Here is a 57,671-nt window from a genome sequence, read left to right as displayed (position 1 = left end):
CGTGCCCCTCTGCCCGCATCCTTTTGATTAATTCTTTATTTTGATCTGCGTTCTCACCAACAACAAAGAATGTTGCTTTGACTCCGTGTTTTTTAAGTAAATCCAAAAGAGCAAGGGTATAGACGGGATGAGGGCCGTCGTCGAACGTCAATGCGATGGTATGGTCATGCGGGACCCTTCTGATGATCTTCACATTCATCCACCGAATGACGATTGTACTTAATATCGAATAAATAAAAAATACGCCTATGATTAAGATCAGTAAAGCGACCAATGTATAGTTACACTCCCAGCGATAAAAATTGCCAGTCAATTTCGATTATAGGGCAAGCCCATATAAAAATCTGATTTATTTGCCCTATGTCATCTTATAATGCTTTATTGATTTTATCAATGTTCATTACCCTTTTTCCTATGTCTGTAACCCTGGATACAATACGAAGCTTTTTTCAATTCCTCCCCGTTGCCTTCACTCTTCCTTACCTTTTCTAGCAATCACTTTACCCAATCTGGTAAGAAAGCGTATTTTTATTCTGAATGTTCTGCTATATTAATAGGTATATAGTACAAACTTATCAACCATGATGGAGGACTTTATGACCCGTCTTACTGAGCATCTGATCGTCATTTCATTTGACTGTTTATCAGCACAGGATCATTCCGTACTAAAAGATCTCCCCCACTTCAACGAACTGCTTTCAAAAGGCTCCCTTTGCAAAAATGTCGAAACGATTTATCCATCTGTCACCTACCCTTGTCACGCCACGATCATGACGGGAAATTTCCCCAAACGGCACGGCATCATTAACAATACCTTCATACAGCCTGGCAGGGTGTCCCCCGATTGGTACTGGCATCGCCGCCATATAAAAGGCACCACCCTGTATGATGAAGCAAAGAAAGCCGGCTTGAAGACAGCTGCTCTCTTGTGGCCGGTTACAGCAAAGGCGGATATCGATTACAACATGCCAGAAATCTTTGCCAATCGCTCCTGGCATAATCAAATACTAATCTCTCTTTTTAACGGATCACCTCTTTACCAATTAAGTATGAATCGCCGCTTCGGTCATATCAGAAAGGGGCTCAACCAGCCTGAACTTGATGATTTCGTTTTGGAATCGACGATTGCAACCATCAAAGAGAAAAAGCCCAATTTACTGCTTGTTCACTTTACCGATCTTGATACACAGAGGCATTATCATGGTTTTTCTTCGGAGGAAGCCCATGCCGCAATCAGCCGGCACGACAACAGGCTCGGTAAAATCATCGAGGCGCTTAAGGAAGCAGGAATATATGAGAATTCTGCTATCGTTGCACTGGGCGATCACAGCGCACTAGATGAATCCAAAGCCGTTCAATTAAATGTTTTATTCAAAGAAAAGGGCTTTATCTCCCTTGATCAAAAGGGCAGAGTAAAAGACTGGCAGGCTTACTGTAAAGGCTGTGATGGTTCTGCCTACATTTATGTAAAAGATTATTCTGTCAAAAATGAGGTTGAGAAACTTCTTTATGAACTCTATGAAACACCAACAAATGGGATTCAACAAATCTATACCGGAAAAGAAGCTGGAGAAATGGGAGCCGACCACACAAGTGCCTTTATGCTGGAAGCCAAGCTCGGCTATTACTTTAAAGATAAGCTTGACGGTGATTTCATCCATACGATCACCCCTGAAGATGTTAGAGAAAAACGGTATACATGGGGCTCGCACGGCTACTCTCCCAAGAAAGAAAACTATACGACGATTTTCATGGCATCCGGAAAAGGCATCGTCCCGAACAAAGAAATTGATGGCATGCACCTTGTAGACGAAGGCCCTACATTTGCCAGGTTGCTGGGACTCGACTTAGGAAGAACAGATGGGAAAGTACTTGCAGAGCTCATAGATGAATAGATTTTACTAATGCGATTATGTTCCTGGGGAGGAATAAAATGATGAAGCGATTTTCCAAGGAAGAAAACAGCTGGATCTTTTATGACTGGGCCAATTCTGCCTATTCAATCATTATTTCAACGGCGGTTTTTCCACTATTTTATAAAGCTGCAGCCACGAATGCCGGTGTCAGTGCAGCCAATTCCACTGCGTATTTAGGATATACCGTTGCAATCGCTACTTTCATTCTGGCGATGCTTAGTCCGATTTTAGGTACGATTGCCGATTATCAAGGCTATAAAAAGAAATTTTTCACCTTTTTCTTTGCTTTGGGAGTAATCTTTACTGCGATCCTCGCTTTTGTACCCAGTGACCAATGGCTTCTGCTTCTTATTTTCTATACGGTAGCAGCCATCGGTTCGGCAGGCTCCAACGTCTTCTACGATGCTTTCCTGACAGATGTCACAACTGAGGAACGAATGAACAAAGTATCTTCAAGAGGATTCGGTTTCGGTTATATCGGGAGTACCATCCCTTTTATCATCAGCATCGCAATCATCGTACTTTCACAAAATGGCGTCCTGCCGCTTACAACCACTATAGCAAGTAAAATAGCCTTTATCATTACTGCCATCTGGTGGGGAGTGTTCTCGATTCCCCTAATCAAAAATGTTCATCAGCGTTATTTTATCGAAAGGGAACCGAAACCCGTGGTGAACAGTTTCAGGCGGTTAGGTAAAACGATCAAAGAAATCAGGCAGTACCGTGCTCTCTTCTTATTTCTTCTTGCGTACTTCTTCTATATCGATGGAGTCGGAACGATCATTACGATGTCTACTGCTTATGGGACGGACCTCGGCATTACGGCGACCAACCTCTTGATCATCCTGTTCGTCACCCAGGTGGTTGCCGGCCCATTCGCGATTCTATACGGTCGCCTTGCAGAACGATTTACGGGTAAAAAGATGCTTTATGTCGGAATCTGCATTTATATTATCGTATGTATTTATGCTTACTTCCTTGAAACGACCTTGGATTTCTGGATCCTCGCGATGCTCGTTGCTTCTTCACAAGGCGGGATACAGGCACTCAGCAGGGCTTATTTTGCCAAATTGATCCCTAAGAAAAATTCCAATGAGTTCTTCGGATTCTATAATATTTTCGGGAAATTCGCCTCCATCCTCGGTCCCCTCCTTGTCGGTGTGACCGCACAAGTTACAGGGGATTCAAGCAGCGGGGTGTTCAGTCTTGTCATTCTGTTTATCATTGGTCTGATCATTCTTGCATTTGTACCTGAACCAAAGGCTGGCGGAGTGAGCAAGCCGACCATCGTATAAAAAAAGCGCCTGCTCCTTGATAATAAGGATCAGGCGTTTTACTTTAAAACGTATGTGCTGCATCTTTTGCCCGTGCAATTCCGTCTGCTTTTATTTCATCAGCTTTGTCAGGCATGGCTGCATGCCCTTCAATAAATAATCCCTCAAACGACGGCACTCCGAAGAACTGCATGATGATCTCCAGATATCGGTGCCCCATTTCCATCGAAGCAGCAGGTCCTTCAGAATAAACTCCTCCACGCGCCTGGATATGAAGAGCTTTTTTATCAGTTAAGAGCCCTACAGGACCCTCAGCCGTATATTTAAAACTTTTCCCGGCAACCGCAACTGAGTCAATGTATGCCTTCATAAGTGGAGGGAAAGAAAAGTTCCACAGTGGAGTGACGAACACATATTTATCCCCTGCTGTAAACTGGTCGGATAGCTCATTCAAACGCTGCACTTTCTCTTTTTCATCCGGGGACAATTCTTCAAATCCTTTTCCCGACTGCAGCTTTCCCCAGCCGCTGAATACATCGGCATCAATATGAGGGATGTGCTCCTTGTATAAGTCGATATGTACCACCTCATGGCCTGGATTTACTTCTTTATATGTGTCGATGAAAGCTTTCGCTGCCGCCATACTGTAGGACATGGTGTCATCATGTGGATGCGCGGTGATGTATAATACTTTTGTCATATTGAACCCTTCCTTGTCATCAATTTTTTCGTCTTATTCAGTTTGTGAAGAAATCGATATTCTATTCGAAGAAGAGGCGGCAAACGTCTTTCGTACTTCAACAAAAAAAGATGCTGCCATTTCTGGCAGCACCCCCTTTTTTCTACTTATCGTCTGCAACCGCTTCAAATGGGTTGCCCGCGACATTTTTTCTCATTTCTTCAGTCAATTCGAATGGCTCATTTTCAGTTGGTGCCCCGCTGGCCATGTGGCTGCTTCCATCGTAGTGAAATGGTTTATTTTCCATCACTCAACACCTCCGTAATGTTATGTATAATGTGTCCCCGTCGTTTGATTTTATTCTGCCGTGACTTAAGTGCCGTATGATAAAACAAAATCTGCTTAAGGCGAATGACTTTATCACTATACTATAAATACTCATATAATTCTTTATTACTACAAGAAAATCCTGTACATTTTATGTTTTCAAAAAAATTTATGCAAAAAAGCCTATCCACATTACAGCGTGGATAGACTCTGTATTACATATGATGCTTTTGTTGTTTACCGTAAAATCTTTGTCTTTTTCGTTTTATGATAAGTTCTTCGAGGGTGCCTGCCCCGCAAATGACTCCGAGAATGATGAATACAAGCCCCAGTAAATGCTGGGAAGTGATTTTTTCGCCTAAAAATATCGCTGCTCCCACTAATGAGAAAAAAGTGTTGAGATTAAGGAAGATAGAGGTTTCTGCTGCTCCGAGCTTACCGATCGAATGATTATACAACATATGTCCGAGTGCAGTCGCAAGCATGGCGGAAGCAAAAAACAGCACCCAGATTGCCACGGAAGCATCGCCAAGCTGTGTGAGTCCCGCAGGCTCCTTGATTAACCCGATAAAGAATAAAATCACAGAGCCGAATACAAGCATATACCCTGTCAATAATCGAGGGTCGAGAGTCTTGGCTGCCCGGCTGATGATGATGAAGCTTAGTGCCTGGGAGAAGATTGAAATGAATACCATCGCATCTCCGCTGTTCAGATTTCCAATCCCTTTCCCTCCCGATAGTACAATGATCGATACACCGATTCCGCCAAGAATGAAGCCGATCACCTTGATGACAGTAGGGCGGTTCCTAAGAATAATGGAGGCAAGCAGAGCCGTCAGCAAAGGACCTGTTCCCAGGATGAGCCCTCCATTGGTGGAAGTGGTCTGTGTCAGACCCACTGATAGAAAATAATGATGGCTCACTACATTCAGCAGCCCGCCGCCAATGATGAAAAGGCTCTCCCTCCTTGTGGGTTTTCGAACTTTTTTCATGATTCCCAAAATGATAAATACCGTCAGCCCGGCAGTAAAGATCCGCAGGGACGTGATTGTGACGGGGGTAAATTCTGTTACCAACGTTTTCAAAGCCGGGACATTGAATCCCCAAATCATCATGATGAACACCAATACTAAGTATGTCTGCCACTTTTTCACTGTTCTCAAGACCTTTTCTCTAGATTTTTGCAGTATGGTTCCTGCATTTGTTTCATTTCATCATATCACCCATTTTACTTCTTTACTACGGTGAATCACGAAATTTTTGTAAAGATTTACTAGATTAGTTCTTGGGACATGTAATATTTTACTCCATCTTGCAAGACTTCTAATCTCCCCCTCTATTTATGTGCTATAGTAAAGAACGAAAGGAGCGATTGACTATGAACAAACAAGAATTACCGCCTAAAACATGCAGCATCGAGCGTCTTGTAACGAAAGAAAGCGATGTGGAATTGGTGCTTCAAGGCAAGAAGACGGCAACACGACGAAACGGCCGTTATGCCGATGTAGGGGAACTCATGGAACTTAAAGGAAAAAAATACATAGTGAATAATGTTTATTCCCAATCCCTTGGAGAATTGACAGACGACCATGCCCGTCAGGAAGGCTTTCAAACTGTTGAAGAATATAAAGAAACCATCCTCTCTTATCATCCAGGAATGCCTTGGCACCCCAAAATGCGAGTATGGGTGCATGAATTCAGTGCCGTAATCGAATAGGACAGGAAAATGGATTTATTCTATCGGTTCATTATTTATTTGCACGTACTGAGTGTAGTGGCTTCCATCGGTCCGTTTTTTATTTTGCTTCCCATGATCAAGAAGCTTCGGATAGCTTCAGAAGAAGAACTGACTCCGTATTTGGATACATTTCGTTTTACTGTGCGATTATCCAAACATGCGGGTCATGTCCTGGTGGGAACGGGCGTCCTTTTGGTTTTATTGGGACCGTGGACATGGGGGACCCCATGGATCGTCATGACACTTTTCATCATGTTTTGCTCACTCTTTTTCCTTGCACGGGCTTTTTCGCCAACGCTCAGGAAGTTTGACGACAATCAAGAGAAACGTGAACCATTGATAGCAAAATTGAAGCGAACCATTTGGACTTACCTTATCCTGCTGCTTGCCATGCTTTGGTTTATGGTGGTTAAGCCGAATTTGTGGTGATTTGCTGAATTCCGTCAGTTTATAAAGTCAGTCCCAATAAAAAAACATACCGCATGGCTCTTTGTGCCATTTCGGTATGTTTTTTTAGAGAAATCATAAATAACCATTATGGTTATTTTCCGCTATTGAAATCCTCTTTTATAAAAACACAAAAGCGAGTTAATAGATTCATTCACCTATACCATTTCCTTTGTACTGAATATAGTAATTCTATAGGTGCAAAGGAGGTGGAAATATGACTGACTTCTCTAAGTGGCTTTATTGTTGTATTGGCGCGGCTATTGCCCTGTTAGGTTTTGTGGGAATTGGAATGGGGCTTGGAATGGCCGGTGCGTATGCACTAGAAGGAATCGCCAGACAGCCTACAGCTATAGGCATAATGTCCGAATTTATGCTGTGGTATGTGGTAATACCTGAGTTGATTCTAGCTTCTATAGTAGCATATATCTCTTTGAAGATTCTTTGTAAGGGGAAGCATGATGATGATTACTAGTTTTAGGGGCCGGACTCAGATAGCCAAGGGTAGATGATCTGTCATAGATTATCATGCATTCAACGAAACCAGCCTGCTCCATTCAGAGCAGGTTTTGTTATATATTGAAAAGAGAAAGAAGATCGTTTGCCGCTATCCATTCTATTAATCACACTTAATTAGGAACTCCGAACCCTCACCGTCTTAATCTTAACAATAAAGTAATAATACTTATACACAATGATCAGGCTCAGTATCACCTTGACGATGATTTTATCGGTCATGAATAGAGGAATAAGGATCATCATATCGGAAAACACCATAAGTGTGATTTTTTGGCGCATCGTCATGGAACGATTCTTTATAAACCCTTCTAAATGTTTTTTATATACACCTGTCCCCTTAAACCAGACTTCGAACCGTTTGGACCCTTTTACAAAGAAGTAGGAAGCCAGTAATAATAGCGGTGTAGTAGGGATGAGAGGCAGCACGATACCGATGATGCCGATTCCCATAAATAGAAATCCGAGGGCGATAAAAATCCCTTTCTTAATACTCTTCATAGTGCCTGCTTCCCTTCCCCGGTCAAGTTTTGTCTCCTTTCATTGTATGAATCTCCCCTTCACATCACAAGTGACAATTATTCAACATATTTGAAGGCCCGTCCCATTGCTTTAAAGCAACGAGGGACGGGCCTTCGGTTATTTTTCGCCCTTTGAATTCAACATTTTCATAAAGTATGCTGACGGTACAAGCAGGCCGATGGCTGCTTCTATAAGGGCGAAGAAGCGAAGATGGCCTACCGGAAGGAAGTCTCCATATCCGACGGATAGAATCGTTACCCCGCTGAAGTATAGATAGTTCGAGAAACTGTGGGGGACGGGCTTGCCCTCCGGTACGCTGTATCGTAATACGATCTCGCTCATTCCAAGACCGTAATAAAGTACGGCAAATGCAAACGTAACTCCCATCAGCACAAAGAATAATTTGTAGAACATTTTCGTACTGAAGTAACTGTATTTGAATTCTTTATTTTTAAAGAAATAAATTAAGTTAATGAAAATAAACAAGATGGCTCCCAATACTAGTAGATTACCCAAAACTGTAGTTTCCTCCTTGATAGATTTGTGTTTCTCTTAATTTATCCACTTGAAGACTATCTAAAACGCATGATTTACTTTTACGGCAATGTCAGGTACATCTTTGCTTTTCTTCTGAACTGCCCTTCTATCATTCTTCTTTTATGTTAGAATAATTAAGTTGTGTTAATTTTCATTGGATTAAAAGATACGAGGAGGAACCACGATGGATTTTCTATTTCCACTGGGACTGGCCATTTCTTCTGGGGCCATCATTGCTCTATTAAAAATTATTGCGATAGATATTATCCTGTCTGGTGATAATGCGATTGTCATAGCAATGGCCACAAGAGGGCTGCCGAAAGAGCTTCAAAATAAAGCAATCTTCTGGGGAACGGCAGGAGCAGTCATTTTACGTATTTTCTTCGCTGCAATCATCGTTTATTTGTTAAAGATCCCTTATGTGCACTTAATAGGTGGAGTTCTGCTTCTATGGATTGCATATAAGGTATTGGTAGAAGAAGAAGGAGAAGCCAATATAAAGTCACATACCGGTATCAGACAAGCTATTACGACCATCATCATAGCTGATGCTGTGATGAGCCTTGATAATGTGGTTGCCGTTGCCGGTGCAGCCCATGGTCATATCGGGATGATTGCACTCGGTGTATTCATTTCCATCCCAATCATGATCTTCGGTTCCAAAGCGATTGTAAAAATTCTCGAGAAATATCGCTGGATTGCGTACTTAGGTGCAGGTATCCTGGCTTTTACAGCTGGTGAAATGATTGTAAGAGATCATCAATTCCTAAAACTATTTGATATTCATCATGGACCGGTAACGTATGCCATTACGATCGGTCTTACTGTGGCTGTATTATTGATTGGCTACCTTGTAAATCGCAAGTCCGGAGTTCAAGAAGAAGACAGGCTGCGTCAAGCAAATTAATTACGTGAAAAGATGCCTTTTGGGCATCTTTTTTTATACACCTTACTAGAACTTATGAAATAAATTACTTGTGGAAAGACTATATTGTAGTTTATCAGCAATGAATTGCTAAGGGTGGGTTTGCTTTGGATTTTTTCGCCAGCCAGGAGTCATTAACAGCTGTCCAATGGATATTGAGAGCTGTAGTAGGGTTTTTCTTTTTAGTGATCATCGCAAAATTGATGGGACAGCGGTCCATCTCTCAATTAAGATTCCTTGATTTTGTTATGGCATTATTATTGGGAAATATCATGGCTCACCCATTGTCTGACGAAGGACTGGGATTAAAAGGGTCCATGATTACCATGGGTACATTAGTCTCATTATATCTCATCGGCGTTTTTATCAGTTTGAAGTTTACGTTTATTAAAAAAATGTTGGACCCATCTCCTATTCCACTTATTGAAAACGGAATAATCAATTATCATAACCTAAAGAAGGCTAGAATTCCGCTCGACAGCCTCCTATCAGAATTAAGAAAACAGCAGACCGAAGAGGTACATAAAGTAGCACTGGCTCTATGGGAACCTGGCGGAGAAATCTCTATTTTTCAAAAGAGCGAGCATCAGCCGGTCACACTCAAGGAATTCACTGCATCTTATAAACCGTTTGATCTGCCGATTCCGATTATTGAAGAAGGGAAGATCAATTATCGGGAATTACAGCATTTGAATAAAGATGAATCCTGGTTGAATAACCAGCTAAGAATTTCCTATAATGCTTCCGTTCATGACGTTTTGCTCGCCACCCTAGACAAGCAAGATCAGATTAGAATTTATTTATACAAATAAAGCCCTCTCCAACGTCCGAGAGGGCTTTATGATTATTTAATCATCTGCTTCACCAGTTCTTTATTCCGTTTCTTGAATACTTCATTATGAGAAGAAACCATCGCTCTTTCCTCCGCTTCAGGCTGGATGAATTTCTTGGCCTTATTGACCGCATTTGCTGCATCCTGGAAAGCCCCCGCGATTAAATTGACTTTCCCTTCATGCATCAGGATATCCCCAGCAGCATAAAGACCATCAATCGAAGACTCGCTGACTGAGTTGCCTTCAATATAAAAATCATTCACCATTTTGATGCCCAAGCTGCTGTTTTTCAACAACGAAGCATCGATTTCGTATCCATGATTGATGATCACTTCATCGATATCAAGATAAGAAAGTTCTCCTGTCTGGTGATTCGTCAACTGAACCCTTTCAATGCGTTCGTGGTCTTTCCCCGCCATCAGCTTGGTGATGGAAGTATGGAATATACAGGTGGCAGTGCTGTTCATGAGCTGGGCACATTGGGCTTCGTGGCCGTTCAGTGCTTCTTTTCGGTATGTAACGTACACCTTTTTCGCAATCGGCTCCAATTCATTTGCCCAGTCGACAGCAGAATTCCCGCCGCCGGAAATGACGACAGTCTTGTCTTTGAAACTCATCAATGATTTCACCGTATAATGGAGATTAGAAATTTCGAACCTGTCTGCCCCTTCAATATCAAGTTTCTGAGGGTTGATGATCCCGCTTCCAACTGCCACGATCACGGTTTTGGAGTAATGCTTTTGTCCCGAATACCCTTCTAAAATGAATAAGCCTTCCTCATTACGCGTAATGCTTTCGACTTTCTCATTCAGGACTACCTCAGGATCAAAGGTCAGTCCCTGCTGAACGAGCTGCTTGATCAGCTCAGCCCCTGGTGTAGGAGTGAGCCCCCCTACATCCCAGATCATTTTCTCGGGATATACATGTACTTTTCCGCCTAACATCGGCTGATACTCGATGATCTTTGTTTTCATTTCCCTCAGACCGCTGTAAAAAGCAGAGTAAAGCCCGGCCGGACCTCCTCCGATTACTGTAACGTCAAATAAATCTTGCTCTTCCATGTCCGTTCACTCCCTGAAATCAACCGTTATTGATTATCATTCTCAATTACATACTACCTCTTTTCAGTGGAAGTGGCAATAAAAAAATTGTGTTGACATTGGGAAAAAAGAATTATAGTATGATATTGTTCGAGAATGAGAATCGTTATCATTCAATCCACATATAAACGGAGGTCTTAAAATGGTTCGCCTATATACAAATGAATTAAACATTGGCTATGGTGACCACCTGATCGTGAAAGATCTTAGCGTTCAAATCCCTGATAAAAAAATCACCACCATCATAGGATCAAATGGATGCGGAAAGTCGACTTTGCTGAAAGCGATTACCCGGATCATCTCCCATCAATCCGGAAGTGTGCTTTTGGATGGTGAAAATATATCAAAAGGGAATACGAAGGAACTAGCCAAGAAAATGGCTATTCTGCCTCAGACTCCTGAAAGTGCCAGCGGATTGACGGTCGGTGAATTGGTTTCCTACGGGCGTTTCCCTCATCAAAAAGGCATGGGACGCATGTCAAAGAAAGATTATGAGGTCATCAACTGGGCCCTTGATGTGACAGGCACCGCTGACTTTAAGTACCGTCAGGTCGATGCTTTATCCGGAGGACAGAGACAGCGCGTCTGGATTGCCATGGCTCTTGCACAGGAAACAGATATCATCTTCCTTGATGAACCAACTACATATCTTGATATGGCCCACCAGCTCGAAGTACTGGAGCTCCTTCAGAAGCTGAATGTCGAACAGGAACGCACGATCGTCATGGTTCTTCATGACCTGAATCAGGCTGCACGCTTCGCCGACTACATCGTTGCCCTGAAAGAAGGGGAAATCGTCAAGGCTGGTGATTGCGAAGAAGTCATTACACATGAAGTCCTGAAGAAAGTATTCCAAATTGACGCGGCGATCGGAAGAGACCCTCGAACAAATAAGCCAATGTGTATCACCTACAATTTACTAAAAGGAGAAGATCAACATGAAGAAATGGATGCTTCCAATTACGCTGCTGTTGGTGCTATTGGTTAGTGCATGCGGCAATGGCTCTACATCTGAGAAAGAAGAAGGAAAAGAGCCAAAGGAAAATGACAATAAAACCGAAACTATCACATATGAATCAGAAAATGGACCTGTTGAAGTTCCAGCAGACCCGCAGCGTGTAATCGTCCTTTCCTCTTTTGCAGGAAATGTAATGGCACTTGACGTGAACCTTGTCGGAGTTGATTCATGGTCCAAGATGAACCCCCGCTGGGAAGATGATTTAAAGGACGCTGAAGAAGTAACGGATGAAAGCCTGGAAAAGATCATTGAGCTTGAGCCGGACCTGATCATCGGCTTATCCAATATCAAAAACGTCGATAAATTAAGTGAAATCGCCCCTACTGTTACCTTTACATATGGAAAAGTAGACTATCTCACTCAGCACATCGAAATCGGAAAATTATTAAACAAAGAAAAAGAAGCACAAACTTGGGTAGATGACTTCAAGAAGCGCGCTCAATCAGCTGGCGATGACATCAGAGCTAAAATCGGTGAAGATAAAACCGTTTCTGTCATTGAAAGCTTCAACAAGCAGCTTTACGTTTATGGAAACAACTGGGGCCGCGGTACTGAGATCCTTTATCAGGAAATGAACCTGAATATGCCTGAGAAAGTAAAAGAGGAAGCGCTGGAGCCGGGATACTTCGCCCTTTCAACAGAAGTTCTTCCTGAATTTGCAGGTGATTATGTCATTATTAGTAAAGACCCCAAAGCCGACAATTCATTCATGGAAACCGAAACATATAAAAACATTCCTGCCGTGAAGAACAACCAAGTATTCGAAGTGAATATGATGGAATTCTACTTCAACGATCCACTTACATTGGATTATCAGCTTGACTTCTTTAAAGAAAAATTTCTAGGGAACTAAGAAAAGCGGATGCGCCTTGGTCAGCCCCGACAAACGCTCTTGGTACGACCGATCAAGTCGTTCTTTGACTCATCCCGCCGGATGGAAGCGTCTCGTGGGGCTAGGCGATGGAGCTAGACAATTCTTAGATTAATATTCTCAAAGAGGAATTCTTAACATAAGAATTCCTCTTCCTTTATACTCCAAAAAAGAGATGATGATTGATATGACCACTTCTAATCAGCGATATATTCCGTTTATAACAAAATTAATAGTCTCAGTGGCAATCTTTGCTGTATGCTTCCTCATTTCAATGGTTTTCGGTGCAGCAAATACCACTGTAAAAGACGTTTGGTTTGCCATTTCGTCTTTCGATACAGGTGAAAAAGTGACCATCCTTCAGGAAATTCGTTTTCCGCGTGCCGTCGCTGCAATCTTTGTCGGCGCAGCCTTATCTGTTTCAGGGGCCATCATGCAGGGAATGACGCGGAACCCTCTTGCAGACCCTGGGCTGCTGGGATTGACTGCCGGAGCGAACGCCGCACTTGCCATCACCCTTGCCTTCATCCCTTCCGTGAATTCACTTGGAATAATGATTGCATGCTTTATCGGAGCGGGGACTGGAGCTCTAATGGTATTCGGAATCAGTTCCATAAAAAGGGGCGGATTCTCCCCGCTTCGGATTGTTCTAGCGGGCGCAGCCGTATCGGCTTTTTTATTTGCGATTGCCGAAGGTACCGGCCTTTTCTTCAAGATTTCAAAAGATGTATCCATGTGGACTGCAGGAGGTTTGATCGGTACTACATGGGGGCAGCTGCAAGTGATTGCCCCGTTCATTGCGGCTGGGATCATCGTTTCCCTCTTCCTGTCCAGACAGTTGACAATCCTCAGCCTAAATGAAGAAGTTGCCGTGGGATTGGGACAGCGAACGGCTTTTGTCAAAACGATTCTATTCATCGTCATTATTTTATTGGCAGGTGCTGCGGTTGCATTGGTAGGGAATATGGTCTTCATCGGACTGATGATCCCTCATATCGTACGTGTGATCACCGGTACAGACTACCGGTTCATCATACCTGTCTCCACCCTGCTTGGAGCATCATTCCTGCTGCTTGCAGATACTTTGGGGCGGACCATAAACGCACCTTACGAAACTCCTGTAGCAGCTATTGTAGCAATGATGGGATTGCCTTTCTTCCTGTTCATCGTTCATAAAGGAGGGAAAGGTTTCTAATGATACATCCTGATTTAGTAAAAAAACAAAGACTGCTAATTGCGGTGCTGTCGATTTTAATTATTGTAACTGCTTTTGTAAGTATTGGATTGGGGTATTCATCGGTATCTTATGACCGTTTAATCCCTACACTTCTCGGGAATGGAAGCTTCAAAGAAGAATTCATCCTATTTTCGATCAGGCTGCCGAGGATCATCATTACCGTTCTTGCCGGTATGGCCCTTGCCCTATCCGGCTCGATCCTGCAGGGAATCACCCGTAACGATTTAGCCGATCCTGGTATCATCGGGATCAATTCAGGAGCCGGGGTATCAATCGCGATTTTCTTTTTATTTGTCCCAATCGATGCCGCCTCCTTTGCATACATGCTCCCGATTGTTGCTTTCGTTGGGGCTATGATCACTGCCTGCTTCATCTATTTATTTTCATATAGCAAAAGAAATGGTATACAGCCTGTACGCCTGGTACTGGTCGGTGTAGGATTCTCGATGGCCTTCTCAGGACTCATGATCATACTGATCTCAGCCGCCGAACGTCAAAAAGTCGACTTCATTGCCAAATGGCTTGCGGGAAGCATCTGGGGAACTGACTGGCCGTTCATTTGGGCGATTGTCCCTTGGCTTGCAGTCCTTATACCGCTCACACTCTATAAATCTCAAATGTTGAATCTGCTTGGGTTAAGTGAGCCGGTCTCTGTAGGTGTCGGTATTTCCATCAATCGAGAACGTTTTCTTATGCTGATCGTTGCAGTGGCTTTGGCCGCTTCCGCTGTCTCCGTCACGGGCGGGATTGCCTTTATCGGGTTGATGGCGCCTCATATGGCCAAAGCATTAGTAGGGCCCCGTAACCAGATGTTCATACCGGTTGCCATTTTACTCGGAGGCTGGCTCTTGATGCTTGCCGATACAATCGGCAGAAATATATTGGAACCGGACGGGATTCCTGCCGGGATCATGATTGCATTGATAGGGGCACCTTACTTTATGTATTTGTTGTTGAAGAAATAGATATAAGACTTTGATTCTGGAACAAAACTTATTCGAACAACTTAAGTGTAGTCAATTCATGCCGCTATTGACTTCCGTGCAAGACTTCGCTTTCCGCAGGAGTCTTCGTCTTGCACTCCAATCAACCGCTAGAACAAGTTAAAAAAAATGCCTATTTTTATTAAAACCAATAAAAAATCCGAACTCATTCTCATCCTTCTTTAAAAGAATTTGAAATGATTATTCGGATTTTTTTTCGAATAAATCTCTAATTTCCCCACTTTCTTAATGCAAAATTATCTCCCACCCATCTTAATTAAATACCCCCTACAAATGTGGACATGAAACCATGTCTATACAAATATATTAGTAACAACTACTGAAAGGAGTTGTTATGATGTTATCCTCAATTGCAGATCGAGTCTCAAGAATTGTCCAGCGTTACTTGCCGGATGCCTTTGTCATTGCAGTTCTCCTTACATTATCCGTTTTCATAGTTGGGTTCGTGATGAATCCCCAAGAACCGATTACGCTTGTTAAATCATTCGGGGACGGATTTTGGGTATACCTAACATTCACCATGCAGATGGTCCTGCTGTTATTAACTGGAATGGTGTTAGCTGCTGTCCCTGTGATCAAAAGAGGGCTGGAATCAATCGCCGGCCTTGCCATTACTCCTTCTAAAGCTTATGTTCTTACATTTGTCGTCTCTGCTCTAGCTTATTATATTAACTGGGGACTCGCTGTTGTAGTGGGGGCTATTTTCGTCAGGGAAGTAGGAAAGCGTAATCAACAGGCACATTTTCCCCTTTTAGTTGCAGCTGCCTATTCACCAACAGTTCTTTACACGGCAGGATTGTCAAGCTCGATTGGATTGACCGTCGCAACCAAAGACCATTTCCTTGCTGATGTAATGGGTATCATCCCAACTTCCCAAACAATCTTTCATCCATCCACCATGATTATATTTACCGTTTTATTCATTACCATGCCGATCGTCATTTGCCTCATGGCCCCTAAAACCAATATAAAACCTTATCAAGTAAGAGAAGTCACAGTAAAAAAAGAAACGCTTCTACAAGAAGCCGATACACCTGCGTTAAAATTAGAACAAACACCAATTTTAGGGATCCTCAGTGGTGCTGTCGGATTGATTTACGTAATCAATGAATTTATCAATGGAAGAGATTTAGACTTAAATATTATTAATCTACTGTTTCTTTCTCTTGGTCTAATCTTGCATCGTTCTCTCGGTCAATACGGCAATGCATTTAAAGAGGCGGTTGGTTCCACTTCCCCAATTATCTTGCAATTCCCATTTTATGCAGGAATTATAGCTGTTCTTTCAAGTTCAGGATTAGGTCAATCGATCATTGACGGAATGGCTTCAATCGCTAACAAAGAAACATTTGATGTATTTACGTACTGGTCAGCAGGGCTTGTAAATATTTTAGCTCCATCCGGAGGCGGTCAATGGGCACTGCAAGGTCCCCTTCAAGTTCCGGCAGGCATGAAACTAGGAGTAGATCCAGCAGCGATCGCCATGTCTGTAGGGTGGGGAGATGCATGGACAAATCTGATTCAGCCTTTCTGGGCATTGCCTATCCTGAGTATCGTTGGTCTTCATATTAGACATATCATGGGTTATTGCTTCTTACTTGCCATATGGGTAGGTGCCGTTACAACCATCCTATTATTCTTCTTATATTAAAAAACAGGTGATACCAGGATATCCGGTATCACCCTTATTCTTTTATCTCACAGTCACATGAGGCTCTTGTCCTCTTTCCCTTACTTCCATTTCATCCTCTTTTACAGTCTTTTTACTCCAGAAGGTTGCAATGATCGGTCCTGAGATGTTATGCCAGACGGCTGCTATTACACTTGGTAGTGCTGCGAGCGGACCGAAATGGGCGGTTGCAAGGGCTACTCCAAGACCCGAGTTCTGCATACCAACTTCAATCGAAATGGCACGTCGTTTGCTTTCATCCAATTTCATCAGGACACCTGTGCCATAGCCCAGCGCCAAACCAAGAATGTTATGCAGCATCACGGCTGAAAAGACCATGAGCCCTGACGAGGCAATATTCTCGACGTTGGCAGAAACAACTGCTGATACAATAATGATGATCGCTGCCACTGAGATCAGTGGAATTACATTTAAACTTTTTTCAACAGTCCCTGGGAACAGATTTTTGATAAGCAATCCTAGCGTGATTGGTATGATGATCACCTGGACAATGGACAGGAACATGGCATAGGGATCAACCGGGAGCCACTGTCCGGCTAACGCCAATAAAATTAGAGGAGTGGCTAATGGCGCCAGCAGTGTTGAGAGCGACGTCATCGCAACCGATAATGCTAAATTCCCTTTTGCCAAATAGACCATAACATTCGACGCAGTCCCTCCTGGAACGGAGCCTAACAGCACCAAGCCTGCCGCAAGCTCATTCGGCAGATCAAGCAAGAACGCAATCCCGAATGCCCCGAGCGGCATGATGATGAATTGAGCAAGGACCCCCGTTATGACAGGGAGCGGTTTTTGAAGAACAAGCTTGAAATCAACCGGCTTTAAGGTCAGCCCCATTCCGAACATGACGACACCGAGAAGGATCGTGATATAGCTTCCTAACGGTAAAAATGGGGAAGGAATAAAATAGGAGACCGCTGCCACAAGAATGACCCAGATGGCAAAATACTTTCCTGCCAGATTACTGATGATTTCTAAAAGTCTCATCCTACTTCCTCCTTTGTCATATGGATCAATTTATTTGGATTCAAGAGTCCCGAGGGGTCAAGGGCATCCTTAATGTTTTTCATGACCTCGAGAGCTCCCCCATGCTCCCTTTGCTGGTATTTCATTTTTCCTACACCTACCCCGTGCTCTCCCGTACAGGTTCCGTTGCGCTCAAGGGCATACTCTACAATCTGTTCATTGAATGCCTCGGCTTTTTTAACTTCTTCCGGGTCGTTCAGGTCGATCATGACGAGAGCATGATAATTTCCATCGCCCACATGGCCGAGGATGCCTCCCGTAAGACTCAGCTCATCAAGCTTTTTGCGGGCAGATTTAATGGCGCCGGATAATTCAGATATAGGTAAGCACACATCGGTTACCATCATCTTTTTACCTGGATTACCGTGTACATAGGCATATGCGAGATTATGCCGCGCATCCCAAAGCTTATTCCGTGCTGCTTGGTCTTCCTCGAAATGAATCTCCTCACACCCATGATCTGAAACAATTTCTTTCATGAAATCCACATCCTGCTTCAGGCCGGCTTCATTACCATGAAACTCAAGAAACAAAGTCGGCTTTTCTATGTAATCGGTATCACTGAACAGGTTCACCTGACTCATCGAAGCCTCGTCGACCAGTTCGACCCTGGCAACCGGAATTCCAGCCTGAAGAATCGATACAACCGCTTCGACTGCATCATCGATATGGGGAAATGAAGCCCTCGCAGCCAGGATGTGTTCAGGTATTCCATATACTCTCAATGTCAACTCAGTAAAGCATCCAAGCGTCCCTTCAGATCCTACAAATAAGCTGTTCAAGTTATAGCCTGATGAGGATTTTCTGGCAAGATTTCCTGTATGGATAATGTCCCCTGATGCCAGAACCACCTCCAAATCCCTCACCTGATCTCTCATGACCCCATATTTTACAGAGGTTGTCCCGCTTGCATTCGTGGCAGCCATACCACCCAGGGTCGCATCTGCTCCGGGGTCCACTGAGAAAAATAATCCGTATTTCTTTAATTCTTTATTCAACTGTGAGCGAGTGACACCCGGCTGCACCTTTACTAAAAAATCCTTTTCCCTTACCTCCAGGATTTTATTCATTTGTGAAAAGTCAATGCTAATCCCCTTGTTATAAGGAATGACGTGACCTTCAAGGCTGGTACCTAAACCAAACGGGATGATCGGAGTGTCATAGGACCTTGCCAAGTTAACAACCTTGCTTACTTCCTCTGCACTCTCAGGGTACACAACAATATCAGGAGAGAAAGGGTGATGATATGATTCATCCTTCCCATGTTGTTCCAAAACCGTTTCATTTGTAGTTACTTGATGTCTTTTCAATACTTCTTTTATTTTTAAAAGAAGCCCGTTATCTTTTACTGCCATCCTTCTCTCCTCCTCAGGGAAAAATTGTATAATGTATGCAATTATACATAATAATCTGAATTTTTCAATAGCACTAAAGTTATTTTTATACACTCACTCAGCTTTACTATTTGTGAGTACTTCAATAAAAATAGAAGCCAACTATCAAACTTTTCATAATTATAGAGTTTGAAAAAATCACTTCAAGGGAAACAAATCATTAATTACTTAAAAATAAAGGGAGGAAAAGAACATGAAAACATTAACCCTTAAACTTGAGTATTCTCCGGACTCTTTAACTGCTGATGAAGTGAAGGAACAAGTCAAAACCAAGCTGGAAAGCACTGATTTAAAATTGGTTTCTTTAAGTGAAGACTCTCAATCCACAGATTCTTCTTACGATAAAATGCATTCTTCCATGCCCGATCAACCGAAAGAAGCTGATCCAGATGTTAATTCTACCGGTGCAGGGGGAATGGTTTCTCCAGACTCAAGCGGATATCCGAATAAAAAGTAACGTTAAAAGGACAAGGAAGATGTTATTCCTTGTCCTTTTCTTCATATTATTGCAGCATGGCTTCCTCAATAAATTCAGTCAGTCTCAACTGGTATTCTTTTTCCTCCTCTAAAAAGCCTTCCGTATGACCGACGTCTGGAATGATCCATAACTGTTTCATGCCGGACGTATTTTCATATAACCGAGAAGCCATTTCTGAAGGTACGAGTTCATCTTTGTCACCGTGGATGATAAAGAGCGGCAAATCATTTCTCTTTTTCTTGACTTGATTGAGTGCTGATGCTTCTTCAAATGAAAATCCAGCCCGTACTTTAGTGACCAGGCTCGTGATATCCATCAATGGAAAAGATGGCAGATCATATAGATATTTTAATTGATGGGCCACTTCCTCTTTCACAGAGGTATATCCGCTATCTGCAATAATTCCCCTTACTTCCCTTGGAAGCTCCTCGCCGCTTGCCATTAGGACGGTAGATGCTCCCATTGAAAAACCGTGTAAAAAGATAAATTTCTCTTTCTCATCCTCTACTAAATAATCAATCCACTTTTTTAAATCGTTACGATCGTGCCAGCCATAGCCTATATATTCACCTTCACTCTTACCGTGACCCCTGGCGTCAGGCTTTAATATGTTAAATCCCTTTTCATAATAGTATCTTGTTACTTCCGGCAATTGCTCGTTATTACCTTTATATCCATGAGCTAAAATGACCGTTTTCCCATTTGGTGCATCATTTTTTAAATATCGTGCACTCAGGGTCAATCCATCGTCACTCTGTATCTCAACTTCTTCGAAATCCTGTTTCTCCGTCCAGCTTCTCAGTTCCTGCAATCTTTTCTGTTCTTCTTCCAGTGCGCTCACCGCTTCAACCGCTTCATCTGACCCGTAAAGCGTAATTGCCTCATCATTGCGGTTGATGGCCACGTTGTATATATAATTTGCACCACCGACAAGGACGATAACCGATATTAAGAGAAGCCAGCCTAATGTTAAGCCGATTCGTTTTATCATATAGGTTTCTCCTTCACTACTATACTTATATTCTTTAAAATGATACCCCGTAGTATTTCACTAGAAACCTGTCAGTTTCAGGGAACTGCCTTATACAAAGAAAAGCACCCAGAAATTCTGAGCGCTTCTCGTAAACACATTATTTCTTCTCTAATTCTTTTACCCTTTTTTCAAGTTTGCCTGCAATCGATAAGGCACTGATCGCTACCCCAAGTGAACCAACGGCAATGGAAAAAGCAAATATCATACTAGTTTCCACGTTTACTCATCCTTTCTCTTGTAAATTCCATTCTCCTTTTTCGATTCAAATCTCATTTATACAGTCACATCAATCTTCTCTTTCCAACGATTAACAACAGCCATTTTAAGGAATTCGGTTTGACTTCCATAGATACGGATCACATCCTTGATTTCTTCTGCGAGATATTTTTGATTGCGATTGTTGGCCAGGGATGGATAACCGGATCCACGCTGCAGATAATCAGAAGAGGCGACTGAATACCACTTCTCTTCGTTCAAAGGCTCGCCTCCTATAAAAACCTCATGGACCTTTTTACCATCATGAATGATTTCTGCACCCGACACATGCAGGCGTCCGACGAATTTCCCCCTGAATCCCGGTCCCTTCCCATCATTCAGGCATACACCGGCATCCAGCGATTGCTCAAGCGCTTGCCGCAAATCCTTTCCTTGTATCTCGAATGAAGTAGGATTCAATGGCGAAGGACAAACCTCTATCAATTTCTTATTCGATATATGTCCGAAGATCCCGGCATTCGCAATCCCGCTGTTCATCAGTCCGATATCACATTTCAGCATATCCCTTACACCATCAGCGATTATGTTGGTTAGAGGATTCTCCTCAATCACATCATGCCAAAGTGGTTTTTCGATCGTGTAGAGCGGCTTGCTCAACACTTCTATCGCTTTTTCTTTATTTCTACTTAAAATGGAGAGGACTCCTTCATCCAGGGGAGCATCTTTCGTGGCTGTATTTTGGGAATTCAACATTTTCACACCAGTATCACTTACTTCTATTTCGATCATCCCTACATATTCTCCATAACAGCCTGCACTGTTTATAATCGTATTGTTCACCACTTTTGCATGTGGATAGACTTTATGGTCATGGGCAGATAGAATGATATCAAGACCTTCTAATTCATCCACGAGAACTTCATCCACAAACGTTCCAAGGTGATTGAGAAGAATACAAAGGTCATATTTCCCTTCATGTCTTACCATTTCTTCTTCAATTGCTTTTTTATAATCTGTCATATGTACACCCAGACCATCACTGAAATCCTGCATGTCAGGAGATGCACCAGTAATGAGGATGCGAAGACCCTTTTTCTCAAGGATGATACTTGAACATACTCCCTCGATCCTGGTCCTGTCTCTTTTAAGGAGATTATTACTGATGAATGGAACAGGGCTGTTCGATGCCATGTGCTCAAGCGTATCAACCCCATTGAACATTTCATTGTTACCGATAGTCAATGCATCATACCCGGCATACTCCAAAAGCTCAATGGCTGCCATGCCCCTTGTACCCTGCAGTTCAATGCTCTTAAAATCTGCAAAATCGCCTCCATCAAGGACCAAAGCATCCTCGTCTATATTTTCCTTGATGAGTGATACAGCTTGAGAGAATGCGTCAAAGTGACTGTGCAAGTCATTCGTATGGATTATTTTCAGTCTCATAAATACCCCCAACTTCTCTTCTTTTCAGAAAACTCTATACCTCAATAGTAAATGAATGACGGAAGCTGTTAAAGGATTTTTTTGGAAAATTGTATTAAAATATGAAAACTTGAGCTTTATGCGCACCTCCTCATCCCCGACTGCATACGCTTCTTCAATCAACAAATGAGTTACAAGCCGACTTGTATTAATCAGTGATTTTTTTGCTTGTTAAACCAGCATTGACACCTTTGGACATCAGCATATAGAATATTATCTAATATTTATAAACCATGCACATTGCTTCACTCGTATAATCTTGGAGATATGGTCCATAAGTTTCTACCAAACTGCCGTAAATGGTTTGACTACGAGAGGGAAAAGAGCTGCTTTATGCCCTTTTCATATTTATTATTCCTCTTCAATGTCAAACCCTTGGTATATCAAGGGTTTTTTATTTTGCTCTAGTTTCGGGAAAGCTGCACAAAGAATGCGTCCCTTCCCATTACACTCATACCAATAAAGGAGGAATAGTATGCAACTCGATAAAAATTCTTTAAAGAAACGAATAGCTGTTGCGAATCACGAAGTTCCAGCAGATATCGTGATAAAAAATGGAAAAATCATAGATGTTTTTAATCAAGAAATACTGGAAGAGGACATTGCCATATGCGACGGAGTCATTGTCGGGATTGGAGAATTTGAAGGGAAACAAATGATTGATGCGGTGAATCGCTATATTTGTCCTTCCTTCATTGACGGTCACGTGCATATCGAATCATCAATGGTGACCCCGGCCGAGTTCTGTAAAGTGGTTGTCCCCCACGGAGTGACGACAGTCATAACAGATCCGCATGAAATCGCAAATGTAGCCGGCAAAAAAGGGATTGAATTTATGTTGGAAAACTCAAAGGAAATCCCTCTGGATGTTTTTTTCATGCTTCCATCTTCTGTCCCTGCGACTCCCTTTGAAAATTCAGGAGCAGAGCTGACTGCTAATGACCTTGAATCATTTTATTCACATAAACGGGTATTGGGATTGGCAGAAGTGATGGACTTCCCCTCTCTCCAAAACGGGAATGATTCAATCATCGATAAGATTGCTGACGCTTCCCGGCATAAGGGGAGGATTGACGGACACCTGGCTGGATTGGGTCCGGATGCAGTCAACATGTATAAATCAGCCGGCGTGACGACCGATCATGAATGCCATACTCCTTCAGAAGCAAAAGAACGCCTGAAACGGGGAATGTATCTTTTGATCCGTGAAGGTTCGGTTGCCAAAGACTTAAAGTCACTCATATCGGTCGTGACAGAGAGAAATGCTCGGCGGTGTTTATTCTGTACTGATGATAAGCATATCGATGATTTAACCGGGGAAGGCAGCATCGACCACAATGTACGCCTGGCAATCAAGGAAGGTCTCGACCCACTGATTGCCATCGGGATGGCGACAATCAATGCTGCCGAATGCTATGGGTTATCAAATAAAGGGGCCATCGCTCCAGGATATGATGCTGACCTTCTGTTTTTGGATGATTTGGACTCTATAAAAATATCTGAAGTCTATAAAAAGGGGAAGCTGGTTGCAAAGTCCGGTAAATATGTCGGTGACACCATCCCACGACCTGCTCCGGACCCTTCATTGACTGATACAGTAAACATACCAGAAATGACAAAAAAAGAGATCGAAATCCCGATTAAACATGCTGGTAAAGCCCACATTATTGGAATCATACCGAATCAGCTCCGTACAACGAAATGTATTGAGACAGTCGATGTAGATGATGGATACTTTTCCCCTTCGGTTTCAAACGATCTATTAAAGATATGTGTGGTGGAAAGGCATAAGCAAACCGGCAATATCGGAAAAGGAATTGTGAAAGGATTTGGGATCAAGGACGGAGCCATCGCCACTACGGTAGCCCATGACTCTCATAATATTGTTGCTGTCGGGACCAATGATGGCGATATCCTAAAAGCTATCCATTCTTTAAACGTTATCAGCGGAGGGCTCGTGGTGATCAAAAGTGGGAAAGTGATCACTTCGCTTTCACTTCCAATCGCTGGGCTACTATCAAACGAAGACTCCAATGCCGTTTACAACGGGCTGGCGGAGATAAAATCCGCCTTATCGGAAATAGGATTTACAGGAAGTTTCAATCCTTTTCTCACGTTGTCATTTCTGACTTTACCTGTTATTCCTTCTTTAAAAATCACTGATTTGGGACTGTTTGATGTAGAGAACTTTCAGCATATTTCAGTGGAAGGTGAATAGTATCAAATTGATAAGACCCATTTATGATAAAAGGCCAGTACCTCACTTAACGAGGCACCGGCTTTTTATGATGGAGACTTTACTGTTCATGTTGTCATTCCTTCAGAAAACTTGTTCAGCAAAAAAGAGCTTTCATTCCATGGTGATCCCGGAACAAAAACTCATTTAGGTTTCATTTGTCTCTTCTATCAGTTCTGTGTATACGACAAGTCTTTCTACATAATTGTTTATGTCTCTATCAAAATATCCTGTGCATGTGATAAGATTCAACATCCGTTTATCGGTTGGGCCGAAGATTTTCCGAAGAGGTGCGTCATCTTTTTGATAGGCTGCTTTGTCCCTTACGACAAACGTAAGCCTTTCCCCGTTCTTACCAATAAGATAAATTTCATCGCCTATCTCCAATTCCTTCAACCTAAAAAAGACTGCCGGTGCTTTTTCATCATCCACATGTCCTGCAAAAACCGAATTTCCCGCTTCTCCGGGCTTGGATCCAGGTTCAAACCATGCAACATCGTCGCCGTTTTCCGGGAGCTCCATACTCCCTTCATCATCGAGGCCGAATTCTTTCACAGCGGCTTCAAGGTCAAGAGCAGGGATTGATAGGACAGATGGATTGATACCTGCCTCTTCTTCCCTTACTTCATCTGAACTTCCAACCGTTTTCGAAGGTTGAACTTTTTGGACAGGTTGTACAACGGACATTGATGATTTCTCCTTTTTTTGAACCAATTGAGGCTCTTCTGCAGAACATCCTGCAAGAAGAGCCGTCAAAAGAATCCCAGTTACACGAAGCTTCATTACTTCACAAGCTTCCTGCGAGCCACAAACAGGATAGCTGCTCCGCCGAATACAGCAGATGCCAGAATGATAGGAAGCGTAGATGCAGATTCTTCAGCAGTTCCTCCCATCCCTGTTTCAGGCATACTTCCCGGCATGAGCGTGTAGTCTTTCAGGACAAGCACTTCCAACTGATCAGCAGTGTTGATGGCAAATACGCTGTACACTGTATTTTCCTCTAACATGGTTCCTGAAAGATCTAATACTTGTTCACCTTGGGGAGTTCTGATTTCAAGGTCATACGTGCCCGGCTCCAGCTCTTTATAATCTGTAATTGCCTTAAACTCCGCTCCAGAGAATAATGCGTCCCCTCCGATTGGCCCTACATCAACAACCGGTGCATCAGGGGAAAGATGTCCTACACGGAGTTTCGTCATTCCTTCTGTGACTTCCATTGAATCCTGTGCCACCACAAGCTCTAAATTTTCCAATGTATTAGCTGCTGCAACTGTATAAGCCATCCCTGCTTCAACAGTAAGGGTTTGGGAGATGACCGGTTCTTCACTCCCCATTGTTCCGGCAGCATAAATTTCCACCTTATGTTCTCCGGCAGGCAGGTTCATGTAATCCGTTGCCGCTTTGAACTCAGCACCTTCTACAACCGCTTTATCATCTACAAAAACGTCTACAGCCGGTGCATCAGGTGAAGCATGGACGATGCGTACCATTGCATCATTGTCGGCAGCAAACGCACCGCCAGCAAGTGACATCATCAAAATTGCAGTAACAAAAATCGAGAAAATCTTTTTCATCTTTTCCACTCCTTTTTATTTTGTACAAGTTTTGTAATACCCTTGTAAACATACTGTACAATCATTAAACAGAATGTTCAACTATTAAACTGCCATTTCAGCACATTGGGAAAATACAGGCTGCACAACCCCTGGTATAACAGGAATTCGACAAATGAAATGCTTCTATTTGATAGGAAGCGTTGTTACATTGAATACCTTGTTTTGTAGTGATTCAAAAAAGGGCCACTCTTCAATTTGAAGAGTGACCCTAAGCTTAATTCAGATTTTGATTTTGATTTTCATTATCTTCATTTGTATCATCTTGCCTGTCAGGCTCAGATATGTTTTTTCCTGCTGCGCTTTCCCTTTCACCGGTTTGGGAAATGACAGGCTGATAGTGTCTTTCAGGTTTCCTGTCAGCGTATGACCGTAACAATTCACCCACATCGATCCCGGTCATTTCCTTCAATGGCTCCTGCATATCAAGCATTGTCCTTGTAATGCTCTTACCGAATGAAGGGACACCCTGCCCATTGCCTGAATCAATGATTTTCACAGAATCGATATTGTTTAACGGCTGTGCAATCTTTTCAGCAAATACAGGCAGCATTTCGATCAGTTTTTCAGTGATGATGACGTCCCCGTGCTTTTCCATTGCTTCAGCGAGCAGTTTACGTGCTTCCGCTTCTGCCTTACCACGCTCTCTGATGACATCCGCTTCAGCAGATCCTTCTTCCCTGCGGATCTTGGCTTTTGCTTCCCCATCGATTTCTGCTTTACGCGCTTCTGCTTCCGCTTTACGGGTCGTTTCATAATATTCTGCGTCTGCCTTCGTTTGACGCACTTTCGATTCTTCCGCTTCGAGTTTGACCGCTCGCTCGCGCTCAAGGAACTGGAGCGTCAATTCTTCTTCTTTTACTTCTTTTGCAAGCTTCGCTTTTTCAAGTTCATACGATTGCTCGGATTTCGCCCGGGCACGTTCTGTTTCTTCTTTAAATGCCGCATCCTTGATGTCCTTTTCCTTCTTGGATTCGGCAATGGAAATTTGACGCTTATACTCTTCTTCCTTCGCTTCCTGATCCGTCTGCGCGCGGTGAATCCGCGTTTCACGTTCAGTGTTTGCCTCGGCGATTTCTGCCTGCTTGCGTACTTCCGCGATACGCGGGCGTCCAAGGTTCTTTAAGTATCCATTTTCTTCATCGGCATCACGTATATCCGTCAAGCCGAGAGAAGTGATTTTGAAGCCCATCAGATCAAGCTGTTTCTGCGCAATCTCCGATACGTCGGCGTTGAACTTCTCCCGGTTGCTGTTGATGTCCTCGACGGTCATTTTTGATAAAATGGCCCGCAGATTACTTCCTAATACCTCAATAATTTCATCTTCAATTTCTTTTTGATCTTTACCAAGGAACTGCTCTGCATAATTGGCAATCCCGTTTAATGTATCAGCCACTTTGACCATCGCGACCGCATCAGCAACGATCGGGACCCCTCCGTTTGTGTAGACACGCGGAGTCGACAGCTTCAATTGGAAAGACGTAAGATTGACAGGTGTGCTGGTCTGGAATCGTCTCAGACGGTATCCTCCACCCCTGATGATCTTCATGGAACGTCCTTCCTGATCGGTAAAGATATTCGTTTCTTTCTCTGGATCCCCGAGTTTCGGACCCGTGATGATCAAGGCCTGATTGGACTTTGCCGTGCGGTAACGGAATCGCATCCAGAAATAATACCCGATTCCCGCAATTGCCGCTACAATCAATACAGGAATAAGGAACATAATGACACCAATGACAGTTAAAGAACCCATTCTTACATACCCCCTATTAATTTTTTGCAGTAATATTTTTTCTGCTATTAAACTGGTTATATGACTATCTACGGGAGAGGATCTGTAAAGGTTTCATAAAATTGGTAAAAAAGTCAGCAGGTTCTCTTTTTTCTGACAAAATGAATGTTAATGACGTCGAATATGGTAGAATAAAAGCGTTCACAATTTCATTATTGCTCATTGGTGAAGAGGATGTCAGTAGACCCTCTTCTTAAAAGGGAAGCTGGTGAGAATCCAGCGCGGTCCCGCCACTGTAAGGCTGAGATTTCTTATGAAGCCCACTGTTTCGTCTTCGGAACGGGAAGGGATAAGAAGTTGACGAAGCCGAGCCAGGAGACCTGCCAATCGGGAAGAACACAGAGTTCCTACGGGAGATAGGAGGGTGTTGCGCTTTATGGAACGACAAACGAGATTTCAATGGATCCCGATCGTTCGATTGGAATAGCTGCATCTTCTTTCAAAAAGGAGATGCATTTTTAATTTCAAGACTTATGGGGAGATGAAAAAAGATGGAGCAAGCTTATCCAGTTGAACGTTCACGCACGATCCAAACAAAATTGGTGCTGCCGCCGGACACGAACCACATGCAAACGATCTTTGGAGGAAAGGTATTGGCTTTCATTGATGAAATTGCGGCACTGTCAGCCATGAAGCATTCCAGTTCCGTGGTGGTCACGGCTTCGATCGATTCGGTTGATTTCCTTTCTTCTGCAACTGTCGGAGACGCGCTGAGCCTCGAAGCGATTGTGACTTCTACAGGAAGGACGTCAATGGAGGTTTATGTAAAAGTGTACTCTACCAATCTATTGACTGGTATCAAGACGTTGACGACAGAATCATTCCTTACCATGGTTGCAGTGGATGAAGACGGGAAGCCAAAGCCTGTACCGAAAGTGATTCCTGAAACGGAGGAGGAAAAAAGATTATTTAACACCGCGGTTCTGCGTAAGGAGCATAGGAAGAATCGGGCTTTGATTAAATAGGGATGGGGTATGAACAGACATCTGTTCATACCCTCTTTAACATCTTGATTGGTATCAGCCTTACCAATAAAGAAATACAGAGCATAAGATGACGGCTATCCATGCAATGGATGCAACCAGCCCTACTCGTAGCAGGTCCTTATCTGTAAAATAGCCATATGAGAAGCTAATCAAGTGTACAGGTGACTGGGTAACAAGGAAAAATCCAGGTACGCATGCAAGAAATACCGGCATTGCAATATGCATAGGTGATAAATCCGGAATCGTATGTCCAATCGTCACACTTAGGGGGAGCATGATTGTCAAAAAACCTAAGATATTCACGAATACGACTCGAATGACACTCGTGCATATAATTAAGACAAGTATGACAACCCAAGGTGGATGACCCGAAAGGATACCATTTAATCCAGCTGCCATCCAATCAATCGTATCTGTTCTAATTAACATCCCTGATACCATCAATGTAGAAGCGAAAAAGAGCATCAAATCCCAATCTATTGACTTTCTAGCTTCATCCCAATCCCATACCCCCACAAAAGGGAACACGGTAAAGCAAGCACCCATTAGGCCGACTTGAGGAATTGAGTACCCATGTACAGGCTGTGCAATCCATAAAATCAAGGTTCCCGCGATTATACACATAATTTTCTTTTCATTGATGCTCACTGGCCCCAACTCATCAATCTTCCCCTCAATTAACGTTAATAACAGCTTACGGTCTATTTTTTCTGGAGGAAAAACAATTAAAAATATTCCCCATAGGATCACAATAAACAGAAAAACAGGAATCCCAAATAGTTCAAACCACTTTAAGTAGTTCAGAGTGGGAGAAACTTCACTCATGATCCCGAAAGCATAAATAGTAGAACTGGCTCCAGTGGCAACAAAGGCACCTGAAATCGCAGCTAGATAGGCAACTCCTATGAACAGGGATTTGCCTAAATAACCGACATCCCCTATTTTTCTTAAACTTTTCATCAAACTATCCAGAACAGAGGACAATAAGCTCCCTTTCCCTACATTAGATGGGATAAGGACAGACAATACAACCATGAGTAAAAAAGAGATGAAAATCAATGCCTTCCCGGAACCCCTGGAGAGTTTTAACATATAGAGGGAAACCCTGCCCGCAAGACCTGTATTAATAAATGCCGTTGAGATAATAAACGTTGAAAACAAGAGCCAAACGATACCCGAACTAAAATAACTCAATGTTTGTTCGTAACTGAAAAAGTGAAATGAAAGAAGTAAAATCAGCAAAAGTGAGCTGAAGGCAAGCGGAAAGACTTTGCCAATCCATAATACCTGTATGATGATGAGGGCAGCGATTGCCTTCCATTTTTCATCCCAATCAAAAAGAGGTAAAAAAAACAAACCATATAAAAAGATTGAAATAACCAGTAAGAGTTGTTTTTTCATTTCCATTACTCCCATTCACCACTCAAAGGAAAAAGTCACCGAAAAACAGGTGACTTTCTTTCTTTTCAACCAATCAAGTTCGATTAATGATCTTTGAGTCCTGCTTATTGCTAAGTGCATAACGAGCAGCAGCGGAACCTGCCAATTTTCCATACACTGCACCTGACATCAATCCTGAGCCGCCAGGATAATTATGATAAAAGATTCCGCCAACCATTTCTCCTGCAGCGAAAAGCCCGGACAGTGGTTTATTATCTCTATTCAGTACTTCTCCGAATGAATTAACACGCAGCCCGCCAAATGAAAACGTAATACCGCAAGTTACCGGGAATGCATAGAAAGGTCCTTCTTCAATCTTTAATGCCCAGTTCGTCTTTTCTGGTGTTATACCAACGGTCTTCTTTCCATCTTTCTCAGTTGGATTGTATTCTCCATCTTGTACTGCCGCATTATAATCTTCGATTGTTTGAAGAAATTGCTTTTTATTTACTGACAACTGATTAACCAGTTCCTCCAAAGTCCCGCCTTTATAATAGGTCGCTTCTTCCAGATCATATTCCTTTCTTAGCAGCGGACGTACTTGGGAATCATAAATTTGATAAGCAACATGACCGGGCTGTTTCAGAATTTCCCGTCCGTACTTAGCGTACGTATAATTCCGGAAGTCTGCACCTTCATCTACAAACCGTTTTCCTTCATTATTCAACATGATACTAAGGGGATAGGAATGTTTCTTAAAGATATCTCCCGGCTTATTGAAGTCACCAACTTTTGGTGCATGATAATCCGTTCCGATTGAATGGCACCCGGAATATTCACCAAACTTCTCTGCTCCAACAGCTGCTGCCATTGAAATTCCATCACCTGTATTATATTCTGTGCCGCGAACGATTGCCGCTTCCCATTCTTTACCGATATATTCATTTCGAAGCTTTTTATTTGCTTCAAAACTCCCGCAAGCCAAAACAACCCCGGTTGATTCCACTGTCATCCTATTTTCACCCTGCTGGACGACGACACCGCTTATTTTTTCGCCTTTTTTTAATAGCTCAACTGCAGCGGTCTCATACCAGATATCGATCCCCAGCTCCTCTGCACGGGAAAAAAGCTGCTTCATTAAACCAATACCTTTATTTTCGGTCTTAATCGGCAGTCCTCCCCAGAATTGTCGTTTGCCATCCTTTTCATAGGACTGATTATCATAGTTAAGTTCAAATTTCACTCCATGCCCTTTCATCCAGAGCAGCGTCTCAAACGAACGATCAACCAGCTGTTTTGCCAGGTCAGGCTGACTTTCTCCTTTCGTAACGCGCATGATATCTTGATAATAATCATCTTCATTGTACTCCGGCATGACGATAGCTTCGGCTTCCTCATCCGAGAGATCGGTTACAACTTTACGGATATCATCTAAATGATGATAGGCCACCCTGATCGCCCCATCCGTAAAGAATGAATTTCCGCCTCTTTTATGCTTGGGACCTTTTTCAAGAACCAACACTTCCGCTCCTTCTTCACGGGCTGAAATGGCTGCACATAAAGCTGCGTTACCTGCCCCAACTACAACTAAATCAAATGATTTTTGGTTTGGCATCTATTTGTCCTCCTATTCATTACATATCTTTTGATATCGGGTTTACAGGATCTCTTCCCCTTTTTTTAAGGACCTTAATAAGCAATGGATAAAAGAGGGATAAAAGAGTTAATACAGTTAATCCAATTGCAATCGGTGTATCAAAGAAGATACCCAGACTTCCATTCGATGAGAGTACTGCCATCCTAAAGTTCTGCTCCATATCAGCTCCGACAATCAATGCCAGTACAAGCGGAGCGATAGGAAAGTCCATCACCTTCAGGAATAAACCGAATACTCCGAAAATTAATAACAGAAAGAAGTCCACTGCACTGTAACTGAGTGTGTAGGTTCCGATAAAAGCAAGAATCACAATAACCGGATATAAAACTTTCGCAGGAGTATCAAGAATCTTAACTAATAGACCAACTAGTAAGATATTAATTATAACTAACGCGATATTTCCAATGAACATACTGTTGATCAACGTCCACACAGTATTCGGGTCATTTTCAAATAATAAAGGACCTGGCTTCATACCAAGCATGACAAGGGCTCCGAGCATGACAGCTGTAGTCCCGGACCCGGGGATGCCCATTGTTAATAACGGGATCATGGCACCTACTGAAGCAGCATTATTTGCAGACTCCGGAGCCGCCAGCCCCTCCACTGCACCCTTGCCGAATTCCTCTGGCTTTTTGGAGATTTGCTTTTCTGTCGAATAACTGATCATAGAAGCAATCGATCCCCCGGCACCTGGAAGGACTCCAACCACGAATCCTAGCGGGCCGCTTCTCAGAATCGGCCATAATGACCGTCTCCACTGCGCTTTTGTAAACCAGATCTTACCGACTTTCTTTTTCTCTTTTTTCACTTGATCAATCGTCAAATAGTTGTAAAGTACTTCCCCCACTGCGTATACACCGATAATGACGATTAGGAAATCGATTCCTTCACTTAAATGAGAACTTCCAAAAGTGAAACGATAGACTCCGCTTTGAGTGTCAATACCAACGGTACTGAGCATCAACCCCAGAAACATGGCGATAAAGCCTTTGACCATTTTACCCACCGATAGAGCAACAATGGCTGAGAGAGTCAACAGCATTAATAAAAAGTATTCAGCAGGACCAAACTTCAATGCAAAACTAGCCAGCGGTTCGGCAAGGAAGATAAACCCGATTACAGCCATCATCCCGCCGATGAACGATGCGACTGCCGAGATGGCCATGGCCTGGCCTGCCTGACCTTTCTGGGCCATTGGATATCCATCAAATGTAGCCGCTATCGCCGATCCATCACCCGGGGTATTCAATAGAATCGAGCTCCTCGACCCACCGTACATCGCACCATAATAGATGGCTGCCATTAAAATGATTGCACTGACGGGCTCCATCCCAAATGTAATCGGGATTAATACGGCTACCGCAGTTGCCGGACCCAATCCAGGCAGCATTCCGACTATCGTTCCAAGAAATCCCCCGATTACAACCCACATAATATTAATAGGTTCTAAAGCAGTCGTTAATCCTTGCATAAAGTTGCTTAAATCCATTTAACTCACCTCCTAAGGAAGACTGACTCCTAATAAAACGCTGAATGCATACCATGATAGAAAGGAAAAACATATTGCTACAGCCAGATTCACAAAAACTTTCCTTCCATTTACCGTGAATAATAACGCTGTCAAGAATAGAATCGTAGAAAATAAGAACCCTATCCGTTCAAATATGAAAGCGTAGATACCTCCATATAAAACTGTCAGTCCAATCAATCTAGGTGTTCTGCCTTTAAGTAACAACTTAATTTCCTCATTATGGACATGTAAACTTCTCCACTCCTGATAGAAATAGAAGATGCTGAATATCAGCATAAACACACTTAAACCAATTGGAAAATAAAGCGGACCATTTGGATTCCCAAGATTTGCCTTGGGTAAATTCATGGAACCTACTAAAAAAGAGAAGCTTAATAGGATTAAAAAGATCGGCATTCCCAGTTTGATTGCTCTCATTCACTTCAGCCTCCTTTCTAACATAAGGCGGGAGAAGACTAAGCCAGCCTTCCTCCCGACCTTCCAATCCTGTATTAGTTTAATTCGTTAACCCTGAGCTATTCACAAGTTCTGTATATAGTTCCTCTTGTTCCTTCATGAATTCCTTTGTTTCTTTACTGTCCTTGTAAAAGTCATCCCAATCATTGTTTTCAAGCATTTTCTTCCATTCATCTGTTTTCACCATTTCTCCGATTTTTTCATCCCAATATGCAACTTCTTCTTCCGTCATATCAGGAGGTCCCATGATGCCTCTCCAATGTGGGAATACCATGTCGACACCTTCTTCAGTCCAAGTAGGGACATCATCAAGTCCTTCCAATCGTTTATCAGAAGAAACCGCTAATATCTTCAGTTTCCCTGCTAAATGCTGCTCTTTCACTTCAGATAGAGAAGTTGTGACAGCATCTACATGCCCTCCAAGCAGAGCAGTCACTACATCTCCTCCGCCTTCATATACTAAAAAGTCCAGTTTAGTAGGATCAATTCCCTTCTCACTTGCAGCTTGTACTAATGATAGATGGTCATCGTTTCCGAGTCCTGGACCAACCCCGATTTTGATTGATTTTGGATCTTTTTTCATCTGCTCCAATAAATCTGATGCAGTTTCATACTTTGAATCAACCGGGACTGCCAGCGCCTGCCATTCTGTTGCCAATGTAGCAATCGGTGTGAATTGTTCATGAGACAGATCACTTTGTCCCAGTAATTTATTCGTTAATACTAAACTTGAATTGATTGCCAGATAATGAGCGTCTTTTGTTTCAAGATATTTCCATCCCGCTTCGCCACCGCCGCCTGGTTTATTAATTACATTGATGTTTTTATCCACAATGTCATTGTCACGTAAAACCTTTTGTACGGAACGAGCTGTTAAATCCCATCCTCCGCCTGGAGAGGCTGGAGCAATGATTTCAATATTCTTTGACGGAAACTCCTTCCCTCCTGAAGCAGAGCTTGAGCAGGCAGTCATCAAAACCATTACACAGATAATCATTAATAATCCATACTTTTTCATATTTTCCTGCACCCCTTTTTGTTGTTTGTACTCACCCGAATCATCCCCATGTCAAAAAGGTGAAATACGTTAATTTAATCCTAGTTGCCGAACGTCTTTATGTAAACGTTTTCAAAATATTGTGTTTTAAAAAATTTATGGGTATTTTGTTCATTTTGTTCACAACAGATCTACTTTACGGTCTCCTCTTTTAAACTAATAAGGTCTGCCACATATGATTAAAGGAAATTGCCTTTAACCTGTGCCAGACCTGCTATCAAACTATCTTCTCATTACTCAATCGATATCTTCTTTCAGGGCGGCCGACAATCCCATAAACGTGTTCTACTGAGGCATCCTTTGTTCCCACCAAATATTCGAGATATCTGCGGGCGGTCGTCCTGGATGCCCCCATCTTTTCGCCGACTCTTTCTGAGGTTATTCCTTCTTTCTCTTTTTGCAAAATGTCAGTCACTTTATGAAGAGTTAAATAATCTATTCCTGGGGGAAGATCATTTCTTTTTTCAGCTTCCTTTGATTTTTCCCCACCAAAGAATTGGTCCAGTATTTGCTGGTTTACCTCGCCAGCAGAATCAAGCGTTACTTTTTTTTGAATATATGCATTCATTGCCTCTTGAAATTTCTCCAACATAACCGGTTTAATTAAGTACTGTTCGACTCCATATCGAAGTGCCTTTTCTAAAAATGACTTATCTTTTGCAGCTGTAATCATCATAATGTCAACAAAAGGAAAGTCGGACCTGATTCTATGTAATAATTCAGTCCCCAATTGGTCAGGCATATACACATCAAGCAAAAGCAAATCTACACTTTTTTCATGCAGAATTTCCAATGTTTCTTTAGCATTCATCGCTTTACCAACCAATTCCATCTTATGGTTTTTCGCCAAAAATTCTTCATGTATTTGTGCAACTCGAAAGTCATCTTCCGCTATTACAACTTTAATCATATCTATCCCCCATTTGTTCGTTTGATTTCGGTAAGATTACGGTGAAAACTGTCCCCTCTTCTTTTTGGGAATTCCATTCGATTGATCCCCCAAGTAAGGATAGTTCTTCTTTTACATTTGCAAGTCCGTATCCACGTTGATCGCCTTTAGTAGAAATTCCTTTTTGAAGTATCAGTTGGTCATCAACTCCCGATATCCCTCTTCCGCTGTCCGCTATTTCAAAAATGATATCGTTCCCAATATCGGTCACAAAAAAAGAAACGAACTTGACCTTTTGATCGATTACCGCTTCGAATGCATTATCGATCAAATTTCCAAGTATGATGATAAGAGGTGAAAACCCTATGAAATCAGGAAGTGGATCAAGCGAACTTTCACCATCTATCTGAAAATCTATTTTCTTTTCCGATGCTTTCGCGATTTTCCCTAATAGAATGGCTTGAACTTTCTCATCTAAAATACTTTGAAAAAAGATGGTAGATTGGTATTCTTGCAGATCAGATTCTTCCTTGATGAATGTAATCGCCTCTTCATGTTTACCCAATTGGATTAACCCAAGAAGAACATATAGTTTGTTTTTAAATTCATGGGTCTGAGCCCTTAAGTCTTGCGAATACTGTTGGACTTCCGAAAGGGCATCAACCATTTTTTTTATTTCTGTCCTGTCTCTGAAACTGAAAACCGTACCTACCTTCACTTTATTTTCCATAAGAGGCTGCGCATTTACAATCATCGTCTTTTCCTTATATTGAAGCTCAATGTTAGAGAATTCAAGAGAGGTATTGAGCATATCTGACATTGCCTGAGAGGAAATAACCTCAGTCACCATTTTTCCTTCAACGGCTTCCTGAGTATCCAGCAATTCCCGGGCAGATTGATTCATCATGGTAATGATTCCTTGTTGATCGATTGCCAAAATCCCTTCTCTGACAGATTGAAGAACCGCATTTCTTTCTCTGAACAGGGCACTTATCTGATAAGGTTCCAAGCCAAATGTATCCTTACGTATACTTCTTGCTAAAAAAAGGCTCCCGAAAACACCCAGGATCAGGACAATACCGGAAAGGGCAAGCATCGTACGGATTTCGTACGCAATCTTATTACGAATGGTCTCCATATCAAATTCCACTGTTACGGTACCTTCCACTTTTTTAAAATTATCGTAGCGGATCATGACAGGTACGATCCCTTTTAATACCTCATCCTTCCCTTTCCCAGAATGAATAAGGTCATTACTTCCATACACAAGCGCACGGTAACGGTCCTTACTATCATCACCACCGCTTCCTTGTCCTACAAAACTGACAATCTGTCCATCCCTGTTTTCAATTAGGATAGAAGATGCGTCAACCTGATCGCGAATTTGTTCCGTAACCGCACTTAAGTTTTCTACTGGCTCCTTTTCCCGAAATGAATCCTGGATGACTGGCATATAAGAAAGTGTCTTGGCGGTTTGCATTGCCAAGTTTTCCGCTTGCTCAACGTCCTCCCGGGATTCTCTATATGCAAACATCCAAGTAAGCAGCCCTATTACGATCAGTAAAAGTGAAATGACCAGTCCCAGTATTTTAATTTGGAGTGGTACCTCTAGAAGTTTCTTCATCCTAATACTCCTAATATACTGAATTTTCTATTTTATAAATATATCATATTATGGGAAGATAAATCCGATACTCATTTTATCTAGCAAGAATTTGTATTCATTTATTCAATATCAAGTATTAACCCCTTAGATCCAGCCCTGGACACACATGGAAGAATCGATCCATGTCTTTTCCTATTTTCATCAGTTAAAAACGAATCATAATGGTCTACTTTACCTTGAAGGACTTTCAATTCACACGTACCGCATCTTCCTGTCCGGCACGAATATGGTGCCTGGATTCCTTCTTCAAGAAGTGCATCCAGCAGCGACTGATCTTTACCAACAGTAATGATCTTGCCTGAAGTCAGTTTCACAAGAAAAGGTTGAGATTCCTTTATCTCAGGTGCAGTAAATCGTTCAAAATGAATACTTGCAGAGGGGTATCCGAAGCTCTTTGCTGCCTTTCTAAAATCCTCAATAAACGAATGGGGTCCGCATAAATAAACATGGGTTCCGATAGGGTGCTGAAGCAGGCTCGAAACTTGTAGCCTCTTATTTTCCCCGGAGAAATAAAAGGAACATTGTTGTGGATATTCTTCTTTCAAATAGGTGTAAAAAGGGCAGGACTTTCTGGCTTTGGAAGCATAATGGAGTTCAAAGCTGGAACCTTTTTTGGCGAGCTCCTTCATCATGGCCAGAAATGGAGTAATGCCGATTCCTGCCGCGTAGAAAACATGATGCTTTGCTTTGAAACTAAGGGGGAAGTGATTTTGAGGATAACTGATCCGTAACCTGTCCCCTGCCTTTATGTGATTATGCCAGTAGGCTGATCCCCCTCTTGAATTTCTGCTTAACCGAATGGCGATCCGGTACTCCTGATCATCAGCATGATTCGTCAACGAATACGATCTGGCGATGACTCCCTTTCCCTTTTCGATATACGTCGTAATATGAGATCCACCGCTGAAGAGGGGAAAAACAGCACCTTCTTCCGGAACCAGTGCAAACACTTTGACGTCGGTGCTTTCTTGTTCGATTGATGCCACTGAAACGGGTATCGAGTTAAGTCTCTTCATTTTCCTTCAGCCCTTTCATATCTTCGCAGCATAACCCAGATACGCATCCCGAAGTGAAGAATAGTGATCAGAAATAGTAAGGTTTAATTGGCAGTGTGAACAGTTTATCCGAAGATTTGCTTTTGATTCCTGATACGGTGTCACACCATGGCATCTGCAGCAAAAAATATTCATGGTTCTCTCTCCGTGACCTATGTATTGCGCTTCATCTTCTGTAAAGCCGATATCTTCTGCCAATAACCTTATATCCCGGAGTCGATTCCAAGATGCAGATACATATAAATAACTTCCCATCTTCTGATCGCGCAGCCATGAAGCTAACTCCGCCAAATCGGCTTCACACATTTCAATTGGAAGATTATATTGGGACACTTCCTCAATGATAGGCTGTATTTTTTTCATACCTTCTTCATCGCCGCAGAATAAATACATTCTTCTTCCGGGTATAAATGTGAAGTGATTACTGCTATCCAACATATTTCACCCGCTCTCTTTCATTCTGGCCTCTAAATAATGCATTACCGGTTCTTTAAAAAGTGCAATCCCCTTGTACTCAGAGATGGACTCCGGCAGTTCCCCGAGTATCTGATAAAACTGTTGAAGCCAATCAGGATTTGAGGCAAACGCTTCGAGGGACAGCAAATGAGTATGAATGGTAAAAAGAATTCCATTCGATCCCGGCATCCTGAAGAGCTTCTGGACTTCGACCCTGAAGTGAACAAACTCCCCTGCATTGTCTTTTGTGACCTTCCTTCTATCGGCACCCCATTTATCGAAGGTTTCGAGTGAAGTATCCAAACGGTTCCCCGCCATCAGTGACCAGTTCCTGCGTACCCACGGATCCCCTGCTTCCATCCTCAACAAAAAGGTGAGAATCCGCTCATCCAGTCCCTCTTCCTTGAATCCTGGAATCGGTCTATGAATCTCCTTAAACGTCATGCCTGCATTAAATGCAAGCGACCAATTTGCAGGAAAGCAAAGCTGACCTGCGTCTAGATATAGATTACCGTCCCTTTGCATCATAAAGATCAAATCTTCCTGGACGTGCTTTCCGATAAAATCCAGAGGCTGACAAGGAAGACTGGATTCGTCGCCATATATGAAGGTATGTTCATCGTTCAGAATGTTGTTTCGAAACGTCCACTTCCGATTGCTTTTCTCAACGGAAAAATGCTGGGGATAATACGTAACCAAATGATCAATCACTGTGCTCACAACTTCCCACTGTGATTGAAGGCTATGGGGAAGGGATTGAAAGCAGCGTTCAGGATGATCCTTAAGGAGGATTCGTTTCAGCTTCATTTCTTCTTTATATTTCGGAGTCACTTCGATGCAGCTTGGTGTATGTAAAGGAATGGAATTGTTGGAATAGCGGTAGACTGGATCTTTGAATGGATATGGAAAGTCGCTCATAGCTGAAGCTTTCATCATATGATCATCCTTTTTCGGAAAATTCTTTCTTTTTATTTTATAGGAAAATGATTCGTATTTGAAGGGGATATCATATAAAAAAACCTTTCCCTTTTTTATGAGAAAGGCATTTAGATTATTTGGCCGGGGCACCCGGGGGGATGTAGGCAGGAGGCACTTTCAGCCAGCCGCGTTCTTTCATTTTCGTTTTCAAGTCCATTCCCAACACAGATTTCTCCGATTGGAATCTCATCCACATCAAGCCGATATCATTCCGGACACTTTGACTATTATTGGTTGCGCACATGACGATGTTAGTTGCAATCTTCGCTGAAATCAGATTGGCAATCTCGGAGTCTGTCGCTTTTACCCCGAGAGGAACACTATTTGGATCGGATACCGGTTTCTTTTCAGAAGTATCCGACAGAGGGATTCCTTCTTTCAACATAAACTCTTCTATCGTCTGCATTTGGTGAAGAGCCAGTTTCTTTGTATCATTTAAGAGTTCAACCAAGTCTTTATCCGTCGTTGTATTTAACGCTGCTTCGAGGATTGGTATCTCTTCCGCAATGGCTGTGTAATAAAGCCAGAAGCCCATGGCTTCACCCACATGCGGACGCGGTTTCGGTTCATCATCGAACCGTGTTTTTAAATAATCGAACAATGCTTCAAGCGTATTAGGCACAGGAGATCACCTCATCGAAATAGTTATTATCGATTAGGATATCCTGAAATTGGGAAATTAATCATACATATTTAAAAGGTGACAAAAGCCCGTCCCTCAATGCTTTAAAGCGTTGAGGGACGGGCCTCTAACGTTATTGAAGAGGGATTTTTACATGTCCTTTTATCCAGGATGGATAGTCTTGGAGTTCGAGTGTGATCGGTGACAAGCTGTCATTCTTGGAGTACGGAAAACCGAATTCATCTTCTCCCGTCTTCACGAAACTTTGTAAATCATATTTATTTCCACTGGCGTCTTTGTAGGAATTAAATGCGTTGATATCATTGACTTGTTCGTAAGCTTTATCCCAAGAGAACAGCAGTAAGTCGTCTTCGAACTTTACTGAAGCCAAACGCTCATCAGGAGCCTCAAGAATTTTTTCTTCAGAAGGATCGACGACCACTTCTAATCGATCGTTATCAAGAGCCCTGATGGAATTGAAAGCGAGAAATAATTGTTCTGGTTTTTCAAAGTAATTGCTTTGCAGATAATAGGTCTTTTTATCGAAATCACCGGTGGACACGACTCCATCAGCTATTTTCGACCAGATTTCTCCGTTCTCATCCACCAGCCTCAGGTCCTCGATATTGAAAATCCTCATCGAATTCGACGATGGAAATTCAAACGAAACCGCTGTACGAGTTGGAGCCACCCTTACATCACCTACATGAATTTCCTGTCCCTCTACTGTAAAAGTCTTGTCTACTCGAACGGTTCTTGTTTTCCCGACCTTATTATGGTTAATCGTTAAAGGAATTCGCCATTCCCCGCTTAACTCATCTTCACCATTCTCCAACTGCAGAACAAACTCATAGTTCCGTTCTATTAGAGGCTGTTCCAGCCCGATGGTTGAGGAATACAACTTTTCTTTATCATTTAAATCTTCTCCGCCAAAAGATAAAGCAGTGACAGGAATCGAATCCCCTTCTTCCGTTTGAATATCTATTCTAGAAGAATGTACTTTCTCCAATGAACGGCCGCTTGAATCAATGGAATAAAACAACACAATCTGCTCTTCATCCAAGATAAACGAGTCCAGTGTGACGATTATTCCATGATGTTCATCCGATTCCCCTGCCATCTGTACATGATCGTTCTCGATTGTCGATAGTAATCCCTTATCCATTCTTACCAGCTCTACAATTTTCTCCATACCAGGCATGCCGCTCACCAACCGCGCAAAGTCAGTTGACATGCGAAGTGATCCAGCAAATATTCCAATGATCAACACCGCAGCTGCAGATGCAATCCAAGCCCGGACAGCCTGATTCCTTCTCGACGAACGCTTGCCTTTTCGGATCCCGGAAAAAATCGCTTCTTCCAATCGATGATGCGGCATTGATTGATCCTCCATCTTCTGTTTCGCTTCAGACAGCTTTTTTTCTTCGTGTTCATACATGGAAGTCACCCTCCTTTTCTTTCAACTGATTGCGGAGCAGGCCCAATCCTTTGTACAGCCATGTTTTCACGGTACCTTCGGGACATTCAAGTGTTTCGGCAATTTCACTGATTTTCAAATCATGAAGATATTTGAGCATAATCACATTCCTGTAGGGCTGTTCCAATGAATGAATCGCGTCCTCCGTTTCAAAAGAGCTGCGCTGGGGTGGACCTTCCATTGAGTGAAGGAGCTGATCGTCATAAATGACACGTTTCTTTTTCTTGATTTCATCATTGCAATAATTCAACAGGATCCGAATCAGCCATGTGGTGAAGTATTCATTCTTCCTCAGTTTCTTGATCCCTTTATATGCTCGGTATGTCGTTTCCTGAATCGCCTCGATGGCGTCTTCTTCATTTTTCAAATACGATATGGCCATACGATAAAGCTGTTCTTTATGTGACAGGATCAATTGATACAGAGCATCCTCATCACCCTTTTTCGCTTTCTTGACCATGGTGAGATCCAGCTCACTCATCAGGAATTCCCCCTTCCCTCTATTGATTAGACATCCCAGTGCAGGAAAAGTTTTAGTGAATTTGATTTTTTTAAAAAAAACCAAAAATGGGCTTCCACCTCACAGGGGTATGAGATGGAACCCCAGACTTTTTACGAACAAAAAACCAACTCTATGCATTAAATCAAACGGAGAATAATGACTATCATGAAGTTGGCGTTACTCAACTTTCTGATTACCATTCATCTTCTCTTCATAGTAAGCAACCAATTCTGGATAAGCCTCCAACTCTTTTTTTCCTGTCTCATTAAGTTGGTAGACGCCTCGTTGCACCCGGTCGAACCATTTGTAATAATTCTTTTGCAAAATGGATGGAGTTTTGTCTCCTGTCCCGAGCTCTTTTAATCCTTTTGGAGACAGCTGTCCATATTTCTCAAGACAGCAAGCGATTTGGATGCAGCTTTCTTTATAGGCCGTCATGATTTTCCTCTTATTGCTGCCGCCGATATTATAATCAGCGCTCCGGCCTTCAATTTCCTTTATCAGGGCAGTCCTTTTCCGTTTGCTGTATGTCATGACTTTCTTGCGGTCAAATGGCTGGGGATGCGCCACAAATTCAATCTTCGGCCTTTTCGTCAACGATACTGTGATCAATCCCAGCTCCAGTCTTTTTACCAAATGGCATATGTCATTCCATCTTCTCGAACGGGTCCGCTTTGGTTTAGGGATCGCGATATAGACAAGGTCGGTCAGCCTTTGACGTTTTGCAGCCTGGATCAATAAATCGATCGTCAATGAAAGCTTTAGTTCGACGATGATCAATTCTTCCCCTTTCACTGCCGTCAGGTCGCAATCGTTCACTTCACCGTTGACCTTGTATCCGAGTTTTGTAAAATGCTTTTGAATGGGCTGATAGAGGTCGGCTTCTTTTCTTTTTTTCTCCGTCATATGTAAAACCTTCTTCGTGGATAATCTCTTTAATAAAAGTATAGACCATTTGTATTGGTTTGTAAGGGGTTTTATAGATTAAGAGAGGGACGGACCTGTATGAATGGTCCGTCCCTCAAGGATAATTAGTGTTCGATTGAATGATAGTACTTTATTGTTGAACTTTATACTTCCCAGCTTATTTCGGTAACAGCAGACTATGTGAGTGTGAGTTAATTAGAATGATTATTGAAAGATCATAAAATTAAAAAACGGAGCGTATTTTTTGTCGAATGGATCATAAATCTGCAGATAGGATCATATTTCTCCAAAACGGATCATAAAATCCCAGCTGGGATCATATTTTTCGTGAACCTTCATAAAGCCTCTCTCCGACTGACAAATCAGCCTTTATATCAAGCTTTTTCGTACTCTGCACCAATACTTGCAGAATTGCACTCAATACTTGCAGAACTTCATTCAAAACTACATTATTTCACACACTGCCAGAGGTTTCTGTCACGATAACTCAGCTGTTGCTGTTTAACAAAGTCCAGCACACTTTTCATTAAATCAGTTCTCAAGCACTTTTATTGCGAAGCTTTTCAACCTCATCAGCGACAAATTGGACGGATGTGCCGACGACGACTTGAATGGAGTTGGAACCTGTGACCTTTATCCCCGGAACACCGGTCGCTTTGATCCTTTGTTGATCGACGGCATCCATATTTTTCACTTCCACACGAAGACGGGTGATGCAGTTTTCAACAGACGTGACATTCATATCTCCGCCAAGACCGGCATAAATCTCTGCTGCCATTGCCGCAAATTTGTCTTTCTGTGAGACGGGATCGGCGATGGCCCCCTCCTCTGTATCTTCTTCACGTCCAGGTGTCATCAAATTGAACTTGGCAATCAGGAAGCGGAACAGGAAGTAATAAATAAGCGCAAAGACGATTCCCTGAAGAAGGAGCATATATGGCATATTTGCAAGTGGAAGTCTCGAGCTGAGTAAAAAGTCGACGAAACCTGCACTGAAGCCGAACCCGGCTGTCCATTGGAAGAATGACGCAATGGCAAGGGATAAACCGGTCAGCGCCGCATGTGCTACATAGAGAGCTGGAGCTACGAACATAAATGCAAATTCAAGAGGTTCTGTCACCCCTGTAAAAAATGAAGCAAAACCGGCGGCCAGCATAAGTGAAGCGACCTGCTTCTTCTTCGCAGGCTTGGCTGCATGATACATGGCAAGCCCTGCTGCAGGAAGCCCGAACATCATGACCGGGAAGAATCCAGCTTGATACATTCCTGTAACACCTTTCTCTCCATTGCCGGACCAGAAGTTCCCTATATCATTGATTCCAGCCACATCAAACCAGAAGACGGAATTCAATGCATGGTGAAGCCCGGTCGGGATCAGAAGGCGGTTGAAGAACCCATAAAGTCCTGCTCCCGTGAAGCTTAATGCACTGATTTCCTTACCAAACGACACAAGTGCAGTATAAATGACCGGCCAAACAAATAGCATGACTCCGGATACGACAAGCATCGCTACAGCCGACATGATCGGAACTAATCGTTTGCCGCTGAAGAACGCCAGCGCATCCGGCAGTTTCACATGACTGAAACGGTTATACATGCTTGCTGCTACAAGTCCTGAAAGGATTCCGACGAATTGATTCCCGATTTTAGCAAATGCAGGGTTGACACTTTCAGGGTCCACTCCTTGAAGCATCGCTACAGAACCGGAAGAAAGCAATGTTGTAATGACGAGATACGCAACCAATCCGCTCAGTGCAGCTGAACCATCCCTTGCTTTCGCCATACCCAGTGCCACCCCGACAGCGAATAAGATAGCCATATTATCAATGATAGACGCACCGGCCTTGATCAAGAAAGCCGCTACGGGGCTATCTGCTCCCCAGCCTGTCGGATCGATCCAATAACCGATCCCCATCAGGATCGCCGCTGCCGGCAGGACGGCAACCGGCAGCATCAATGACCGTCCGATCCTTTGTAAATAATTCATCATTTTCTTTTCCCCCTATCTTGTCAGTTCTCGGTTGATTCCTCTTTGACCCACTCATAGATAGCCGTGACATCACTTCCTGTCGTTCTGGATGCTGGAGGTTTAGTCAGGTTATGGACAAAACTCCTCTAGTAGAAACTATTCAAAAGTGGACCAGTTTAGAATCATTTGTATATACCAATGCAAACCCTTTCATTTATTTTCTCCTTAATGGACAACGGAGAAAAGAGACTTATGACTTAGTAGAATAGTTGCGGAAAATAATTGAAGGGTTGGTTGGTTTTTTCCTTGTGAATATGTCGACACATTGATCAGTTCAGTGAATTCAATAAACCTCCTCAGCAGAATGCCAAGGAGGCGTGATTTCCCGTTATTTATTCATTATTGTTCCGTTAGGCCTGAAATTCTCTTCCATCCCATTCACCACCATATTCACCGTCATAATCAACAATGAGTAAGCAAAGACAGGAAAGGCAATAATGGCAGGCTCCAGCAATAACTCTTTATAGCGGGTGCCGATGATGCCCGCCCATTCAAACACAGGGGTATAGTAGACAACGAACTGATCGTGCTCCTGCCCCGACCGGATATTCGTTCCTCCTATAAAAATATGAAAAATGGCGAGATGCAGAATGAGGGTCAGCACTTGTACAAACTGTCTTCCGAATAGAATCAAAAGCCGGGGAAACAAATGAGGGAAGACATGCACTTTTGATATATGCCATCGATTTCCCCCGAGCACCCGGGCGCTTTCCATAAAATCAAATGTATGGATATGATCGGCCGTTTCAGCGACCACCTTCACAAGGGTGGGAACACCGACAATCGTCAGTACAACGAGTTGCAAAACGATTGCCTCCCCGAATGACAAAGGAGGTGTACTTCTCAAATTATATAAAATATAGGGAGCCAGCCAAATGATGGCCAAAAGAGACTGAGGGATATAATGAAAAGCTTGAAAAAATCCGGTCATCCACCAGGATGCGACCACCCTCCTCGCCATCAATCCAAGAACACCGGCAGTCAGTACCCTTATCGCTGTTACCAACAACGCAAACATAACGGTCCACTTAGCACCGGAAATGATCAAATGAAAGAGATCATTTCCTTCTCGATCCGCTCCCAGCCAGTGAGTCTTGGAAATCGGATATGGCGGAGTATCAATCAATGCACCATTCTCATCATACATAAATCTCTCCACTTCAGGTGCTTCCCGAAAGATCGTCCAGCCAAAGCTGAGAAGCAGTGTGACCATGAGTACGATCAAACCCATATAATAGGATTTTATCCTTCCTTTCTTCATTCTCCCGTGTCCCCAATCGTTTTCGCATAGAATTTTTCCCGATAATGTATCGTTCCTTTTATGCCTGCAAAAAAAGGTGTCATGAGCATGATGATAAGGAAGGCGCGTGAAGAGGCAGGCTGATCTCCTATGATGAAGCTCATGACACCTTCACTATGAAACAACAACTCCAATACGATCAGATTCGTGAAAACGAGAAGAATCAGTGCAGGCACATGTGCGATTGCTTCCATCATTGTATTCCTGAACAGATGATGTAACGAGATATACCCTTTACTGAGCCCTTTTGACTTTGCAAATAAGACATATTCCTTTTCCTTCTCTTCATCGATCAATAGCGTCTGCAGCCGGAATAAATAGATGGCCGGGACGATGCTCAATGTAAATAGAGGAAGGAAGAAAAGTCGATGCTGCGGCGTGGAATAAGCTGCTGCAATTTCCCAGCCGGTTTGCTTATAGATCCATACTACCGCTAACTGTATACTGAAAATAAAAAACACATCAGGGAGAGCCTCCATAACCTGAGCCAGCATAACGACATATCTCCTTATTGAAGAGCTGCAGCATGATACCAACACACTTGCTGTAGAAGCCGTCGCCACTGCAATCAACAGACTGCCTGCCAACAGGAGGAAGCTGTAAGAATAAAGGTCTAACATGTACGGAAATAACGGCTTTTCCGTCATCTGCTGGTGAAATACTACGGAGCGTGCTTCCGGCATCTTCGGAAAAGATCTGGTTTCAGAATGAGAATAATATGAAAGTTCTCCCGGCCTGGAGATTTCTTCTGCAATGGTATAAACAGAGCCGGCAAAGCTGTTCACCCCTGTAACCAGCGAGGGTGAAGCAAGTAAGAAAATGATTCCAAAACAAGTCTGCACATACTCAAAAAACCCCTTCTTTGCACCTATATAAATACTCTTCATGTCAGATCCGGCTCATAAATGAATTGTTCTAATAAAGGAAGGGATATAAATTGGCTGAGATCGGCTCTTAAAGACTCGATCCTTTTCCTGTTTCCGCTATAAAAAATGTAGTACCCCCTTCTCTCACTCTTCACCAGCCCCGCTCTTTGAAGAATCTTGATATGATTGGAAACAGTGGCTTCCGCCAACCGATGCTTTTCTGCCAGCTGCTTTGTACTGTATGGGTGGGTCAATACATCACGTAAAATCTTTAATCGGCTGGCTTCTCCCAACGCTTTGAACAAGTCTATCAAATCATCCGGCGGCTCATCGTCCCCTGCCTCCATTTCAGGCACTGCGACATGGAGTCCCAAACAGATCCTTGCAGGATGGACTCCAAGCATGACGTGAGGCGTGATGAATGTAGAAGGCTGAAAGGTGATCCGGCTATATTCCTTCAAACGAAATTCATATGTTTCTCCTTTTTGAACCTTGAGACTCACTGAATCTACAGAAACATCCGGATGCACTTCATTTAAAGCCGTCAGCAGGTGGTGATCAAGCTTTTGCTGGAACACAGCGGATGCTTTGGCTATCCATGGTTGAATCCTAAATAACTCCCGTGCAAACAGTTTCTCGTTATATTCATAGAACAAATGATGAAGTCTTTCTTTCCATTTCCCCGGGTTTGAAACTAGCTCCTTCTGCTCAATCGTCAAAGGCGACCCCCGATAATCCGTTCTCCATGCCCTGATATCAGCCATCGAATACTGCTCCCCCAACAGATAGAATACAAATGCATCGTCCTTCATGCTGCAAATAAATTCAATCGCTTCCTCCGGTGTTTTTTCATTCAATTCATATTCATTCCGTATATTGATCAAATAGAACCAATCATATGATAGGGCTCCCACTCTGCGGATTTCCTCAAGCATCCTGCCCGGCAGCATCGTTGCCGCCTCTTCAGCCCATTTCTTCCTGTAAGGATGGTGAACCGGATTACTGAGCACATGCATACTCGCAATCATTTCATTAAAAGGTGAAAAAGCAATTTCTATATTCATCAACATCCTCCACAACTGATTAGATGATCACCTAATCAAATTTGATAATTCTGTAAATTAAGAATAATTTACAGAATCAGGGTGTTGCTGTCAATAAAAAATATCATCTCCCTTCACTTCGACCATTTCTGAACACAAAAACAGACCTCCAGGGAAGGGGTCCCGTGGAGGTCTGTCAATTTATTGATTATGGAAGTTCAGTTGTACCCATCAAGAAACGGTCGCATTCACGTGCGGCCCCGCGTCCTTCGTTGATGGCCCAGACGATCAAGCTTTGACCGCGGCGCATATCTCCAGCTGCGAAGACGCCTTCGACATTTGTCATGTACTTATCGTATTCGGCATCAACAGTGGAGTTGCTTTTCGTTTCGATTTCAAGCTCCTTCAACAAGCCTTGTTCAGGACCGCTGAACCCGATCGCAAGAAGAACAAGGTCAGCCGGCCATACTTTTTCTGTGCCGGGAAGTTCTTCACGGATACGATTGCCGTTTTCATCAATCTTCAATGAAACATTCACCGTATGAACTTCTTTGATATGTCCTTCTTCGTCGCCGACAAATTTCTTCGTCATGACGGCATAGGCACGCGGATCATGACCGAATACTTCTTCTGCTTCCTTCTGTCCGTATTCCACACGATGGATGATCGGATATTGCGGCCAAGGGTTCCCCACTTCATCGCGGATCGCCCCTTTTTTCGCATAGATATCAAATTGCGTCAGGCTCTTGCAGTTATGTCTGATGGAAGTCGCGAGGCAATCTGTACCTGTATCTCCCCCACCGATGACAATCACATTTTTACCTGCTGCAGAAAGATAGTTTCCATCTTCAAAATTTGAATCCAATAAGCTTTTTGTGTTCGCATGAAGGAAATCCATTGCATAATGCACGCCTTTTAAGTTTCTTCCTTCAACTTCTAAATTACGATGAACGGTCGCACCTCCGCAAAGGATGACTGCATCAAATTCACTTTTTAGTTCTGAAGAGGAAATATCCTTTCCTACTTCTGTATTCGTAACAAACTTGATGCCCTCTTCTTCAAGAATATCCACACGTCGCTTTACGATAGAATATGGAAGTTTCATTTCAGGAATTCCATAGGTCAACAGTCCGCCAACGCGGTCATTTCGTTCAAATACCGTCACCAGATGACCTGCTTTGTTGAGCTGGGCAGCCGCCGCTAACCCCGCTGGACCCGAGCCGACCACTGCCACCCTTTTTCCAGTACGGATCTCAGGAGGCTGAGGCACGACCCAGCCTTCTTCAAACCCTTTCTCGATGATGGACCTTTCCACTGTTCGGATTGCGACAGGAGGTTCATTGATACCAAGTACACATGCCCCTTCACAAGGTGCAGGACAGGCAAAGCCTGTGAACTCCGGGAAGTTATTCATTTCATGCTCCCGCTTCAATGCTTCTTTCCATTGCCCTTGATACACCAAGTCATTCCACTCTGGAATCAGATGATAAACAGGGCAGCCCGTCGTGACACCTGCAAGCTCCATGCCGGACTGGCAGGTAGGGACCCCGCAGTCCATGCAACGTGCCCCTTGTTTCCTGACTTCTTCCTCTGAAAGCGGAAGTGTGTAATCATTCCAGTCTTTCGTACGTTCGGAAGGTTTCCTTTCATCTAGCGATTGTCTGTTGTACTCCATGAAACCAGTTGCTTTTCCCATTCATATCCCCCTTCTTTTTTATTGTATAAGAAAGTAAAATTTATCCTCGAGAATTGTCCAGCTCCAGCGCCTAGCCCCTCGAGACGTTTCGGTCCGCCCAATGAAGTCAAAGAACGACTTCACCGGTCGGCCCTCCAACGCTTGTCGGGGCTGAGCAAGGCGCTTCCGCTTTTCTATTGTCCAGCTCCAGGGCTTAGAGGCACATGTCATAAGTCAAATCGGCCAGGAAGGCAAAGAACGCCTTCATGGCCAATTCGCCTTATGCCACACGCCTCTGTTCAAAGCCCTTCCGCTTTTCTTATTTTGCTGGCTCTAAAATTTTTGTACTTTCCTCGAAGGCTGTCATTTCAGCTTCGTATTTCTCCAATCCACTGTTTTCCAGCTCTGAAATTCTCTCTTTCATCTTCAGATAGGATTTAGGGATCACTCGTACAAATTTGGATACATAGGCATCCCAATTAGCCAATATCTTTTTGCCATTCGCACTGTTTGTATAGTTAACGTAGTTTTGAATCAGATCATATACTTCCTTTGTTTCTTCCGGGTCGAATAATGGCTGCAGTAGGACAAGTTCCTTATTGCAGCGGGAACTGAACGACCCGTCCTCATCCAATACATAAGCGGTCCCGCCGGACATTCCTGCAGCAAAATTCCGCCCAGTACGGCCAAGGATGACCACCTTACCGCCGGTCATGTATTCACATCCATGGTCGCCCACGCCTTCTACGACTACATTCGCGCCGCTGTTTCTTACACAGAAGCGTTCACCGGCAATCCCATAGATGTATGCTTCACCAGCCGAAGCACCATAGAATGATACGTTCCCGATGATGGTATTTCGTTCAGGGATGAATGTTGAAGTAGGATCTGGATGGACGATGATTTTACCACCGGACAATCCTTTTCCTACGAAGTCATTCGCATCCCCGACAAGGCGTAACGTCAAACCTTTCGGAATATAGGCACCGAAGCTCTGACCTGCAGATCCCGTAAATTTCAAACGGATTGTGTCTTCCGGCAGACCTTCAGCCCCGTACCGCTTCGTTATTTCACTTCCAAGCATCGTACCGGTCACACGGTTGATGTTTCGGATGGCAGTCGAGACTTCGATCGGCTCCTTGTTTTCAATCGCTTTACGGCATCTCGGGATCAGTTCTTGGTAATCAAAAGTCTTCTCAAGCTCATGATCCTGATTTCTGACTGCATACCTGCTTACTTTCTCAGGTACATCCGGCTGATAAAGAAGCGCAGACAGGTCGAGTCCTTTCGCTTTCCAATGATCAATCGCTTCATTCGATTGCAAGACATCAGTTCTTCCGATCATTTCGTTGATCGTTCTGAAACCAAGCTGTGCCATCAACTCTCTTGCTTCCTGTGCAACAAATCTCATGAAGTTCGCCACATGCTCAGGGTCACCCATGTATTTCTTGCGAAGCTCTGGGTCCTGTGTCGCAATGCCGACAGGACATGTATTCATATGGCACACGCGCATCATGACACAGCCAAGGACTACAAGCGGTGCCGTTGAAAAACCGAATTCTTCTGCTCCCAATAGGGAAGCTACAACCACATCACGGCCAGTCATCATTTTCCCGTCTGTCTCAACGACTATACGGTCACGCAGGCGGTTCAATAGCAGGGTTTGATGTGCTTCTGCAAGTCCTATTTCCCAAGGCAGGCCGGTATGCTTCAAGCTCGTTCTCGGAGCGGCACCTGTTCCTCCGTCGTATCCTGAGATCAGTACAACATCCGCACGGCCTTTTGCCACACCTGCAGCAATCGTCCCAACACCTACTGCCGATACCAATTTCACGCTGATCCGCGCCTGTGGGTTTGCGTTTTTCAAGTTATGAATCAATTCTGCAAGGTCCTCGATTGAATAAATGTCATGGTGAGGAGGCGGTGAAATAAGCTCTACGCCAGGTGTCGATCCGCGCACCTCTGCTACCCATGGGTAAACCTTTTTACCAGGCAGGTGTCCACCTTCGCCTGGCTTGGCGCCTTGAGCGACTTTTATCTGGATTTCATCCGCATTGACAAGATAATGGCTCGTCACACCGAATCGTCCGGATGCAACCTGCTTGATCGAGCTGCGGCGCAGGTCTCCATTTTCATCACGAGTGAAACGGTTTGGATGCTCGCCGCCTTCACCGGAGTTGCTTCGCCCGCCGATGCGGTTCATGGCAATCGCCAGTGCTTCATGGGCTTCCTGACTGATTGAACCGAATGACATCGCACCTGTCTTGAATCTCTTGCAGATTTCTTCCACCGATTCAACCTCCTCGATCGGAACCGGCTGTCTCTCCTTAAAGGAAAGCAGTCCGCGCAGAGATTGCAGGTTTTGTTTCTCATCTGTCAGCATCTTGGAATATTTCTTGAACGTTTCGAAATTATTCGTTCTGCATGCATGCTGAAGAGTATGAATCGTATTTGGATTATATTGGTGATCTTCACCATTTTTACGGTACTGGAATTCATCACCTGATTCCAGCGTACGATTGATGTCTTTCCTGTTCACAAAGGCCTTGCGGTGTCTCATCAACACTTCTTTTTCAATGATATCGAGTTTGATCCCGCCTAACCTTGAAGCGGTACGAGTGAAGTATTTATCGATTACTTCTTTGTGAATACCGATTGCTTCAAAGATTTGGGCACCGCGGTAACTTTGAATCGTTGAGATTCCCATTTTAGAAAGCACCTTCATGACTCCATCAGTCGCAGCTTTCACATATGTCTTAACAGCTTCTCTGTGTGTCGTTTGCTGCAGCTCCCCTTTATTGACAAGCTCACGCAGGGATTCAAATGCCAAGTATGGAGTGATGGCTTCGGCACCGTAACCGAGAAGTGTTGCAAAGTGATGTACTTCCCTTGGTTCGCCTGATTCGACCAGCAGGCTGACCTTCGTACGTGAACGCTGACGGATCAGGTGCTGATGCAGGCCGGAAACCGCAAGGAGGGCAGGGATGGCTGCACGCTCTTTTGTCACCCCTCTGTCAGATAAGATCAGCAGGGTGGCTCCTTCTTTGATGGCCATGTCAGCTCTGGCGAATAATTTATCCAGCGCAACTTCCAGCTGGTCCTCTTCTTCCGTAACGTTAAACAAAGTCGATAATGTGACCGCCTTGAAGCCTTCTTCGTTCTGATAACGCAGTCTTTCAAGCTCTTCTGTTGTAAGGACAGGCGTCTCCAGACGGATATGCCTGCAGCTTTCCGGACCGGGATTGACAAGATTTCCTTCCGCCCCGATTGTTGTACCGACAGACGTAACGATTTGTTCACGTATCGCATCGATCGGCGGATTGGTTACCTGAGCAAACAACTGCTTGAAATAGTTATAAAGAAGCTGCGGTTTTTTCGATAGGACAGCAAGAGGAGAATCGTATCCCATCGAACCGACCGGATCTTTTCCATCCGTCACCATCGGTTTAATAATTTTATTGAGTTCCTCTGTTGTATAACCGAATGCCTGCTGCTGAACCAGCACTTCCTCAGAAGTGTAGATTTCTGAACCATATGGAGCTTCAGGCAGGTCTTTCAATTCTTTTTTATGATTGTTCAGCCAATGTCTGTACGGCTGCTCGTTTGCCACTCTGAGTTTGATCTCTTCATCCGGGATCATTCTTCCTTTCTCCAAATCCACGAGGAGCATTTTCCCAGGTTGAAGACGATCTTTGTAGACGATATCATCAGCAAAAATATCCAAGGCCCCAACTTCAGACCCAAGGACAATCATGCCATTTTTTGTGACATAATATCTTGCAGGTCTAAGGCCGTTACGGTCAAGGCATGCCCCGATTTGTTTACCGTCTGTAAACACAAGCGCAGCCGGTCCGTCCCATGGCTCCATCAGGCAGCTGTGATATTCGTAGAAATCCTTTTTCTTCGGATGGATTGTATCATCATTTTCCCAAGGCTCCGGCACCATCATCATCGCTGTATGAGCGAGCGATCTTCCAGACAAATGAAGAAACTCAAATGCGTTATCGAACATGGATGAGTCACTGCCCGTCTCATCGATGACCGGAAGGATTTTCTCCAGATCTTCTTCACTGAAGGCAGAGGAGTGGCATAGCTGTTCACGCGCTCTCATCCAATTGACGTTCCCTCTTAATGTATTAAATTCTCCATTGTGGATGGTATATCGGTTAGGGTGTGATCGCTGCCAGCTTGGAAATGTATTCGTACTGAAGCGGGAATGCACCAGTGCCAGTGCGGATTGGAACTCAGGGTGATTGAGGTCGATGTAAAAGGAATCCAGCTGCTCGGGAATGAGCATCCCTTTGTATACAATGGTTGTTGAAGATAAGCTGCACAAGTATACATCCTTTAATTCCTCAATCTGTGATGTTTCTTTCTCGATTCGTTTTCGGATTACATAGAGCTTTCTTTCAAAGTCCATCCGTGTTTTCATTTCATCAGAAGCACCAATGAACACTTGCCTGATAAACGGCTTAGACTTTGAAGCGACTTTCCCAACAAAGGAATCATTGATTGGTACTGGTCTCCATCCAAGCGTCTTCTGTCCTTCTTCTTCAATGATGCGTTCAAATAATTCTTTACTCTGCATCCGGGAGTCATAATGTTCGGGAAGGAACACCATCCCTATTCCGTATTCACCTTCACCAGGCAAATGGATATCTTCTTTTTCACATTGCTTTTTGAAAAATCTGTGAGGAATTTGGGTAAGGATGCCTGCACCGTCACCAGTGCTTGTATCGGCGGATTGTCCTCCGCGGTGTTCAAGGTTACAAAGAATATTAATGGCGTTTTGGACGATGTTGTGTGATTTTCTGCCATCTATATTGGCAATCATCCCAATACCGCATGCTTCATGTTCATGCGCCGGATCATACAATCCCTGCGCCACAGGAAGATTATTTTTCATTCATAACGTCCCCCTCTTCTTAACTACTATTATTGAAAGATAATAAAATCTTTTAATGGAATTTTCTTAATTTTTGTTAGTATATCATGAAATTTAGAAAAAACGAAAAATTTAGTTAATGGTTCTAGCCCTTTTAAACCCTTTATTTGGAGAATATTGAGAAGAAAATCAGCAGGAAAATTTATCATTTGACTAAATTTTCAAAAACTTTAAAACCTTGCTATTTCAATAAAGAAATCGTTTACAAAAATATCATGCAGCGGGATACATAGTTATAGATTTTTTTGAATTTTTATGTGATTTTATTATGTAAAAAAATTTTTTTCAGAGGCGAAATTTTATTGGTATTTTACGTTTCATTGTAATGGATTGAGGGGTTACATAATAAATGTTATATATCCCGTTTTAGGATTGATGAAACTTTTCATAAAACAAAAAAATAACCTCACTGGGCAGGAGGTTATTTTTTGCTTTTTTCTAGTAACGCTTCGCTTTCTACCCGGTCCATGAAGTCAGTGACGACTTTGTTATTGTTTTTTTCTCCGCCGAGTTTGAGAAGGACTTTACCGAGGAAGTTCAGCCCTTTGTTCTGGCCGGTGTAGATGAAGTTTGTTTCTTCTTCATTTAATTTAACCAGGGTGAAGGTGGCTTCGACTTCAAATGCTTTTGCTAATGTGAACCCGATTTTGTTGTGTTTTCTTTCAGGCGTATTTTCATATTCCAGGTCTTCAACTATATAAGTCTCTATCCGTTTTCCTTCTTTGTACTTTTGTTGATACTTGGAACCGACCACGCCTTCTTTTCTTTCCAATACCTTGTTTTCAATCACATTCGGCATGATGCGCTGAATGTTTTCAAGTTCGAACAAGTTCCAGATCACTTCGATGTTCACCGGGATAACTCGTTCTTCGTGCCATTTAATCATTCATATCATCTCCTATTCCAAGTTCAAAAAAACCATCCATATCTTCAATAATTTCCTGAAGCCTTGCCACTTCTGCTTCTAACGCTTTTTTCTTTTCCCGGATCAATCCTTCCAGGTTTTCAAATGATTCATCGTTTACTACTCGCATCATTTCCTGGATGCTGAAATTGAACCTCCTCAAGTACACCAATAATCTGGCGACAAGGTATGAACCGTTATCATAATAGCGGTATTTGTTGTTCGGATCGATATAAACCGGTTGCAGTAATCCAATCTCAGCATAATAGCGAAGTGTCTCTTTACTTAGTCCTGTCATCTTCGAAAACTCACTTACTTTGTACATTCTGGCCACCTCTCACTACGATGATAAACTATGTAGTGCACTACATGGTCAATGTTTTTTTATCATTTGACACAAATACTGATGTTGATTTCCATGCAACAGCTAGCATCAATTAGAATAAAAAAATACTCCAATCCCAACCCCTCGACATTTTCCGGGAAATATTGGGTTATATTCGACAAAACTATTGGTTCCTATGGTGGAGATGTCAGTTACTTGTGACAAGTCCCCTTTTACCTGATACGATGGCTTTTACTTCTTCCACCGCCTCTTGGATTGTATTTACTTTCAGGATGATTTTCTGATCATCCCGGTAATGTTCTGCTGTATGTAAATATCTCGGGTCATAATAGTATTCAAGAAGCAATTCCAATACCGCTTCATAATTGCGGCTTTTCAGTTCTTCTTCGATCATATTGGCAATCGGGCTATGGATGCGGCGTTTGATTTGTCTGAATGCTTGGGTGAATTCTTCATGATGTTCATGAAGCTCGTATTCTTCAATGATATGAGCGACTCTATCTTTGATTGGCAGTTCAATAAAGATATGGGTGGCTTCTTCTTTTTTATTTAATAGGAAAGAAGGAAGCAGGATTTTACCGATCCGTTTACTTTCAGCTTCGAACAAGACGAATGGGGCTCGATCTAGACCTGTTACTTCTTTGACGAGAAGGGAATCGAACGTTTTCTGATTAACAGGGGTCATGCCAAGTGCACCGAACACTGAACCGCGGTGATTGGCCAGTCCCTCAATATCAAGGATCGGCAGACCCTGATTTTTCAGTTCGTGAAGGATAGCGGTTTTCCCAGTGCCTGTTCCACCATTCAGGACATATGCTTTCGGTATCATCTCAAGAGTTTCCAGCTGGTTCATGACCCACTTCCGATAAGCGCGCACACCCCCTTTGATCCGGTATGTACTGATTCCCATCAAATCGAGAAATGTCGCGGCAGCTTTACTTCTCATGCCTCCCCGCCAGCAGTACACTACTTTTTTCCCGGGAAGCTCTTTATATTGCTTAATGAAAGAAGGAA

Annotated in this window: 52 protein-coding genes and 2 riboswitches (1 of these 54 running past the window's edge); of the genes, 15 read left to right on the top strand and 37 right to left on the bottom strand. The window is 43.1% G+C overall.

Features of this window, described 5'->3' with window-relative positions:
- On the bottom strand, nucleotides 1-274 hold the 5' portion of the coding sequence (locus ACXAFV_RS21810; protein WP_475129582.1) for a polysaccharide deacetylase family protein. 419 nt of this gene lie to the left of the window's left edge; 274 of the gene's 693 nt are visible here — the first part of the coding sequence; it begins with the start codon at nucleotides 272-274; its stop codon lies off the left edge, out of view.
- Between the two features lie 322 nt (nucleotides 275-596).
- On the opposite strand from ACXAFV_RS21810, the gene ACXAFV_RS21805 reads away from it, so the two are divergent.
- Nucleotides 597-1,895, top strand: a complete 1,299-nt coding sequence (locus tag ACXAFV_RS21805) for an alkaline phosphatase family protein (protein WP_475129580.1) — start codon at nucleotides 597-599, stop codon at nucleotides 1,893-1,895.
- Between the two features lie 38 nt (nucleotides 1,896-1,933).
- Complete coding sequence (locus ACXAFV_RS21800; protein ID WP_475129579.1) at nucleotides 1,934-3,211, top strand: MFS transporter; 1,278 nt, start codon at nucleotides 1,934-1,936, stop codon at nucleotides 3,209-3,211.
- A gap of 43 nt (nucleotides 3,212-3,254) precedes the next feature.
- Here the strand turns inward: ACXAFV_RS21800 and ACXAFV_RS21795 are convergent, their stop codons facing one another.
- From ACXAFV_RS21795 to ACXAFV_RS21785, 3 genes are all read right to left on the bottom strand, one after another.
- Complete coding sequence (locus ACXAFV_RS21795) at nucleotides 3,255-3,890, bottom strand: FMN-dependent NADH-azoreductase (RefSeq protein WP_475129577.1); 636 nt, start codon at nucleotides 3,888-3,890, stop codon at nucleotides 3,255-3,257.
- Between the two features lie 142 nt (nucleotides 3,891-4,032).
- On the bottom strand, nucleotides 4,033-4,176 hold the full coding sequence (locus tag ACXAFV_RS21790; protein WP_475129574.1) for a hypothetical protein: 144 nt from the start codon (nucleotides 4,174-4,176) through the stop codon (nucleotides 4,033-4,035).
- Between the two features lie 235 nt (nucleotides 4,177-4,411).
- The gene (locus tag ACXAFV_RS21785) at nucleotides 4,412-5,350 is read right to left on the bottom strand and encodes a DMT family transporter (RefSeq protein ID WP_475129661.1); all 939 of its coding nucleotides are present in this window, start codon (nucleotides 5,348-5,350) and stop codon (nucleotides 4,412-4,414) included.
- A 224-nt stretch (nucleotides 5,351-5,574) separates the two neighbouring features.
- On the opposite strand from ACXAFV_RS21785, the gene ACXAFV_RS21780 reads away from it, so the two are divergent.
- The 3 genes from ACXAFV_RS21780 (at nucleotide 5,575) to ACXAFV_RS21770 (ending at nucleotide 6,856) form a co-directional block, all read left to right on the top strand.
- A complete protein-coding gene (locus ACXAFV_RS21780; RefSeq protein WP_475129572.1) occupies nucleotides 5,575-5,913 on the top strand; it encodes an ASCH domain-containing protein in 339 nt (112 codons plus the stop codon).
- 9 nt (nucleotides 5,914-5,922) lie between these two features.
- Nucleotides 5,923-6,363 (top strand): hypothetical protein, encoded by a 441-nt coding sequence (locus ACXAFV_RS21775; RefSeq protein ID WP_475129569.1) that lies wholly within the window; start codon nucleotides 5,923-5,925, stop codon nucleotides 6,361-6,363.
- Between the two features lie 235 nt (nucleotides 6,364-6,598).
- A complete protein-coding gene (locus ACXAFV_RS21770; RefSeq protein ID WP_475129567.1) occupies nucleotides 6,599-6,856 on the top strand; it encodes a F0F1 ATP synthase subunit C in 258 nt (85 codons plus the stop codon).
- Nucleotides 6,857-7,014: 158 nt separating this feature from the next.
- Here ACXAFV_RS21770 and ACXAFV_RS21765 read toward each other — a convergent pair whose 3' ends face one another.
- Nucleotides 7,015-7,398, bottom strand: a complete 384-nt coding sequence (locus ACXAFV_RS21765) for a YbaN family protein (RefSeq protein WP_475129565.1) — start codon at nucleotides 7,396-7,398, stop codon at nucleotides 7,015-7,017.
- Nucleotides 7,399-7,536: 138 nt separating this feature from the next.
- Nucleotides 7,537-7,935 carry an ion channel gene (locus ACXAFV_RS21760; protein ID WP_475129562.1) on the bottom strand — a complete coding sequence of 133 codons (399 nt, stop codon included), beginning with the start codon at nucleotides 7,933-7,935 and terminating at the stop codon, nucleotides 7,537-7,539.
- Nucleotides 7,936-8,140: 205 nt separating this feature from the next.
- Here ACXAFV_RS21760 and ACXAFV_RS21755 point away from each other — a divergent pair, with 205 nt between their 5' ends.
- Nucleotides 8,141-8,863 (top strand): TerC family protein, encoded by a 723-nt coding sequence (locus tag ACXAFV_RS21755; RefSeq protein WP_475129561.1) that lies wholly within the window; start codon nucleotides 8,141-8,143, stop codon nucleotides 8,861-8,863.
- Nucleotides 8,864-8,988: 125 nt separating this feature from the next.
- On the top strand, nucleotides 8,989-9,693 hold the full coding sequence (locus ACXAFV_RS21750) for a DUF421 domain-containing protein (protein WP_475129559.1): 705 nt from the start codon (nucleotides 8,989-8,991) through the stop codon (nucleotides 9,691-9,693).
- 32 nt (nucleotides 9,694-9,725) lie between these two features.
- On the opposite strand, the gene ACXAFV_RS21745 is transcribed toward ACXAFV_RS21750, so the two are convergent.
- Entirely contained in the window at nucleotides 9,726-10,775 is a 1,050-nt protein-coding gene (locus tag ACXAFV_RS21745; protein WP_475129556.1) for an NAD(P)/FAD-dependent oxidoreductase, read from the bottom strand.
- A gap of 181 nt (nucleotides 10,776-10,956) precedes the next feature.
- On the opposite strand from ACXAFV_RS21745, the gene ACXAFV_RS21740 reads away from it, so the two are divergent.
- The 5 genes from ACXAFV_RS21740 (at nucleotide 10,957) to ACXAFV_RS21720 (ending at nucleotide 16,595) form a co-directional block, all read left to right on the top strand.
- Nucleotides 10,957-11,802, top strand: a complete 846-nt coding sequence (locus tag ACXAFV_RS21740; RefSeq protein WP_475129554.1) for an ABC transporter ATP-binding protein — start codon at nucleotides 10,957-10,959, stop codon at nucleotides 11,800-11,802.
- Entirely contained in the window at nucleotides 11,753-12,685 is a 933-nt protein-coding gene (locus tag ACXAFV_RS21735; protein ID WP_475129553.1) for an iron-hydroxamate ABC transporter substrate-binding protein, read from the top strand. The genes ACXAFV_RS21740 and ACXAFV_RS21735 overlap by 50 nt, the downstream gene beginning before the upstream one ends.
- Nucleotides 12,686-12,890: 205 nt before the next feature.
- Complete coding sequence (locus ACXAFV_RS21730; RefSeq protein ID WP_475129552.1) at nucleotides 12,891-13,898, top strand: FecCD family ABC transporter permease; 1,008 nt, start codon at nucleotides 12,891-12,893, stop codon at nucleotides 13,896-13,898.
- Nucleotides 13,898-14,905, top strand: coding sequence for a FecCD family ABC transporter permease (locus ACXAFV_RS21725; protein ID WP_475129550.1), 1,008 nt, complete (start codon nucleotides 13,898-13,900; stop codon nucleotides 14,903-14,905). The genes ACXAFV_RS21730 and ACXAFV_RS21725 overlap by 1 nt, the downstream gene beginning before the upstream one ends.
- 376 nt (nucleotides 14,906-15,281) lie before the next feature.
- Entirely contained in the window at nucleotides 15,282-16,595 is a 1,314-nt protein-coding gene (locus ACXAFV_RS21720; RefSeq protein ID WP_475129549.1) for a short-chain fatty acid transporter, read from the top strand.
- A 42-nt stretch (nucleotides 16,596-16,637) separates the two neighbouring features.
- Here the strand turns inward: ACXAFV_RS21720 and ACXAFV_RS21715 are convergent, their stop codons facing one another.
- Together ACXAFV_RS21715 and ACXAFV_RS21710 are read right to left on the bottom strand one after the other, a co-directional pair.
- Complete coding sequence (locus ACXAFV_RS21715) at nucleotides 16,638-17,621, bottom strand: bile acid:sodium symporter family protein (RefSeq protein ID WP_475129548.1); 984 nt, start codon at nucleotides 17,619-17,621, stop codon at nucleotides 16,638-16,640.
- Nucleotides 17,618-19,015 (bottom strand): FAD-binding oxidoreductase, encoded by a 1,398-nt coding sequence (locus ACXAFV_RS21710; protein WP_475129547.1) that lies wholly within the window; start codon nucleotides 19,013-19,015, stop codon nucleotides 17,618-17,620. The genes ACXAFV_RS21715 and ACXAFV_RS21710 overlap by 4 nt, the downstream gene beginning before the upstream one ends.
- 232 nt (nucleotides 19,016-19,247) lie before the next feature.
- Here ACXAFV_RS21710 and ACXAFV_RS21705 point away from each other — a divergent pair, with 232 nt between their 5' ends.
- Entirely contained in the window at nucleotides 19,248-19,511 is a 264-nt protein-coding gene (locus ACXAFV_RS21705) for a hypothetical protein (RefSeq protein WP_475129545.1), read from the top strand.
- A gap of 46 nt (nucleotides 19,512-19,557) precedes the next feature.
- On the opposite strand, the gene ACXAFV_RS21700 is transcribed toward ACXAFV_RS21705, so the two are convergent.
- Both ACXAFV_RS21700 and ACXAFV_RS21695 read right to left on the bottom strand, forming a co-directional pair.
- Complete coding sequence (locus ACXAFV_RS21700; protein WP_475129544.1) at nucleotides 19,558-20,523, bottom strand: alpha/beta hydrolase; 966 nt, start codon at nucleotides 20,521-20,523, stop codon at nucleotides 19,558-19,560.
- 315 nt (nucleotides 20,524-20,838) lie between these two features.
- The gene (locus tag ACXAFV_RS21695; RefSeq protein WP_475129543.1) at nucleotides 20,839-22,227 is read right to left on the bottom strand and encodes a bifunctional metallophosphatase/5'-nucleotidase; all 1,389 of its coding nucleotides are present in this window, start codon (nucleotides 22,225-22,227) and stop codon (nucleotides 20,839-20,841) included.
- 268 nt (nucleotides 22,228-22,495) lie between these two features.
- Nucleotides 22,496-22,597, top strand: a riboswitch (purine riboswitch).
- A 144-nt stretch (nucleotides 22,598-22,741) separates the two neighbouring features.
- On the opposite strand from ACXAFV_RS21695, the gene ade reads away from it, so the two are divergent.
- Nucleotides 22,742-24,484 carry an adenine deaminase gene (gene ade, locus ACXAFV_RS21690; protein ID WP_475129541.1) on the top strand — a complete coding sequence of 581 codons (1,743 nt, stop codon included), beginning with the start codon at nucleotides 22,742-22,744 and terminating at the stop codon, nucleotides 24,482-24,484.
- 165 nt (nucleotides 24,485-24,649) lie between these two features.
- On the opposite strand, the gene ACXAFV_RS21685 is transcribed toward ade, so the two are convergent.
- The 3 genes from ACXAFV_RS21685 to ACXAFV_RS21675 form a co-directional block, all read right to left on the bottom strand.
- Nucleotides 24,650-25,285: a class F sortase gene (locus ACXAFV_RS21685; protein WP_475129540.1), complete on the bottom strand. Its 636-nt coding sequence runs from the start codon at nucleotides 25,283-25,285 to the stop codon at nucleotides 24,650-24,652.
- Nucleotides 25,285-26,076 carry a DUF4397 domain-containing protein gene (locus tag ACXAFV_RS21680; protein WP_475129539.1) on the bottom strand — a complete coding sequence of 264 codons (792 nt, stop codon included), beginning with the start codon at nucleotides 26,074-26,076 and terminating at the stop codon, nucleotides 25,285-25,287. Before ACXAFV_RS21680 ends, ACXAFV_RS21685 begins: the two co-directional genes overlap by 1 nt.
- 256 nt (nucleotides 26,077-26,332) lie before the next feature.
- Nucleotides 26,333-27,868, bottom strand: coding sequence for a flotillin family protein (locus tag ACXAFV_RS21675; protein WP_475129538.1), 1,536 nt, complete (start codon nucleotides 27,866-27,868; stop codon nucleotides 26,333-26,335).
- Nucleotides 27,869-28,053: 185 nt separating this feature from the next.
- Nucleotides 28,054-28,249, top strand: a riboswitch (cobalamin riboswitch).
- A 149-nt stretch (nucleotides 28,250-28,398) separates the two neighbouring features.
- Here ACXAFV_RS21675 and ACXAFV_RS21670 point away from each other — a divergent pair.
- Entirely contained in the window at nucleotides 28,399-28,872 is a 474-nt protein-coding gene (locus ACXAFV_RS21670; RefSeq protein WP_446245756.1) for an acyl-CoA thioesterase, read from the top strand.
- Between the two features lie 60 nt (nucleotides 28,873-28,932).
- Here ACXAFV_RS21670 and ACXAFV_RS21665 read toward each other — a convergent pair whose 3' ends face one another.
- The 23 genes from ACXAFV_RS21665 to mnmH form a co-directional block, all read right to left on the bottom strand.
- Entirely contained in the window at nucleotides 28,933-30,294 is a 1,362-nt protein-coding gene (locus tag ACXAFV_RS21665; RefSeq protein ID WP_475129536.1) for an SLC13 family permease, read from the bottom strand.
- A gap of 73 nt (nucleotides 30,295-30,367) precedes the next feature.
- Nucleotides 30,368-31,888, bottom strand: coding sequence for an FAD-dependent tricarballylate dehydrogenase TcuA (gene tcuA, locus ACXAFV_RS21660; protein WP_475129535.1), 1,521 nt, complete (start codon nucleotides 31,886-31,888; stop codon nucleotides 30,368-30,370).
- A 19-nt stretch (nucleotides 31,889-31,907) separates the two neighbouring features.
- Nucleotides 31,908-33,422: a tripartite tricarboxylate transporter permease gene (locus tag ACXAFV_RS21655; protein WP_446245753.1), complete on the bottom strand. Its 1,515-nt coding sequence runs from the start codon at nucleotides 33,420-33,422 to the stop codon at nucleotides 31,908-31,910.
- Nucleotides 33,423-33,434: 12 nt separating this feature from the next.
- Nucleotides 33,435-33,881, bottom strand: coding sequence for a tripartite tricarboxylate transporter TctB family protein (locus tag ACXAFV_RS21650; protein ID WP_475129533.1), 447 nt, complete (start codon nucleotides 33,879-33,881; stop codon nucleotides 33,435-33,437).
- Nucleotides 33,882-33,960: 79 nt separating this feature from the next.
- Complete coding sequence (locus ACXAFV_RS21645; protein WP_475129532.1) at nucleotides 33,961-34,938, bottom strand: tripartite tricarboxylate transporter substrate binding protein; 978 nt, start codon at nucleotides 34,936-34,938, stop codon at nucleotides 33,961-33,963.
- 256 nt (nucleotides 34,939-35,194) lie between these two features.
- The gene (locus tag ACXAFV_RS21640; protein ID WP_475129531.1) at nucleotides 35,195-35,887 is read right to left on the bottom strand and encodes a response regulator; all 693 of its coding nucleotides are present in this window, start codon (nucleotides 35,885-35,887) and stop codon (nucleotides 35,195-35,197) included.
- Nucleotides 35,880-37,490, bottom strand: a complete 1,611-nt coding sequence (locus ACXAFV_RS21635; RefSeq protein WP_475129529.1) for a sensor histidine kinase — start codon at nucleotides 37,488-37,490, stop codon at nucleotides 35,880-35,882. Before ACXAFV_RS21635 ends, ACXAFV_RS21640 begins: the two co-directional genes overlap by 8 nt.
- Before the next feature lie 101 nt (nucleotides 37,491-37,591).
- Complete coding sequence (locus ACXAFV_RS21630; RefSeq protein WP_475129528.1) at nucleotides 37,592-38,548, bottom strand: PDR/VanB family oxidoreductase; 957 nt, start codon at nucleotides 38,546-38,548, stop codon at nucleotides 37,592-37,594.
- 15 nt (nucleotides 38,549-38,563) lie between these two features.
- The gene (locus ACXAFV_RS21625; protein ID WP_475129526.1) at nucleotides 38,564-39,025 is read right to left on the bottom strand and encodes a dimethylamine monooxygenase subunit DmmA family protein; all 462 of its coding nucleotides are present in this window, start codon (nucleotides 39,023-39,025) and stop codon (nucleotides 38,564-38,566) included.
- A 3-nt stretch (nucleotides 39,026-39,028) separates the two neighbouring features.
- On the bottom strand, nucleotides 39,029-39,976 hold the full coding sequence (locus ACXAFV_RS21620) for a heme-dependent oxidative N-demethylase family protein (protein ID WP_475129524.1): 948 nt from the start codon (nucleotides 39,974-39,976) through the stop codon (nucleotides 39,029-39,031).
- A gap of 118 nt (nucleotides 39,977-40,094) precedes the next feature.
- Nucleotides 40,095-40,643, bottom strand: a complete 549-nt coding sequence (locus ACXAFV_RS21615) for a DUF3231 family protein (protein ID WP_475129522.1) — start codon at nucleotides 40,641-40,643, stop codon at nucleotides 40,095-40,097.
- A 133-nt stretch (nucleotides 40,644-40,776) separates the two neighbouring features.
- Nucleotides 40,777-42,081: a DUF4179 domain-containing protein gene (locus ACXAFV_RS21610; RefSeq protein WP_475129520.1), complete on the bottom strand. Its 1,305-nt coding sequence runs from the start codon at nucleotides 42,079-42,081 to the stop codon at nucleotides 40,777-40,779.
- Nucleotides 42,074-42,601, bottom strand: coding sequence for a sigma-70 family RNA polymerase sigma factor (locus tag ACXAFV_RS21605; protein ID WP_475129518.1), 528 nt, complete (start codon nucleotides 42,599-42,601; stop codon nucleotides 42,074-42,076). The genes ACXAFV_RS21610 and ACXAFV_RS21605 overlap by 8 nt, the downstream gene beginning before the upstream one ends.
- A gap of 198 nt (nucleotides 42,602-42,799) precedes the next feature.
- Nucleotides 42,800-43,528 carry a DUF2161 domain-containing phosphodiesterase gene (locus ACXAFV_RS21600; RefSeq protein WP_475129516.1) on the bottom strand — a complete coding sequence of 243 codons (729 nt, stop codon included), beginning with the start codon at nucleotides 43,526-43,528 and terminating at the stop codon, nucleotides 42,800-42,802.
- Nucleotides 43,529-44,087: 559 nt separating this feature from the next.
- Nucleotides 44,088-45,539: an N-acetylglucosamine-specific PTS transporter subunit IIBC gene (gene nagE, locus ACXAFV_RS21595; protein ID WP_475129514.1), complete on the bottom strand. Its 1,452-nt coding sequence runs from the start codon at nucleotides 45,537-45,539 to the stop codon at nucleotides 44,088-44,090.
- A 367-nt stretch (nucleotides 45,540-45,906) separates the two neighbouring features.
- Complete coding sequence (locus ACXAFV_RS21590; RefSeq protein ID WP_475129512.1) at nucleotides 45,907-46,839, bottom strand: ABC transporter permease subunit; 933 nt, start codon at nucleotides 46,837-46,839, stop codon at nucleotides 45,907-45,909.
- Complete coding sequence (locus ACXAFV_RS21585; protein WP_475129510.1) at nucleotides 46,836-47,765, bottom strand: ABC transporter permease subunit; 930 nt, start codon at nucleotides 47,763-47,765, stop codon at nucleotides 46,836-46,838. Before ACXAFV_RS21585 ends, ACXAFV_RS21590 begins: the two co-directional genes overlap by 4 nt.
- On the bottom strand, nucleotides 47,762-48,808 hold the full coding sequence (locus ACXAFV_RS21580; protein ID WP_475129508.1) for an ArsR/SmtB family transcription factor: 1,047 nt from the start codon (nucleotides 48,806-48,808) through the stop codon (nucleotides 47,762-47,764). The genes ACXAFV_RS21585 and ACXAFV_RS21580 overlap by 4 nt, the downstream gene beginning before the upstream one ends.
- 187 nt (nucleotides 48,809-48,995) lie before the next feature.
- Nucleotides 48,996-50,483 carry a glutamate synthase subunit beta gene (locus ACXAFV_RS21575; RefSeq protein WP_475129506.1) on the bottom strand — a complete coding sequence of 496 codons (1,488 nt, stop codon included), beginning with the start codon at nucleotides 50,481-50,483 and terminating at the stop codon, nucleotides 48,996-48,998.
- A gap of 298 nt (nucleotides 50,484-50,781) precedes the next feature.
- Nucleotides 50,782-55,368, bottom strand: a complete 4,587-nt coding sequence (gene gltB, locus ACXAFV_RS21570) for a glutamate synthase large subunit (RefSeq protein WP_475129505.1) — start codon at nucleotides 55,366-55,368, stop codon at nucleotides 50,782-50,784.
- 460 nt (nucleotides 55,369-55,828) lie between these two features.
- The gene (locus tag ACXAFV_RS21565) at nucleotides 55,829-56,293 is read right to left on the bottom strand and encodes an SRPBCC family protein (protein WP_475129503.1); all 465 of its coding nucleotides are present in this window, start codon (nucleotides 56,291-56,293) and stop codon (nucleotides 55,829-55,831) included.
- Nucleotides 56,286-56,636 carry a MerR family transcriptional regulator gene (locus ACXAFV_RS21560; protein WP_475129502.1) on the bottom strand — a complete coding sequence of 117 codons (351 nt, stop codon included), beginning with the start codon at nucleotides 56,634-56,636 and terminating at the stop codon, nucleotides 56,286-56,288. The genes ACXAFV_RS21565 and ACXAFV_RS21560 overlap by 8 nt, the downstream gene beginning before the upstream one ends.
- Nucleotides 56,637-56,844: 208 nt before the next feature.
- A partial coding sequence (gene mnmH / locus ACXAFV_RS21555) for a tRNA 2-selenouridine(34) synthase MnmH (RefSeq protein WP_475129501.1) occupies nucleotides 56,845-57,671 on the bottom strand: 827 nt, incomplete at its 5' end.

It is taken from the genome of Rossellomorea sp. ABR4_012 (genome assembly GCF_056159545.1).
This window is presented reverse-complemented; position numbering and strand designations above follow the sequence as displayed.

Bases quoted from the DNA above. Each gene is read 5' to 3' on its own strand.
- ACXAFV_RS21805 (WP_475129580.1), top strand. From the start codon at position 597: ATGACCCGTCTTACTGAGCATCTGATCGTCATTTCATTTGACTGTTTA.
- ACXAFV_RS21800 (WP_475129579.1), top strand. From the start codon at position 1,934: ATGATGAAGCGATTTTCCAAGGAAGAAAACAGCTGGATCTTTTATGAC.
- ACXAFV_RS21795 (WP_475129577.1), bottom strand. From the start codon at position 3,890: ATGACAAAAGTATTATACATCACCGCGCATCCACATGATGACACCATG.
- ACXAFV_RS21790 (WP_475129574.1), bottom strand. From the start codon at position 4,176: ATGGAAAATAAACCATTTCACTACGATGGAAGCAGCCACATGGCCAGC.
- ACXAFV_RS21780 (WP_475129572.1), top strand. From the start codon at position 5,575: ATGAACAAACAAGAATTACCGCCTAAAACATGCAGCATCGAGCGTCTT.
- ACXAFV_RS21775 (WP_475129569.1), top strand. From the start codon at position 5,923: ATGGATTTATTCTATCGGTTCATTATTTATTTGCACGTACTGAGTGTA.
- ACXAFV_RS21770 (WP_475129567.1), top strand. From the start codon at position 6,599: ATGACTGACTTCTCTAAGTGGCTTTATTGTTGTATTGGCGCGGCTATT.
- ACXAFV_RS21765 (WP_475129565.1), bottom strand. From the start codon at position 7,398: ATGAAGAGTATTAAGAAAGGGATTTTTATCGCCCTCGGATTTCTATTT.
- ACXAFV_RS21755 (WP_475129561.1), top strand. From the start codon at position 8,141: ATGGATTTTCTATTTCCACTGGGACTGGCCATTTCTTCTGGGGCCATC.
- ACXAFV_RS21745 (WP_475129556.1), bottom strand. From the start codon at position 10,775: ATGGAAGAGCAAGATTTATTTGACGTTACAGTAATCGGAGGAGGTCCG.
- ACXAFV_RS21740 (WP_475129554.1), top strand. From the start codon at position 10,957: ATGGTTCGCCTATATACAAATGAATTAAACATTGGCTATGGTGACCAC.
- ACXAFV_RS21735 (WP_475129553.1), top strand. From the start codon at position 11,753: ATGAAGAAATGGATGCTTCCAATTACGCTGCTGTTGGTGCTATTGGTT.
- ACXAFV_RS21730 (WP_475129552.1), top strand. From the start codon at position 12,891: ATGACCACTTCTAATCAGCGATATATTCCGTTTATAACAAAATTAATA.
- ACXAFV_RS21725 (WP_475129550.1), top strand. From the start codon at position 13,898: ATGATACATCCTGATTTAGTAAAAAAACAAAGACTGCTAATTGCGGTG.
- ACXAFV_RS21720 (WP_475129549.1), top strand. From the start codon at position 15,282: ATGTTATCCTCAATTGCAGATCGAGTCTCAAGAATTGTCCAGCGTTAC.
- ACXAFV_RS21715 (WP_475129548.1), bottom strand. From the start codon at position 17,621: ATGAGACTTTTAGAAATCATCAGTAATCTGGCAGGAAAGTATTTTGCC.
- ACXAFV_RS21710 (WP_475129547.1), bottom strand. From the start codon at position 19,015: ATGGCAGTAAAAGATAACGGGCTTCTTTTAAAAATAAAAGAAGTATTG.
- ACXAFV_RS21705 (WP_475129545.1), top strand. From the start codon at position 19,248: ATGAAAACATTAACCCTTAAACTTGAGTATTCTCCGGACTCTTTAACT.
- ACXAFV_RS21700 (WP_475129544.1), bottom strand. From the start codon at position 20,523: ATGATAAAACGAATCGGCTTAACATTAGGCTGGCTTCTCTTAATATCG.
- ACXAFV_RS21695 (WP_475129543.1), bottom strand. From the start codon at position 22,227: ATGAGACTGAAAATAATCCATACGAATGACTTGCACAGTCACTTTGAC.
- ade (WP_475129541.1), top strand. From the start codon at position 22,742: ATGCAACTCGATAAAAATTCTTTAAAGAAACGAATAGCTGTTGCGAAT.
- ACXAFV_RS21685 (WP_475129540.1), bottom strand. From the start codon at position 25,285: ATGAAGCTTCGTGTAACTGGGATTCTTTTGACGGCTCTTCTTGCAGGA.
- ACXAFV_RS21680 (WP_475129539.1), bottom strand. From the start codon at position 26,076: ATGAAAAAGATTTTCTCGATTTTTGTTACTGCAATTTTGATGATGTCA.
- ACXAFV_RS21675 (WP_475129538.1), bottom strand. From the start codon at position 27,868: ATGGGTTCTTTAACTGTCATTGGTGTCATTATGTTCCTTATTCCTGTA.
- ACXAFV_RS21670 (WP_446245756.1), top strand. From the start codon at position 28,399: ATGGAGCAAGCTTATCCAGTTGAACGTTCACGCACGATCCAAACAAAA.
- ACXAFV_RS21665 (WP_475129536.1), bottom strand. From the start codon at position 30,294: ATGAAAAAACAACTCTTACTGGTTATTTCAATCTTTTTATATGGTTTG.
- tcuA (WP_475129535.1), bottom strand. From the start codon at position 31,888: ATGCCAAACCAAAAATCATTTGATTTAGTTGTAGTTGGGGCAGGTAAC.
- ACXAFV_RS21655 (WP_446245753.1), bottom strand. From the start codon at position 33,422: ATGGATTTAAGCAACTTTATGCAAGGATTAACGACTGCTTTAGAACCT.
- ACXAFV_RS21650 (WP_475129533.1), bottom strand. From the start codon at position 33,881: ATGAGAGCAATCAAACTGGGAATGCCGATCTTTTTAATCCTATTAAGC.
- ACXAFV_RS21645 (WP_475129532.1), bottom strand. From the start codon at position 34,938: ATGAAAAAGTATGGATTATTAATGATTATCTGTGTAATGGTTTTGATG.
- ACXAFV_RS21640 (WP_475129531.1), bottom strand. From the start codon at position 35,887: ATGATTAAAGTTGTAATAGCGGAAGATGACTTTCGAGTTGCACAAATA.
- ACXAFV_RS21635 (WP_475129529.1), bottom strand. From the start codon at position 37,490: ATGAAGAAACTTCTAGAGGTACCACTCCAAATTAAAATACTGGGACTG.
- ACXAFV_RS21630 (WP_475129528.1), bottom strand. From the start codon at position 38,548: ATGAAGAGACTTAACTCGATACCCGTTTCAGTGGCATCAATCGAACAA.
- ACXAFV_RS21625 (WP_475129526.1), bottom strand. From the start codon at position 39,025: ATGTTGGATAGCAGTAATCACTTCACATTTATACCCGGAAGAAGAATG.
- ACXAFV_RS21620 (WP_475129524.1), bottom strand. From the start codon at position 39,976: ATGAAAGCTTCAGCTATGAGCGACTTTCCATATCCATTCAAAGATCCA.
- ACXAFV_RS21610 (WP_475129520.1), bottom strand. From the start codon at position 42,081: ATGTATGAACACGAAGAAAAAAAGCTGTCTGAAGCGAAACAGAAGATG.
- ACXAFV_RS21605 (WP_475129518.1), bottom strand. From the start codon at position 42,601: ATGAGTGAGCTGGATCTCACCATGGTCAAGAAAGCGAAAAAGGGTGAT.
- ACXAFV_RS21600 (WP_475129516.1), bottom strand. From the start codon at position 43,528: ATGACGGAGAAAAAAAGAAAAGAAGCCGACCTCTATCAGCCCATTCAA.
- nagE (WP_475129514.1), bottom strand. From the start codon at position 45,539: ATGATGAATTATTTACAAAGGATCGGACGGTCATTGATGCTGCCGGTT.
- ACXAFV_RS21590 (WP_475129512.1), bottom strand. From the start codon at position 46,839: ATGAAGAAAGGAAGGATAAAATCCTATTATATGGGTTTGATCGTACTC.
- ACXAFV_RS21585 (WP_475129510.1), bottom strand. From the start codon at position 47,765: ATGAAGAGTATTTATATAGGTGCAAAGAAGGGGTTTTTTGAGTATGTG.
- ACXAFV_RS21580 (WP_475129508.1), bottom strand. From the start codon at position 48,808: ATGAATATAGAAATTGCTTTTTCACCTTTTAATGAAATGATTGCGAGT.
- ACXAFV_RS21575 (WP_475129506.1), bottom strand. From the start codon at position 50,483: ATGGGAAAAGCAACTGGTTTCATGGAGTACAACAGACAATCGCTAGAT.
- gltB (WP_475129505.1), bottom strand. From the start codon at position 55,368: ATGAAAAATAATCTTCCTGTGGCGCAGGGATTGTATGATCCGGCGCAT.
- ACXAFV_RS21565 (WP_475129503.1), bottom strand. From the start codon at position 56,293: ATGATTAAATGGCACGAAGAACGAGTTATCCCGGTGAACATCGAAGTG.
- ACXAFV_RS21560 (WP_475129502.1), bottom strand. From the start codon at position 56,636: ATGTACAAAGTAAGTGAGTTTTCGAAGATGACAGGACTAAGTAAAGAG.